The following is a 57283-nucleotide window of genomic DNA, read 5'->3' as shown; positions in this document are numbered from 1 at the left end:
GTGGGGCTGGCCGGGAGGCGGGACCGTCCTGCAGGTTGGCCCTGCAAGTTTGCCCTGCAGCCTCAGCCGCCGCGGAAACACCACGGTCCGATCCACACTAAACTGGACTGGTGACTTCCGAGGATCAGCCTGCCGCGCCGGCAACTACCAGCCTAGCCAATCGTTACGGCGGCCAAAAGCGCGCGCTGACCCGCAAGGGCAAGCGCAACATCCTGATCGCCGCCCTGGCCGTGGGTGTCGCCTTCTTGGCGTGGGTTTCGATCTCGGCGGCCACTTCCAGTGTCAGTTTCAAGGACATCGGCTACAGCACCGTCGACGCCACCTTGACGGAGATCGACTTTCAGGTGACCAAGGACCCCGCAGCGGACGCGAAATGCGCCGTCAAGGCCATGGACTCCAAGTTCGCGATTGTCGGCTGGAAGGTCGTGGACATCGGGCCGAACGCTGCCGACGTCGGCACGGACGGCGGGCACACCACCGCGCACCGCGCCCAGCTGCGCACCGAGTCCCAGGCGGTGTCCGCCGTCGTGGACAGCTGCTGGATTCCGGAGACCGGAAAGTAGCCCGCAGCATCCGCCTGAGCCCGCGGCGCTCTGCGGCAGGGGCTGCCGCGCCGGGGTGCGGAGGCTGCACCAGCCTGGACCCGGGCGGCAACACGGTGTGACCTGCGCCGCAGTCCTCTTTGGTTTATCCACAGGATTGACTACAATGGATCAATACCTTTCCCCCGCTGAGCTGGTTACTGCGTCATAAAAGTGGCCACCGTGGCGGGGTCTTTGCTTGTATGACCACCCAAAGGAGAAGTCCGTGTCTACCACCAACAGCGCAACTGCGGCTTGGCTTACCCAGGAAGCTTTTGACCGCCTGAAGGCAGAGCTGGACAACCTTTCCGGCCCCGGCCGGGCAGAAATCGTCCAGAAGATCGAAGCTGCGCGCCAGGAGGGCGACCTCAAGGAGAACGGCGGCTACCACGCCGCCAAGGAGGAGCAGGGCAAGATCGAGGCCCGCATCCGCCAGCTCACCGCGCTGCTCCGGGACGCCCACGTCGGTGAGGCACCGGCCGACGACGGCATCGTGGAGCCCGGCATGATCGTCGTGGCCAAGATCGCAGGCGACCAGGAATCCTTCCTCCTCGGCTCCCGCGAGATCGCCGGCGACTCGGATCTGGATGTCTTTAGCGAGAAGTCACCCCTCGGCGCGGCCATCGTCGGTCACAAGGAGGGCGACAAGCTCAGCTACACCGCCCCGAACGGCAAGGACATCACGGTGGAGATCATCTCCGCCAAGCCGTACGCCGGCTGACACCGCAGCACCGCACCTGTTCCGTATCGAATCTGTTCCGTATCGAATCTGTTCCGTATCGAATCTGTTCCGTATCGAATCTGTTCCGTATCGAATCTGTTCCGTATCGAATCTGTTCCGTATCGAATCTGTTCCGTATCGAATCTGTTCCGTATCGAATCTGTTCCGTATTGAATCTGCTCGGTATTTGAATCTGCTCCGTCACGGAAACAACGACGCCGGCCTCCCCTTCGCGGGGAGGCCGGCGTCGTGCTTACCGCTGTTTGCCGGAGCCGCTTTGAGGGCCGCGTGGATGATCAGCGTCCCGGGGGCAGCGCCTGCTGGCGCCTGGTGCTTAGCAGCAGTGCCGCGGCGACCCCGCCGATCGCCCCGCCGAGGTGGGCCTGCCACGAGACGAAACTTGCCACGGTGGGCAGGACGCCGAACAGGATGCCGCCGTAGGCCATGAACAGCACCACGGACAGCGCAATCTGCCACCAGTTCCGGTTGAAGAAGCCGCGGACCAGGAGGAACGAGAAGAGGCCGAACACCAGCCCCGAGGCACCCACCGTGACGCTGGCGCCGCCGATGAGCCACACCACCAGCCCGGACGCCAGCCAGCTGGCGGCCAGGGCGGTGATGAACACCCTCCTCCCGGCCAGGAACACGAGGAACCCGAAGATGATCAGCGGGAGCGTGTTGGACATCAGGTGGGCGAGGCTGGAGTGCAGGAGCGGAAAGGTCAGGATGTCCAGGATCCCGTCCAGGCTGCGCGGCCGCAGCCCGAAGGTGCGGTTCAGGGAATGGAACAGGGCGGTGTTGAGGATCTCGATCAGGTACAGCAGCACCACGAACGAGCCAACCACCAGCAATCCCGTGCGCGCCCGTGTCCCTGGGCTGTCCTCCGTTCCCGGCCGGCCGCTCGGGGACGCGTCCGTCACCACGGCCCCTAGTGCACCACGATCGGCTGGAATCCCTCGGCCCGCAGCGCTGCAAGGACCTGGCTGCAGTGCTCGTGGCCTTTGGTTTCCAGGTTGACGGTGATGGAGACGTCGCCCATGCTGATGGAGCCGCCCACCCGGGTGTGGTCCAGGCCCGTGACGTTGGCGTCGTTTTCGGCGATGATGCGGGCAATCGTGGCCAGCGAGCCCGGCCGGTCATCGAGCATCATCCGGACGGTCATGTAGCGGCCCGCGGCGGAGAGGCCGCGCTGGATCACCTTGAGCATCAGCATGGGGTCGATGTTGCCGCCGGAGAGCACCACCGCGACGGTTCCGGGGTTTTCGATCTTGCCTTCCATGAGCGCGGCCACACCGACGGCCCCGGCGGGCTCAACCACCATCTTGGCGCGCTCCAGCAGGAAGATCAGGGCCCGGGCCAGGGCGTCTTCGCTGACGGTGACGACGTCGTCGACGAGCTCGCGGATGATGCTGAACGGCAGCTGGCCGGGCCGGCCGACGGCGATGCCGTCCGCCATGGTGGAGACCTTCTTGAGCGGGACGAGGGCGTCCGCGGCGAGCGAGGGCGGGTAGGCGGCGGCGTTCTCGGCCTGGACGCCGATGATGCGGATGTCGCGGCCCAGTTCCTTGGCGCGCGCCTTCACGGCGACGGCAACGCCGGCGAGGAGGCCGCCGCCGCCGACGCCCATGAGGATGGTGTCGACGTCGGGGACCTGTTCGAGGATTTCCAGCCCCACGGTTCCCTGGCCGGCGACGACGTCGACGTCGTCGAAGGGGTGGACAAAGACGGCGCCGCTTTCGTCGGCATAGCGCTTGGCTTCGGCCAGTGCCTCGTCCACGTTGTGGCCGTGCAGCACCACCTCGGCGCCGTGGCTGCGCGTGGCGGCGAGCTTGGGCAGGGCGACGCCGAGCGGCATGTAGATGCGGGCCTTGATGCCGAGGCTCTTGGCTGCGACGGCCACGCCCTGGGCGTGGTTGCCGGCCGAGGCCGCCACCACGCCGCGCTTCTTCTCGGCGTCGGAGAGCTTGGCCATGCGCACATAGGCGCCGCGGACCTTGAAGGACCCGGCGCGCTGCAGGTTCTCGCATTTGAGGAAGACCTCGCCGCCCACCATGCTGCCGAGGGCCCGCGAAGACTCCACGGGGGTCCGCGTAATAATCCCGTCGAGCAGCTTCTGCGCCTCCAGGACATCGTCCAGCGTGACGGGCAGGCTCTCAAGGGTATTCACGAACTGTTCTCCTTCTTCGGATCAGGCGTCGGTGCCCCGTCCGGCATCGCTGCCCGGAGCACCGCTGTTGGGTGCGGCGCCCTCGCGGCCGGGCGTTCGGCCCGGCAGGTGGACGTCTGTGAAGGTGGTGTCTGCGCCGGGTTCGGGGGCAAGGCTGCCCTCTGGTCCGGCGGTTGCCAGCACTTCATCATGTTCCCACGTTCTGCCGGCAATGTAGCGAATCGACGAGTTTGCTACGGCCAGTATCGGAACGGAGAACAGCGCGCCGGGGATTCCGGCGAGGTACGAGCCCGCCGCGACGGACAGGATCACGGCCACGGGGTGGAGGGACACCGCCTTGCCCATGACCAGCGGCTGCAGGATGTGGCTTTCGAGTTGCTGGACGGCGAGCACGATCGCCAGCATGATGAGCGCATTGACGGGCCCGTTGGCGACAAGTGCCAGCAGCACGGCGATGGCGCCGGTAACCAGCGCGCCGACCACCGGGATGAAGGAACCGAGGAACACCAGCACGCCCAGGGGCAGGGCGAGCGGAACGCCAATGATGGCGGCGCCGACGCCGATTCCGACGGCGTCCACGAATGCGACGAACATTTGGATGCGCGCGTAGCTGACCATGGAGGCCCAGCCGCGGCGGCCCGCTCCGTCCGTGGCGCGGCGTGCCTTGCGCGGCATGAGGCTGACCAGGAAGGCCCAGATCCTGTCACCTTCCAGCAGGAAGAAGATCAGCACGAACAGGGCCAGCACGAGGCCGGCGGCGAAGTGCCCGGCCGTGCTCCCGAACGTCAGGGCACCGCTGAGGATGCTGCTGCTGTTGTTCTGCAGCGCGGCGGTCCCCTCCTGGATGTATTTGTCGATCTGGGCGGCCGTCAGGTGGAGCGGGCCCTCCGACAGCCAGGTCTGGACCTGCTGCACCCCGGTGAGCGCCTGGGACCACAGCTCGCCGAAGCCCTGCATGAGCTGGCGCCCGACCAGGGTCAGGGCACCGACGATGAGACCGATGAAGCCCACCACCGTGATGGCAACGGCAAGCCCCTTGGGCACGCTGCGTTTGGCCATCCAGCGCACCGCAGGGCTGAGGAGACCCGCCAGGAGCGCAGCCACCATCACCGGGATGATGAGGAAGCTGACATGGCTCAGCAGCCAGACCAGGCCGCCTAGCACGAGCAGGATGAGTCCGGCGCGCCACGCCCAGGCGGCGGCGATCCGCACGCCGTAGGGAATGTCCTGGTCAATCTCGCGGTCGGTCCGTACCCGGGCCCCGGCACGGGTTCCGGTGCCGGCCGCGGAAAGGGCGGGGCTTGTGGCGGGTGCGGCGTCCTCAGCTGGCGTCATAGCCCCATGATTCCCCAGCGGCCGGTTAATAGGAAACCAGCAAGCCGGCCGGCAGCGAGCAGAAACCAGCGACCAGAAACCAGCCCCGTGCGCCAGCCGCGTCAGCCGGCAGCGGCCCCGAGGGAGGAGGCGATGCCCCACGTCATGGAGAACTGCTCCCCCGGCGCGAGCCAGCGCAGCCCCTCGCCGCTGTTGAACGCGTTGGCGGGTCCGGTCATCGGCTCGATCGCGACCGCCTTCGACCGGCCCGGAAACTCGGTGGTCACGAAGACGTGGACGTAGCCGCAGCCCTCGTCCTGCCACAGGCTCACCGTCCGCCCGTCCGGTGACCGCAGCGTGTGCCGGGCGATGCCGCCGTCGAACTCCAGGTCCGTGTAGGCCGAATCGAGGTCCAGGGTTCCCACCAGCCGCCCGCCCCGGAGATCGAAGTCGCCGCTGACCGGCTCGGAGCTGCGCGGAATGAGGCGGTCATCGGCGACCAGCCGGGTCCGGGCGCCCACGCTCACCGTGAGCTCCTCACTGGGCACGTCCCCCAGCCGCAGGTACGGGTGCGCGCCGAGCACGAACGGCGCAGGATCCTGGGAGTCGTTGATGAGGCTCTGGCGCACCACCAGCCCGAGGTCCTCGGCAAGTTCATAGCGGACCCGGTGCCGCAGCAGGAACGGGTAGCCGTGCTGCGGGAAGATGGCAGCCTCGAGGGTGACGGAGAACCCGTCCTCGTCCACGAGTTCGTAGGAGGAGTTCCGCAGCAGCCCGTGGCTGGCGTTGTTGCGGGAGACCTCGGTGATGTCGAGCTGCAGTTTCTTGCCGTTGAGGTACCAGACGCCGTCTTCCACCCGGTTGGCCCAGGGCGCCAGGGTGATCCCGGTGGCGCCGGGCGGGATGTCGCCGTCGCCGTAGCTCTCGGTCAAGGCAATGCCGCCGCGGCTGTAGAGCCGCAGGCCGGCGGCGAGTTCGGTCACGACGGCGAGGGCGTCGCCGCGACGGAGTTCGTACTGCCGCCCGGACGCGTAGCGCCGCACGGCGCCATTGGCGGCGGGTACAGGGCCGGCTGCGGAAGGTGTCGCTGTGAGATCCATGGTGACCACCGTACAGACCGCCCGCCAACCCGTATACCTTGGACCCATGACTTCCAGCACCGCGGGTGAGCGACCATGACCACTTCCCTGGACACCAGCGGGCTCGCCGCCCGGTTTGCGGCGGTCTTCGGTGCCCGGCCCGACGCCGTGTGGCGGGCACCGGGGCGCGTCAACCTCATCGGCGAGCACACAGACTACAACGAGGGCTTCGTCCTGCCGTTCGCGATCGACCGGGCGGCCCGGGTGGCCGTCCGGGTCCGGCCGGATTCGGCCGTGCGGATGCTTTCGACGTTCGGGAACCAGGGGCTGACGACGGCGGACACCGGTTCGCTGGTCCGTGCCAGTGCCCGGGGCTGGACCAAGTACCCGCTCGGCGTCATCTGGGCCTTGCAGCAGCAGGGAGTCCCGGTTCCCGGGGTGGACCTGCTGCTGGATTCCGATGTCCCGCGCGGGGCCGGGCTTTCCTCCTCCCATGCCATCGAGTGCGCGGTGATCTCGGCGCTGAACGAGCTCGCGGGCGCCGGCCTGTCCGCGCAGGACATGGTCCTGGCCACCCAGCGGGCCGAAAACGACTTCGTCGGCGCACCCACCGGCATCATGGACCAGTCCGCCTCGCTCCGCGCCACGGCCGGCCATGCCGTCTTCCTTGACTGCCGGGACCAGAGCGTCCGCCAGGTGCCGTTCGACGCCGGCGCCGCCGGGCTGGTGCTCCTGGTCATCGACACCCGGGTCTCCCATTCCCACGCCGACGGCGAGTACGCGGCCCGGCGGGAATCGTGCGAACTCGCCGCTGAAGTGCTCGGCGTGCCGGCCCTGCGCGACGTCGGGCTGGAGGACCTCGAGGAGGCCAGCGGGCTCCTGGATGGGGAGACGTTCCGGCGGGTGCGCCACGTGGTCACGGAAAACGACCGCGTGCTGCAGACGGTGGAGCTGTTGGAGACCCTGGGCCCGGCGGCCATCGGCCCCCTGCTGGATGCCTCCCACGCCTCGATGCGGGATGACTTCGAGATCTCCTGCGCCGAACTGGATCTTGCCGTGGAAACGGCGCGGTCGGCCGGCGCGATCGGAGCGCGCATGACCGGCGGGGGCTTCGGCGGCTCGGCGATTGCCCTGACGCCGGCAGGGTCCGCGCAGGAGGTGCGTTCCGCCGTCGAACGGGCCTTCGCCCGCGCAGGATACGCCGCGCCCGAGATCTTCGCCGTCCGCCCCGCGGCAGGGGCGATGCGGCTGGCATAGGCGGGGCGTAGTCTGGGCGCATGCCAGAAGCAGTCATCGTTTCCACCGCTAGGAGCCCTATCGGACGGGCCTTCAAGGGCTCGCTGAAAGACGAGCGGCCGGACGATCTCGCCGCCGCCATGGTCACGGCGGCCCTCGCCGCGATTCCGGGGTTCGACGCGGCTGCGGGCCCAGGCCCCGGCCTGGACGACATCTACCTGGGGTGCGCCGAGCCGAGCGGCGAGGCCGGCTCCAACATGGCCCGCGTGGTCGGCATCCTGGCCGGGCTGGACGACGTTCCGGCCGCCACCATCAATCGCTTCTGCGCCTCCAGCCTGCAGGCGCTGCGGATGGCGTTCCACGCCATCAAGGCCGGCGAAGGTCAGGCGTTCGTCGCCGCCGGCGTCGAGGCGGTGTCCCGCTACCGGGACTGGGCCGGCGCGGGCGAGACCGACGCGAGCAACCACAACCCGCGGTTCGAGGCGGCCCGGAAACGCACCGAGGCCCGCGCGGCCGCCAACACGCCGTGGACCGACCCGCGCCTGGGCGGCCGGATGCCGGACGTGTACATCGCCATGGGCCAGACCGCGGAGAACGTCGCCACGAGCTATGGCATCACCCGCGCGGAGCAGGACGCCTGGGCCGTCCTCAGCCAGAACCGGGCGGAGGCGGCCATCGCCTCCGGGTTCTACGCCCGCGAGATCACGCCCTACACCCGCGCGGACGGCTCGGTGGTCGACCGCGACGATTCACCGCGGCCCGGGGTGACGGCCGATGCCGTCGGAGCCCTGCAGCCGGTCTTCCGCAGCGGCGGCACCGTGACGGCGGGCAACGCGTGTCCGCTCAATGACGGGGCCGCCGCCGTCGTGGTCATGAGCGACGTCCGCGCCCGCGAGCTGGGCCTCGAACCGCTCGCCCGGATCGTCTCCACCGGTGTCAGCGCGCTGTCCCCGGAGCTGATGGGCATGGGACCGGTGGAAGCGACGCGCCGGGCGCTCGCGCTGGCGGGTCTGACGATGGCCGATATCGACCTCGTGGAGCTCAACGAAGCGTTTGCTGTCCAGGTGGTGGCCAGCGCGCGGGAGCTGGGCATTGCTCCGGAGAAGCTCAACGTCCACGGCGGCGCCATCGCCCTCGGGCACCCCTTCGGCATGACCGGCGCCCGCATGACCACCACCCTGCTCAACGGGCTCCGCGCCCGCGACGCCTCGCTCGGCCTGGCCACGCTGTGCGTCGGCGGCGGCCAGGGCATGGCGGTGGTGCTGGAGCGGCTGGGCTGACACTGGGCCGACTTTACTGGGCTGACTTTACTGGGCCGACTTCACTGGGCCGATAATTGCCGCCGAAACAGCCAGGAGCCCCGCCGTTTGGCGGGGCTCCTGGCTGTTAATTCTCGTCGTTCATCCTCGCTGTTGAAGCGAGCCAACAGGTACGACGGCGGTCAGTCGTCGCCGCGGAGGATGGCCAGCAGGCGGATGATCTCGACATAGAGCCAGACCAGGGTGACCGTGAGGCCGAAGGCGGCGGTCCAGGAGAAGCGCTGCGGCGCTCCGGCGCTAATGGCCGCCTCGATGCTGGTGAAGTCCATGATCAGGGAGAAGGCCGCCAGGCCGATCGCCAGGACGCCAATGAAGACGCCGAGCGGGATACCCATGATCTCCACGCCGGTGCTCAGGCCGAACGGCGTGGTCACGGCCCCGGTCATCATCATGACCATATTGACGAGCGCGAACACCGCATAGCCGATCAGGGCGATCATGAAGAACCGCATGAGCTTGGGCGTCGCCCGGACCTTGCCGCTCTTGAACAGCACCAGCGTCACGGCGAAGACGGAAAGCGTCCCGACGACGGCCTGGATGCCGACGCCCGGGAACAGGTTGTCCAGGATACGGGTCAGGCCACCGAGGAAGAATCCTTCAAGCAGCGCGTAGGCCAGGATCAGCGCGGGCGACGGCTGCTTCTTGAAGGTGTTGACCATGGCGAGGGCGAAGCCGCCCAGCGCACCGAGGATCATGAGCATCGATCCGGTCCCCTGCGGGACGGCGAGCGCCACTGCGGCGCCGACAACCAGGACGCCGAGGCATCCGGCAGTCTTGACGATCACGTCGTCGTAACTCATTCGGCCGATGTCAGCGGGGCCGGCCGCCGGACGGTTGTACAGGTCCTGCAGTTGTTCCTGGGTCATGCCCTGCTGCGCTGAACTCCACGCGCCCTGGGCGTTCATGACCTGGGGAGCCTGGCCGTAAGCGTTCTGGCTGTAGGGGCCTTGGCCGTAAGAGCCTTGGCCGTAGGGGGCCTGCGGGGCCTGGGTGGCTTCACGGAAATTCTTTCCGCTGAAGATCGGGTTTCCGCCAGGTGCCATTGCGGGTGTCCTCCAAGATAAGGGGGTGGGTGATGATGCGGTGCGAATCGGACAATATAAAGCGGACGATATAGTCACGCTACCAATTCCCACGGCCGGCGGGGAGGGATAGTTCCCCCTTGCGGCCGACGCAACCTAACCGTGACCTAAAGCTGCGGGGTCGACAGGCCCGGGATGCGGGGCCGGCCGCGCCTGGCGGCGGTGCCCAGGGCCAATACGGCTTCCTGCCCGTCACCCCGGAAATCGTTGAATCGCTTCGACGGATCGCCCCGCGGCTCCGGTAGCGGGCCCGGAACCGGCGCCGGCGTTTGCGTGCCGCTGTTGACAATGACGTCGTCGATATAGATGTCGGCCATTTGCTGATCGTGTTCGGAACCGAGCTGCACCGTGTCCACGGTGGTGGCCGGGATGCTGACCGTCCCCACGTAGACGGAGCGCCCGTCCCACCAGATCTGGACGTTAGTCTCGGGACCGTTGGGCACCACGTGCATGACCAGGCGGTGCCAGGTGTCCGTGGGAACGTCGTTCCGCAGGGTGGTGTAGGTGAACCCATCGGGCGTCGACGTCCGGAGCACCACCTCATGGGAGATGTTTTGCCGGAAGACATCCATGACACGCATGCCGCCGGAGAAGAACCGGAAGTACGGCACGTTGTTCCCCGCCATGCCCTCCCCTGAGACGTTGAACCAGCCGTCCGCGTACGCTTCGGTCGCCCCGGGCGTCAGGACCGCGGTCAGCTTCGCCATGGAGCCGGGCGTCGCGGTGGTGTGAAGGACGGCGGCACAGTTTCCGGAGCGCGACTGCGCGGTGGACACCGCGGCCCTCCCTGTCCCGGAGGTGGCGACGCCGAACCCGTCCAAGGTGCCCGATTCGAAGTTGGATGCTGCGGCCGTGGTCCCAGGATATGGGTCCGCGGGGGACGCCACAGAGGGCACGCATGCCTGCGCCCTGGCAGTCTCGGGGCCGAGGCTGAGCGCCGGAACACCCAGGATCGCCAGCACCAGCGAGCCCGCGAGGCACAGCTTGACCACCCGGTTCATCGGTCGGCCCTCCAAGATCGGCCCCTACTGTCGGCGGCGGGCGAGGTCCCGGACTGTGGGATCCGGACTGCGGTTCTGGACTGCTGTTCCGGGCTCCCGCAGGGGGACTTCGGCACGTCGCTCTTCGCACCATAGCGCCGGCGTACTTGGAAAAAGCTTGGAATTTCGGCAGTAGTCCCGGGGTGGCCGGACGGATGGTAGCCCGGCCGGACCACTGTTTAGGCATACTCGGAATCAACAAAAGTTTTCTTTAGCCCTACTAAAGGAAGGTGCTGCCGCGACTACACGGTCGTTACCCGATCGCGACGTTCTCCCTGCTCGGAGCGGCATTCTTTAGGCCGTCCGGGCTGTAGCATAGGCCACACAGGGTGACGGACATCACAAGCCCGTCCCCTGACCGTTCGCAGCGGTTGCAAAGGCGCAACCCACAGCACCCCCATGTGGAGGTTTTCAATTTGAGAAGCACAACGAGCGGCCTGTCGCAGAGACGGCGCGGCAGACTATTGAGGGCCGTGGGGGCTGTATTTGCCACCATGGCTGCGCTACTGCTCATCGTTGCCCCGGCATCCAACGCCACGACCCCATCGCCGATACCATCCCCGTCGGCCACCCAGTTCACGAACAGCATCAGCGGCTTCCTGCGTGGCGACGACCGCGCACCGATCCCCGGGGTCACCATTTCCGCCACGAACGGCGACTTCACGGGAACCACCAAATCGGGAGCCAACGGCGCCTGGACCATTGGAGTCCCCACCCAGGGCACATATGAGGTCAAACTCGATGAGTCGACGCTTCCTAAGGGCATCAAGCTCGCCGAGGGCCAGGAGAACCCCCGCAAGGTCACCTTCAGCCAGACCTCCAACCTCTCGGTGATCTTCGCCTTCGGCAAGGGCATCGTGGTGGAGCAGCAGAACTTCGGGCAGAACCTGCTCAACCGGCTGGTGGCGGGCCTGAGCTTCGGCCTCCTGCTAGCCCTCGCGGCCGTGGGCCTATCCCTGATCTTCGGCACCACCGGCCTGACGAACTTCGCCCACGGTGAGATGGTCACGCTCGGCGCGGTCCTGGTGTTCGCCTTCAACGCCATGCACCTGCCGTTCTGGCTGGCCATCATCCTTGCCATCATCGGCGGCGGATTGTTCGGCTACGTCCAGGACGCCGGATTGTGGAAGCCGCTGCGGCGCCGCGGAACCGGGCTTGTTCCCATGATGATCGTCAGCATCGGCCTCGCCTTGGCCGTGCGCTACGTGATCCAGTTCTACTTCGGCGGCGCCACCCAGCAGCTGCCTTTCGCCCAGAGCGCGGAAATCCTGATCGGTCCGATCTCCATCTCGCCCAACAACCTCTGGTCCCTCCTGATCAGCGCAGCCGTGATTGCGGCCCTCGGCGTTGTCCTGCTCAAGACCCGCCTCGGCAAGGCGACCCGCGCCGTGGCCGACAACCCGGCCCTGGCCGCGGCCTCGGGCATCGACGTCGATTCTGTCATCCGGATCGTCTGGGTGGTCGGCGGCATGCTCGCCTCCCTCGGCGGCATCCTCTGGGCCTACTACCGGCCCGGCGTCACCTTCGACATGGGCTCGCAGATCCTGCTGCTTATTTTCGCCGGCGTCACGCTGGGCGGTCTCGGCACAGTCTGGGGCGCCCTGGTCGGTTCCATCATCGTCGGCATCTTCGTTGAGCTGACCACCGTGTTCGGCCTCGCCGCCGACCTCAAATACGTGGGAGCGTTGTTCATCATGATTGTTGTCCTCTTGTTCCGGCCTCAGGGCATTTTGGGCCGCCGCGAGCGCGTGGGTTAGGAGACAGCCATGGATTTCGGATTCATCTTTTCCAGCGCCGCCGGCGAACTGTTCAGCCCGACGACGGCTGCCTACGCCCTGGCCACCCTTGGCCTCGCGGTCCACTTCGGCTACGCCGGCCTGCTCAACTTCGGCCAGGCCGGCTTCATGGCGGTGGGAGCCTACGGCTTCGCCATCTCCACCCTGACGTTCCACGTGCCGTTCTTCATCGGACTGCTCGTCGCCGTCGTCTGTTCGACCATCTTCGCCCTGCTGCTGGGCATCCCGACGCTGCGGCTGCGGGCGGACTACCTTGCCATCGTGACCATCGCCGCGGCGGAAATCGTCCGCTACGTCGTCACGACCAACCAGCTGACCGCGGTCACCGGTTCGGCGAACGGCCTGGCGGCCTTCGAGGGCGATTTCTACGCCATGAACCCGTTCCCGCCCGGAACCTACATCGGCATGAACAACCGCGACTTCTTCATCCGGGTGGTTGCCTGGGCCGTCGTCGCCGTGTTCTGCACCCTGGTCTGGCTGCTGATGCGCAGCCCGTGGGGCCGGGTGCTCAAGGGCATCCGCGAAGACGAGAACGCCGTCCGCTCGCTGGGCAAGAACGTTTACGCCTACAAGATGCAGGCCCTCATCATCGGTGGCGTGCTCGGTGCCCTGGCAGGCATGATCTTCACGATCCCCCGCGGCGCGGTCCAGCCGGCCAACTACGGCACGGAACTGACGTTCTTCCTCTACACCTGCCTGCTGCTGGGCGGCCTCGGCACCGTGCTCGGCCCGGTGGTAGGCGCCATGATCTTCTGGGTGGTCCTCTCCCTCACCCAGGGCATCCTCTACGGCCTGATCGAGTCCGGCACAATAACGTGGCTGAACACGGTCCAGGCCGGGCAGCTGCGTTACATCCTGGTCGGCGTGGCGCTCATGCTGCTGATGATCTTCAGGCCCCAGGGCGTCCTCGGCAATAAGAAGGAGCTGGCATTCGCATGAGCATTCCAAGCGAAGAGTCGCGCGGCGAACCCCGCATGTCGGAAGAGATCGACTACATGACGGACACCCGTCCGATCGCCGCCGGAGAGATCGCGCCCGGCTGCAAGAAGCGTGATCCGATTGTGGTGGCGGACAACGTCACCCGCAGCTTCGGCGGCATCAACGCCGTCGACGTCCAGCACCTCGAGATCCCGCGGCACAAAATCACGGCACTGATCGGTCCGAACGGGGCCGGCAAGACCACCTTGTTCAACCTGCTCACGGGATTCGATACGCCAAATTCGGGCAGCTGGCAGTTCGAAGGCCAGAGCATTGCGGGTGTCTCCTCGTACAAGGTCGCCCGGATGGGGATGGTGCGCACCTTCCAGCTCACCAAGGTCATGGGCAAGCTCACCGTGATGGAGAACATGCGCCTGGGTGCCTCCAGCCAGTCCGGCGAGCGGCTGTCCAAGGCCTTGTTCAAGGGCATCTGGGGCGGCCAGGAGAAGAAGATCACCCAGGAAGCCAACGTGCTGCTGGAGAAGTTCAAGCTGGACGCCAAGAAGGACGACTACGCGGCGTCGTTGTCCGGCGGCCAGCGCAAGCTGCTTGAAATGGCACGCTCGCTCATGGTCCGGCCCAAGCTCGTGATGCTCGATGAGCCCATGGCCGGCGTGAACCCGGCACTGACGCAGTCGCTGCTGGACCACATCAAGAACCTCAAGTCCGAGGGCATGACCGTCCTGTTCGTGGAGCACGACATGCACATGGTCCGGCACATTGCCGACTGGGTGGTCGTGATGGCTGAGGGCAAGATCGTGGCCGAAGGGCCGCCCGCCGAAGTCATGAAGAACCCCGCAGTGATCGACGCCTACCTCGGCGCCCACCACGACGTCGATCTCGGAGAGGCCGAGGGCATCAAGGAACTGGCTGCCGAACTGGTCGCCGACGAGGAATCAATCGTCGGCACCGAAAACGCGGGCATCATCTCCGCCGATGTCCTCGCCGCGGAAGCCGCGGAAGCGCAGGAGCCAGGGGCGAACGGGACCACACGCGGCCGCCGCAGCGCCGGCGAGCCGGACCGTGACGAGCAGAACCGTGGCGAGCAGCCGAACAGCACAGGGAAGGACACAGAATGAGCGCCACCAGCGCGGCACCTGCCGCCCAGCCAGCCTTCGACGGTGACTCGGTCGTCAAGGTCACCGACCTGGTGGCCGGGTACATTCCCGGTGTCAATATCCTCAACGGCTGCAGCATCGAGGCCCGGAAGGGTGAGCTGATCGGCATCATCGGCCCGAACGGTGCCGGCAAGTCCACGCTGCTGAAGGCCATGTTCGGCCTGGTCAAGGTCCACTCCGGCTCGGTGGTGGTCCGCGGCCAGGACATCACCGGGCTCAAGGCCAACAAGCTGGTCAGCAAAGGCGTCGGCTTCGTGCCGCAGACCAACAACGTGTTCGCCGCCCTGACCATCGAGGAGAACCTGCAGATGGGCATGTTCCAGCGGCCCAAGGACTTCTCGCAGCGCTTCGACTTCGTCACCAGCCTGTTCCCCGAGCTCGGAAAGCGGCGCGCCCAGCGGGCGGGCTCGCTCTCAGGCGGCGAACGCCAGATGGTGGCCATGGGCCGGGCCCTCATGATGGATCCGGCCGTGCTCCTGCTCGACGAGCCGTCCGCCGGACTCTCACCGGTCAAGCAGGATGAGACGTTCCTGCGGGTCCACGAGATCAACCGCGCCGGAGTCTCCGTCATCATGGTGGAGCAGAACGCGCGCCGCTGCCTGCAGATCTGCGACCGCGGCTACGTGCTGGACCAGGGTAAGGACGCGTACACGGGCACCGGCCGGGAGCTCATGAAGGATCCCAAGGTCATCCAGCTCTACCTCGGAACGCTCGCAGACACCGTCGAGTAGCGTGCCGGGAAACACCCGCTAGGACGCAGGAGGGCCGTCACCAACCGGTGGCGGCCCTCCTGCGTCCTAGCGCATTTCCCGGTGCGTAACGGGGCGCCGTGTGGTGCCGTCCGGGCGCCTCACGTGCCGCTCCCCCGACGGGACGGCGACGGCGTCACCGACGGGACGGCGACGGCGTCACGCGGCGCGGAGTTATGGGCGGGCACCTTGCGGGCCTAGCTGAAATTCCGGCGTTTAGCTGTCCAATGCCGGCCTAAGTCTGCTGTGCCTGACACTTTGCCCCGCTCCCTGCACACAAGAAACCCCCGTCCAGTGAGGACGGGGGTTTCTTGTGTGCAGGTGGGAAGCGGCTTACAGCTTGCCGAATTCTTCCTTGACCGGCTTGTAGTTGTTGTCATCCTGGTACTCGTAGATGCCGATGTAGGCTTCCGTCGGGTCTCCGGCGTCGGAGAACGTCACGGGGCCGGACTGGCCGTCGTAGTCGATGTCCTTGCCGTTGCGGAGCAGGGTGACGCAGCTCGGGAAGGTGTTGCACTTCTCGCCGCCTTCAGAGACTGCCTTGAGCTGGGCTGCGATGTCGGTTCCCTTGGTGCTCTTGGCCGCCTCGGCAGCCAGTGCGATCAGGTTCGCGGCGTCGTAGGACTCGCCTGCGTAGCTGTAGTCCTTCAGCGCGGGGTCGATCGCCAGGAGCTTCTTCTTGAAGTCATCCTTGGCGAAGGTTCCCGGGATGGTGCCCTGGGCGCCCTTCAGGGTACCCGGCTGGAAGTCCTTGCTGTAGTCGGACATGTTGCCGTCCACCATGAAGATCTGGGTCGGCTTGACGCCCTTGCCCGTCATCAGCGGGACGATGCTCTTGGCCTGGTCGAAAGTGATCAGGGCGATGGCATCCGGCTTGGCGGCAAGGACCTTGTCTACCTGGCTGCTGAACTGGGAATCGCCTTCATTGAAGAGTTCCTGGGCGACAACCTTGCCGCCGGCTGCCTCGAAAGCGGCCTGGACGTTCTTGGCAAGGCCGGTTCCGTACGCATCGTTCAGGACGATCATGCCGACGGTCTGGGCGCCACACGTGGCCATGTAGTTGCCGAGGACCTTGCCCTGGAGCACGTCCGAGGGAGCGGTGCGCCAGTAGAGGCCCTTGTCGTCCCACGTCGTGAAGTCCGGCGAGGTGTTGGCCGGGGAGAACTGGACGACGCCGGCACCGGTGATCTGGTTGATCACGGTCTTGGAGACGCCCGAAGACGCGGCGCCGATGATTGCGCTGACGCCCTGTCCGAGCAGTGCGGTGGTGGACTGGGTGGCGATATCGGTCTTGGTGTCGCCGGAGTCGCGGTGGATGACCTCGACAGGCTTGCCCAGGACGCCGCCGGCGTCGTTGATCTCCTTGATGCCGAGGTTGACACCGGCGATTTCGGGCGGGCCGAGGAAGGCCAGGGAACCTGTCGTCGGCAGGAGCGAGCCGATCTTCAGGGGCGTCGGGGTGGTGGTGGTCGAAGCGGGGACGGTGCCGCCCTCGCTGGCGGCGGTGGTTCCGGCGCCGGTGGCGCTGGGTGCCGGGCAGGCGATGCCGGAGGCCGCGGCCGAGCTGGAGTTCGTCGAACTCGGGGTGGACGAGCCGCCACAAGCCGTAGCCAAGAGGGCGACGCCGAGGCTAAGCGCTGTCAGCTTAGCGATGCGGGGCGCCACCTGGGGGAGTGAAGTCATGTACAAGCTCCTCGATCTAAAGGTGCGAACGGCCTTTGACGCGAAAGATCAGGTGTTCCTGATTCCACTTCAAGCTAGTGCAATTTTGGCGTGAAAATAAGTGACTACGGTCACATCCTTATAACACTCGTTGCATAGAGGAAATCTGGACGGCTCCCGCGGCCCTTCGGCCCACGCCCGCGCCGCGCGGCCGGAGGGGATCCCGCAGCTGTCGACACATGCGTGACCGCTGGCGGGAACATGCCGGAAACATGCCTCGGGCAGAATCGCTTCCGCGCCACCCGGCGTCGCCGGACCGGCGAACTCAGGCGGCCGTCGTCTGCCTCATGACGTCCCGTCGTCCGCACTGCTCCCCTGCACTTGCTCCACCCATGTGAAAGGCAGCTTCATGTCAACGGATCTACAGCCCGGCAGCGCCCAGGCGCCGCCCTCAACCGATTCCGACACCAAGACCGCCACGAAGGAGAGCCTCGAGGACTACACGCTCCGGTTCGCGCCGCGCTCCTACCGCAAATGGGGTACCGGCGTGGTCGCAACCAGCGCCCTTGGCGGCATCGCCTACCTGGCCGACTTTTCCATCGGCGCGAACATCGGCATCGCCCACGGCACTGGCAACGCGCTGCTCGGCATTGCGGTCGCCGCCCTGATTATCTTCGTGACGGGATTCCCCCTCGCCTATTACGCCGCCCGCTACAACATCGATCTGGACCTCATCACCCGTGGATCGGGCTTCGGCTACTACGGTTCGGTGATCACCAACATCATCTTCGCCACGTTCACGTTCATCTTCTTCGCCCTCGAAGGCTCAATCATGGCGCAGGGGCTCGAAATCGGGCTGGGGGTGCCCCGCTGGGCCGGTTACGCGGTTTCGACGATCCTCGTCATTCCGCTGGTCATCTACGGCATGAAGGTCCTTTCCAAGTTGCAGGTCTGGACCACACCCCTCTGGCTCGTGCTCATGGTGCTTCCGTTCGGGTTCCTCGTCGCAACCCACCCCGATTCGATCGGCGGCTTCTTCGCGTACGGCGGGGGCGACGGCGACGGCTCGATCAGCTTCGCCTCGGTCATGCTGGCAGCCGGCGTCTGCCTGTCACTGATCGCCCAGATCGCCGAGCAGATCGACTACCTGCGGTTCATGCCGCCCAAGACCGCCGAGAACCGTGTGGCGTGGTGGCGCGCTGTCATCCTTGCCGGACCCGGCTGGGTCGTGTTCGGCGCGATCAAACAGGCGATCGGCCTCTTCATTGCCGTCTACCTGATAGCAACCCTGGACCCGGCGGCATCAGCCTCCGCCAATGAGCCCGTCCATCAGTTCCTCGGCGTATACACGGAGATGATGCCTGCGTGGCTCGCCATGACGCTGGCAGTCGTGTTGGTCGTCATCTCCCAGATCAAGATCAACGTCACCAACGCCTACTCCGGCTCACTCGCCTGGACCAACTCGTTCACCCGGGTCACCAGGACCTACCCCGGGCGCCTCGTCTTCGTCATCGTGAACCTCGGCATCGCCCTGGTGCTCATGGAGTCGAACATGTTCGACTTCCTGAACACCATCCTCGGTTTCTATGCCAACATCGCCATGGCGTGGATTGTCACTGTCGCGACGGACATCATGGTCAACAAGTGGCTCCTGAAGCTCTCGCCGATGCGCCCGGAATTCCGCCGGGGCATGCTGCACAACTGGAACCCGGTCGGCGTCGTGTCGCTCTGCCTCTCCGCCGGGGTCTCCATCGCGATGTTCTTCGGCGCCTTCGGCCCTGCTGTCCAACCGTTCTCGCCGGTCTTCGCGGTGACCATCGCCGTCGTCGCAACCCCGATCATGGCGATCGTGACGAAAGGCCGCTTCTACCTGCGGCGCACCGACGACGGCATCGATCTGCCCATGGTCGACGCCGACGGGAATCCCAGCGGCGTGACGCTGCTCTGCCACGTCAGCGGCATGCACTTCGAGCGGCCCGACATGATGCTCTCTGCGGAACGTGGACCGGACGGCGGGCCGCAGTACATCAGTTCGCTGGCACTGGCCACCGACAAGAGCGGGCGGTACGTGCTCCCGGCAAGCCCCGCGTAGGAGGCCGGAACGGATAAGGACCAGATGGCGAAGGACCAGCGGAAGCCGCTTCCGCTGGTCCTTCTCCGTTTGTGCCCCAGGTGGGACTCGAACCCACAACACGCGGATTTTAAGTCCGCTGCCTCTGCCAATTGGGCTACTGGGGCGCCCGGTCAATGGTATCCCGTCATGAGCCGGATCAGTCCGAAAAGGGGCCCGCGTAACGGAAGGTTCCGCTGACGCCGCCGGGCCAGACGGCGAGCGGAAGCAGCTGGAAGTGGGCTCCCCAGCTTGCCTCAGGCGGTGCCACCCCGAGCGAGGTGGAGGGCACGAAGCCGAAGCGGGAATAGTAGTCGGGACTGCCCAACAAGGCGATTCCCCGCTCCCCCGCGGCGTTGGCGCGCGCCACGGTCTCGTTCATGAGCGCGGAGCCGATGCCGTGGCGCTGCAGCCGCGGCACCACTCCGATGGGTCCGAGCCCCAGCAGTTCCAGCTCCCCCACCCATCCCCGGGTGCTGATCGCATGCCCCACGATCTCGCCGTCGAGCTCCGCGACGATGCTAAACCCGGGCAGATACTCCGGGCAGTCGAAGAGCCGTCGAAGCAGCCCCACTTCCTCCGGCTCGCCCTCCACGGGCAGCCCGGTCACCGGCGAGACGGCAAAGGCCGCTGCCGTCAGGGCCAGGATGGCCGGGCGGTCCGCCGGCTCTTCGGTGCGCATCCGCAGCGTCGGGACGGGGCCCTCCCGCCCGCTGTCCTCGGCCAGCTCGTGGAGGACTTCCAGCGCCCGGTCGGCATCCGCCACGGGCACCAGCAGGTGGTCATGGTGGAAGCCTGCCAGGACATTGCAGCTGATCTTCGCCTCGGTCAGGGCGGCGCCCACGGCGGCCGTCAGGCCCACGGCCTCCAGCGAGGAATGCACCTCGAGGGTGATCCAGGCCCCGACAAAGTCGTACGGCAGCCCCAGGCTGTCCGCGTCGGCCCGGGGCATCACCACGGTCAGCCCCTCGGCCTCACGGACGGCGGCCATGATTCCGCCGGCCAGCGGCCTCCCATGGGGCCAGAGGACGTAGACGAACTCGCCGTCGCGGCGCACGGGATGCATGGTTGCCAGAAGCGTCTGCAAATCCTTTTCACCGGTCATGAAGCCAGTCTAGGCGCGGGCGGGCTGCCGTCCGCGGACCGCGCCACAAACAACGGCGGCTGCTCCCCGCAGAGGGGAACAGCCGCCGTCGTCGAATAACCGCCGGATTCGCCGGCAGTTTACCGGCAGGGACTATTTGGCGTCGGCCGGAACCGATTCCTTGGAAGCTGCCTTAGGGTCGGCCTTGGTTTCAGGCTTGGCTGCTTCCGGGGCCGGGGCCGCGGCCGGCTTCGGGGCCGGAGTCGCCGCGGCCACGAAGGCGCCGCGCGGGTTGTCCAGGTCCATCAGCTGCGTGGTGTCGCGGCCCAGGAAGAAGGCCCAGAACCAGCCGGAGATCACGCGGATCTTGCGCTCCACGGTGGGCATGGCCATGCCGTGGTAGCCGCGGTGCGCCAGCCAGGCCAGCGGGCCCTTGAGGCCGATGCGGCCGATCAGGTTGATGTTCGCGACACCCTTCCATTCGCCGAAGCCGGCGACGGCGCCCAGGTTCTTGTGCTTGTAGTCCTTGAGCGGCTTGTCCCAGCGGGAGGCCCACAGGTTCTTGGCGAGGAGCTTGGCCTGGCGCAGCGCGTGCTGGGCGTTCGGCACGCAGGTGCCGTCCGGCAGGCCGCTGCCTGTGAGGTCGGGAACGGCGGCGACGTCGCCGGCAGCCCACGCGTTGTCGATGATGCCCTCGTCGCCTGCAATGCGCAGGTCGGCCAGGACGCGGACGCGTCCGCGCGGCTCGAGCGGGAAGTCGGTGGAGCGGACCATCGGGTTGGCCTGCACACCGGCAGTCCAGACCAGGGTGTCCGACTCGAATTCCTGGGCCGGGGACTTGTCCGGCAGGTTGATGAGCTTCAGGGAGCCCTCGGCGTTGTCGAGGGAGGTGTTGAGCAGAACCTCGATGCCGCGGCTGCGGAGGTGCTCCACGACCCACTCGGCCTGCTGCGCCGTGACCTCGGGCATGATGCGGCCCATGGCCTCGACCAGGACGAAGCGGACTTCCTCCTGCTTGACGCGCGGGTTGTTCTTGACTGCGGCGCGGGCGAGGTCTTCCATCTCGGTGATGCACTCGATGCCGGCGAAGCCGCCGCCGACGACGACGAACGTCAGGGCGCGGGCACGCTCGACGGGGTCCGTCATGAGCGAGCCGGTTTCGATGCGCTCGAGGACCTTGTTGCGCAGGGCGACGGCCTCTTCAATGGTCTTCAGGCCGATGCCCTTGTCCGCGAGGCCCTTGATCGGGAACGTGCGGGTGATGGCGCCGGCGGCCAGGACGACGTCGAAGTACGGGATCTCGAAGGTGTCGCCACCGTCGGAAGGGGCCACCACGGCCGTGCGGTTGGCGTGGTCGATCGAGGTGACGCGGCCCTGGATGAGTTCCGTCTGCTTCAGGTGCTGGCGGTGCGAGACAACCGCGTGGCGGGCCTCGATGTTTCCGCCGGCAACTTCCGGCAGGAAGGGCTGGTAGGTCATGTAGGGCAGCGGATCGACGAGGGTGACGATGCCACCGGCATTCGCGATCTTTTTCTGAAGTTTGAGGGCTACATACAGGCCGACGTACCCGCCGCCGACGACGAGTACCCGGGGACGGTCCTGGAGCTGAAGGGAGGATGCCATGCGTCAAGAATACAGTAGTTTGTGAAAACCTTCACTAACTATGTCGGGGTGCTGGAATCCAACGAATTAACGGACCCGGGCTCGGCCCCGTCAGGTCCGTCGGGGCCGTCCTTGGGTGGCGTCCGCATGGCGGCCCGCAGCTGGAGCGCAGCGGCAACAACGATGCCCACGAACAGGCAGGCGAAGCCCAGGACCACCACGGCGGGGACGGCGCTGTCCAGCTGGGACGGCTTCTCCGCGACCGGGACGGTCGCCTCGGGCAGGGTGGGCACCGCGCTGGAGGGCGCGGGCGCCGCGGCAGGTGCGGTGCTGGCCAGGTTTCCGCGCCGGTGGACCCGGATCCACTCCGAGATCGACCCCAGCGGATTGACCTTCGTTTCCGGGACATCGGCCTTGAGGGCGGCCTCGGCGTTGAGCACGCCGAACCCGTACAGCGGATCCTTGCCCGGCACCCCGGCGTCCTTGGCCGTGGTGACAATCCTGTTGATGACCTGGCTCGCGGACATGTCGGGCCATTTGGACCGGATCAGGGCGGCGACGCCTGCAACGATCGGGGTGGCGCCGGACGTGCCCGCCCAGTCGGCATAGCCGCCGGCAGGCATGCCGCCCACAAGGTCTTCGGCCGGGGCGGCAACGCCGATGCTAATGCCCTGGGAGGACGAGTCGATGCTGGCCGTTCCCGTGCGGTCCAGGCCCGCGACCGTCAGGACACCGGGAATCGTGGCCGGAGCGCCGACCTGGACGTTTCCGCCGACGCGGTTGCCCGCGGCGGCGACGATCACCACGTCTTTCTGTTCGGCGTAGAGGAACGCCGCATCCCAGCTCTGGGGCCACTCCGGCGACGTGCTGCCAAGGGAGATGTTGATGACGCGGGCGCCGTTGTCGACGGCCCAGCGCACCGCCTCCGGAATCTGGTCCTGGTCGCTCTTGCCGCCCGGGTTGGCGGAGCCGAGCCAGGTGGAAACGGACAGCAGCTGGGCCTCCGGGGCGACCCCGACGATCCCGTCGGGTCCAACTGCAGCACCCGCGGCCGGGCCCGAGGCAGAACCGGCGCTCGGCTTGGCAGTCGCGTCGGCAGGCTGATGCCCGCGCCCGGCGAGCATGGTGGCGACGAGAGTCCCGTGTTCGGGTTTGGCGCCGATGCTCTCCTGGCCGTTGGCGCTGCCGGCGCCGGAGATGTCGGCGCCGCCGGCGAGCACGCCCGCCAGGTCCGGATGCTGGCCGTCCACGCCGCTGTCGATCACGGCCACTTTGACGCCGGCGCCTTTGGAAACGTCCCAGGCTTTGGTGATGCCCGATTCGGCAAGCCAGTATTCCTTGTCGCGCCAGGAGTCGGCGTGGGCGGGCGCGGCCACGGTCAGCGCCGCCGTGGACATGCCGCCGGCAAGGGCCAAGGCCATCAACGCGGAGGCGGTCCGGCGGCGCCGGGCTGTTGCTCTGGTCATTCAGGTCCTATCGGCGGATGCGCCAGCGGCACGGGCGCGGTGCCGGTGTGGTGCTGGTGCACAAACTGCTGGTGCGGGATCAGCTGATGCTGAGGGCAATTCCGTCAAGAATATCGTGTTCGCTGGACACTGCCGTGGTGATGCGGCCGGCCGTGACGTCGGCCAGGCGCTGGAGCACGCGCCGCCACACGAGGCCGCCGGCGCCGATCACGTCCACCCGCCCGGGGTGCATGTACGGCAGCGCGGCCCGGTCTTCCCTGGTCATTTCGAGCAGTTCGGTGCACGCCTTCCGGACCGCGTCCAGGTCCAGTTCGGTGCCGTGGATCGCTGCCGGCGAATACTCCGGCAGGCGCAGCGCGTGTGCCGTGATGGTGGTGACGGATCCGGCGACGCCGACGACGGCGGTGGCGCGGTCCAGCGGAACGGTCCGGGCCGCCTCGCTGATGGCGGCGTCGACGTCGGCCTCGGCCGCCGCGATCTGCTCCGGCGTGGGCGGATCGCTGCGCAGGTGCCGTTCGGTCATCCGGACGCAGCCGACGTCGACCGACCGGGCGGCGATGACGCCGTCGGCGTTGCCGAGCACGAACTCCGTGCTCCCGCCCCCGAGGTCCACCACCAGCACGGGGTCGTCCCCTCGGGAGGGCAGGACACTGCTGGCACCGGCGAAGGACAGCGCGGCTTCCTCGTCCCCGGTGATCACCTCGGGCTCGACACCGAGGATGTCGCGGATGCCGTCGACGAAGACCTGCCGGTTGCTGGCATCGCGGGTGGCGGAGGTGGCCACGAAGCGTACCCTTTCGGCGCCGTGCTCGCGGATGAGGGCGGCGTAGTCCCTCGTGGCCGCGAAGGTGCGGTCGAGCGCTTCCCGGGCCAGTTTGCCGGTGGAGTCCACGCCCTGCCCCAGGCGGACCACGCGCATTTCGCGCACGACGTCGGTCAGCCGCGGCGTGGGCTGCCCGGTGGCACTGTCCGCGCTGGCATCCGTGTTTACAGCTGCATTTACAGCTGTGTTGATATCTGCGATCAGCAGGCGGATCGAGTTGGTGCCGCAGTCCACGGCCGCGACCCGGGTCACTTGGACTCTCCCGTGCCGGCAGTGCCTGCGGTGTCTGCGCCGGCACGCGACTTGCGGACCGGGGCCGGCCGGCCCACGATCTCCGGCAGGCCCTGCGGTCCGTGGCGGCTGAGGTCCCGGGAGGGGACCTCGCCCCCGGTGTCCCAGGCGCCGTCGCAGTAGCAGCGGTCCGCCGTCCACCATTCATCGATGGCGGCGATGGCCTCGTCGCCGAGCGGGTTCACGCCGGGCCCGGCGGCCAGCGACTGGCCCACGAGGACATGCAGGCACTTGACCCGGGTGGGCATCCCCCCGGCGGAGATACCGTCGATTTCCGGGACGGCACCGATGCCGGAGCGTGCGCCGATCTCGGCCCGGGAGGCCAGATAAGCCTCGTGGGCGGCGCGGTACCGCGCCGCCAGGTCAGTGTCGGCTTCGAGCCGGGCGTTCATCTCGTTCATCAGCCCGGCAGCTTCCAGCCGCGACACCGCGGACGTGATCACCGGATGGGTGAGGTAAAACGTGGTGGGGAACGGCGTACCGTTGCTCAGCCGCGGCGAGGTGGCGGCCACGAGCGGGTTTCCGCAGACACAGCGGGCAGGGATTTCGACGACGTCGCGCACCGGCCGGCCCAGCTGGCGGCTGAGGACCTCAAGGTCATGCGGCGACGGCTGGCGGGAGGCGCCCGCAGCAGGTGCGGTGTGAAGCGACGCCCGGGCCTGCGCTGTGTTCGAATTCTCGTCCGCCCGGTCTTGGTCGGCCCGGTTCTCGTCCACTCGGTTCTGGTCCACGGGAGTGGCACCTTCCTGCCCTGTTCTCGCGTTGTCCGTAGGACAACCTCGGCGGCGGGCGCCGCTTCTAGTCTGTTGCCGATCGCCTGATGGATTCCCAGAGGGCGTCCACCCAGGGCAGGTTGGCCGGGTCTTGTGCTGCTGCTGCACCCGCCGTGCCACTGGACTGCGCGGCAGGAAGATCGCTGCCGAATACCCAGTAGCCCGTCTCTCCGGGCATAACCATGTTAATGCGGTCACGGGCCTGCTGTTTGACGTAGTTGGGATCCTGCCACCGCGAAACCTGTTTTTTGAGGTCCTCCTGCTTGGCCTGCTTGGCCGCGATATCTGCCTGGAGCGCCGAGATTTCGGCACGCTTGTCCAGGAAGATCTTGACCGTGGGCGCCAGCAGGATGGTGATGGCAATCATGACGACGCCGAGGGCGAGCAGCCGGCCCGAGAACGCCTTGGCCGGTACGGGGTCGAGGGATTCGTCCGCGTCCGCTGCGGCCGGCCGCCGCGGGTCCTTGCCGCCGGCTCGCCCGGCAGCCGCCCGGGCCGTCTTCCCGCCGGTCTTCCCGCCGGCCTTCCCGGCCGGGGGCCGGGTTCCGGATGCTGCCGCGGGACGGGGTTTGCCGGCTGCGGAACCGGAGGCGGACGGGTTGGAGGCTGAAGTTTTGGGGGTTGCTGTTTTGGGGGCTGCCGCACCTGGTGCGCGGGGTGACGTGGCGGGCGCCGGCGTGGCCCCGCTGCTGCGGGAGCCGCCGAAGTCCGCCCGGATGACATCGCCGCCGTCGACTGCTGCCCCCAAGCCTCCGGCCGCAGGCTGAAGGGCCTCAGCCTTGGGAGCCGCGGGCGTAGCCCTGGGAACATTGGGGCGTCGGGTGGCCATGTCACTCCTTCACAAGCGGACCAAAAACAGAACCGGTGGCCATGGTCTTTCAACCATAGCCACCGGTCAGCGGTTTTCGCGGCTAACTAGCCTTTGAAACGCGGGAAGGCGCTGCGTCCGGCGTACCGTGCGGCGTCGTCGAGTTCTTCTTCGATGCGCAGGAGCTGGTTGTATTTTGCGACGCGCTCGGAACGGGCCGGGGCACCCGTCTTGATCTGGCCGGCGTTGGTGGCAACGGAGATGTCGGCGATGGTGGTGTCCTCGGTCTCGCCGGAGCGGTGCGAGGTGATGGTGGTGTAACCCGCGCGCTGGGCCAGGGACACTGCGTCCAGGGTCTCGGTCAGGGAACCGATCTGGTTGACCTTCACGAGCAGCGAGTTGGCGGTCTTGGTGTCGATGCCGCGCTGCAGGATGGACGGGTTGGTGACGAAGAGATCGTCGCCCACGAGCTGGACCTTGTCGCCGATGCTGTCGGTGAGGGTCTTCCAGCCTTCCCAGTCGTTCTCGTCCAGCGGGTCTTCGATGGAGACCAGCGGGTAGTCGGCAACGAGTTCGGCGTAGTAGGCGCTCATTTCGGTGGCCGTGAGGGCCTTGCCTTCGAACTGGTAGGCGCCGTCCTTGAAGAATTCCGAGGAGGCGACGTCCAGGGCCAGGGCGATGTCCTTGCCCGGGGTGTAGCCGGCGTTCTTGATGGCTTCCTGGATCAGGTCCAGGGCGGCACGGTTGGACGGCAGGTTCGGCGCGAAGCCGCCCTCGTCGCCCAGGCCGGTGGACAGGCCCTTGGCCTGCAGGACGGACTTGAGGTTGTGGTAGACCTCGACGCCCCAGCGCAGGCCTTCGGAGAAGGTCTCGGCGCCGATCGGAACAATCATGAATTCCTGGATGTCGACGTCGGAATCGGCGTGCGATCCACCGTTGAGGATGTTCATCAGCGGCACCGGCAGGACGTGGGCGTTCGGGCCGCCCAGGTACTTGTACAGCGGCAGGTCGGCCGACGCGGCGGCGGCGTTGGCGACTGCGAGGGACACGCCGAGGATGGCGTTGGCGCCGAGCTTGCCCTTGTTGGCCGTGCCGTCGAGGTCGATCATGGCCTGGTCGATGCTGCGCTGGTCGGTCGCGTCGAAACCGATCAGGGCCGGGGCGATCTGGTCGATGACGGCGTCGACGGCCTTCTGGACGCCCTTGCCAAGGTAGCGGCCCTTGTCGCCGTCACGGAGTTCAACGGCCTCGTGTTCGCCCGTGGAGGCGCCGGAGGGAACTGCTGCGCGGCCGATCTGGCCGTCGGAGAGCAGGACTTCAACTTCTACGGTCGGGTTGCCACGGGAATCGAGGATTTCGCGGGCGTGGATGGCATCGATAAGCGCCATGGATATGCTCCTTTGGGTGAAGCGATCTGCAGGGAATCTGACTGCTTGGAATCTTGCTGTACATCAAGCTGAATAGCCGACGTCGTCGTCGCTACTAGCCTAGTCGAGAGTGGCGGAGGTTACGGAAACCTATCCAAACCCCGGACGTCATCATGCCGACTCTATGGCGCCTGCTGCTGATGCGCCTACTGCTGGTGCTGCTGTTGGGCCGACGTTGTGCCTACGGCAGTGGGCCGGGGCTGTCCTGGAAGCGGCGGAGGGCTCCGCGGAGGGCGCGCTCGGCGTCGAGCCCTCCGGCCCGGGCACCCGCGACGATCCCGAACAGCAGCTCGCCGAGTTCCTCCTCGGTGGCCGGGAGTTCGACGGCGGTGCCGCCCGCCGCCATCGCCAGGCCCGCGCGTTCGGCCCGGTCCAGGAGCTTCTGCGCCCGTGCGAGGGCCGGAAGCGCGGCGGGAACACCGTCGAACGCGTGGCCGCGTTCGGGCTTCTCGGCCTTCTTGACGGCATCCCATTTCAGGACGATCTCCTCCACCGTTGCCGGGAAGGAATCCTGCAGCGAGCCGTCCGGCCGGAACACGTGCGGGTTCCGGCGGACCATCTTGGCTGTGAGGCCCCGGGCGACCTCGTCGAGGTCAAAGGCGCCGCGTTCCTCGGCGAGCCGGGCATGGAGAACCACCTGGAGCAGCACGTCCCCCAGCTCGGACTTCAGTTCGGCGTCGCCACCGTCCGTCTCGATGGTTTCGGCGACCTCGTAGGCCTCCTCGAGGAGGTACTCCACGAGGGACCTGTGGGTGAGGGCACCCATCCAGGGGCAGTGCTCGCGCAGGGCGGCAATTTTCCCCACCAGCTCGCCAAACTCGCCGGCTCGCTGGGGGACCCCTGCTGGTGGGGGCCCACAAGTGAGCCCCTGGACGGGTGGCGTGTCCTCTTTAGCCAAGGTCGGCGTAGGCCTCGTTGATGTATTCCACCAGGGCTTCCTTCTCCTCCAGCGGGAGGAACGCAGCCTCGGCCGCGTTCAACGTCAGCTCCAGCAGGTCGTCGAGATCGTAGTCGAAAGTCTCCACGAGGAGCTCGAACTCGTCCGTGAGGGTCACGCCGCTCATGAGGCGGTTGTCGGTGTTGATGGTGACGTTGAAGCCGAGCTGGTAGAGCATGTCCAGCGGGTGGCTTTCGATGCCCTCGCCGAAGCCGGAAATCGCGCCGGTCTGCAGGTTGGACGACGGGCAGATTTCCAGGGCGATGCCACGGTCGCGGATCCAGCTGGCGAGCTCGCCCAGGGTGACCATGCCGATGGTGTCGCTGACTTCGTCGTCGAAGATGCCGGCGTCAGCGCCGGCGTCGTCGGCCTCTTCGAACTCGATCGTGATGTCCTCGGCGATCCGCACACCGTGGCCCAGGCGCAGGGCCCGGCCGTCGACGAGGGCCGACTGGATGCTGTCCAGCCCGGCGGCCTCGCCGGCGTGGACGGTGGCCGGGAAGTTGTGCTCGGCGAGGTAGGTGAAGGCGTCCCGGAAGCGGGACGGCAGGAAGCCGTCCTCGGCGCCGGCGATGTCAAAGCCCACTGCACCCTTGTAGCGGTGCCGGACCGCCAGTTCGGCGATCTCCTGGCCGCGGTCGGCGTGGCGCATGGCGGTGATGAGCTGGCCCACCTGGATGTCGCGGCCGGTTTCGGCGACGGCGTCCACGCCTGCTTCCAGTCCGGCCTGGACGGCCTCGACGACGTCGTCCAGGCTCAGGCCCTTCTGCAGGTGCTGTTCGGGGGCCCAGCGCACTTCGCCGTACACGACGCCGTCGTCGGCCAGGTCTTCGACGAATTCCTTCGCGACGCGGAACAGCCCTTCCCGGGTCTGCATCACGGCAATGGTGTGGTCAAACGTTTCGAGGTACCGGACCAGGGAGCCGGAATCGGCGGATTCACGGAACCACTCCCCCAGCGCGACGGGGTCGGTGGACGGGAGTGTGTGGCCCACAGCTTCGGCAAGTTCAATGATGGTGGCCGGGCGCAGTCCGCCGTCCAGGTGGTCGTGAAGGGAAACCTTGGGGAGGACCTTCAGGTCGAAGTCGAGGTCAGGGGCAGCGTCAGGAATAGTCTCAGTCACGTTCCAACCATAGGGTCGCAGGGCGCCGGATGCTACTTTCTGGATACCCCGGCCTCAGTGGCCGGCCCGGCAATCATCGCGCCGCGCTCCTGGGCGGCCTGAGACTCGGGAGCGTGTTCGTGGGGAGCGTGTTCGTGGACCGGTCCGGCGTCGGCCGGGACGGTCCGGGCGTCGTTGCGTCCCAGGCGTTTGTGCCACAGGCGCAGGAGGTGGTCGATCAGGACTCCGAGCACGATCGCGAACACCACCGCAATCCCCGCACTGAGCAGCGGGTTGTGGTGCAGCCACGGGAAGGAACTGGCCAGGACCCCGATGCCCAGCGAGTAGGCGACCCACGTCAGGCATGCGAAGGCGTCCAGGAAGAAGAACCGCCGGTGCGGGAACGCCGTCGTGCCCGCGACGTAGTTGACGGCGACGCGCCCCCACGGGATGTACCGGGCCGTGAAGATCAACACGGCGCCGCGTTTCTCGAGTTCGTAGTGCGCCCACCCGAAGACTTTCTGGACCTTCGGCTTGCGCATCCAGCGGAACCGCTCGAGGCCGATCTTCCGGCCGAGCATGTAGGCCATGTTGTCGCCGGCTATGGCTCCGACGAGTGCCGTGAGGCCGAGGATCCACAGGTTGGGCTGGCCGCTGTGCAGGGAATACGCCGCAAGGGCAACGATGAGGGTCTCGCTGGGGACCACCATCGCGAAGCCGTCCACGAAGAAGAAGACCAGCAGAAGGGGGTAGATCCACCACTGGCCTGCGGCATGGAGCACGGCCTCGTTAATGAACTCCATGCGGGCGGTGCTCCTTGATGAATAGGACCGGACAATTAAGCCGTAACGAACCTGCGACAACAAACGGGTGGAACCTGGCACGACGTGCGTCCGGCAACGTGACGCAAATCGCTCCTAAGTGTCCCATGGGCGGGGCGCGGTCCGCTACGTTCCGGGCGGTGGATGTTCGCCCGGCTGAACGGCCGGCGTCGGCTCCTCCGGGATGCGGCCGCGCAGCCTGCTGATGACGAAGTCGACGGCGATGCCCAGGACGATTGCGCAGACGATCGCGATGGCCGCGCCCAGCACGTGGTTTTCCTCAAACCACGGGCCGACGAACAGGCCGATCCCCACCGAGTAGCTGGCCCACAGCAGCGCCGAGAGTACCGTCAGGCTCATGAACCTGGACCGCGGATAGTGTGTGGCGCCGGCGGTCAGGTTGACCGCCACCCGCCCGATCGGGACGAAGCGTGCCACGAGGATCAGTGAGGCCGGGCGCTTCCGCAGCTCCCGTCCGGCCCAGAGGAAGGCCCCCTGCATCCGGGGGCCGCGCATCCATGCCCAACGCCGCGTTCCCGTGCCGCGGCCTATCAGGTAGGCGAGGTTGTCACCCAGGAAAGCGCCGGCGGCGGCGGTTGCGATCAAGAGGACCGGATTGGGAACATCCGCGGTGGCGGCGACGGCGGCCAGCCCCACCACCACCGATTCGCTCGGGATCGGCGGGAAGAAGCCGTCGATCACGCAGCAGGCAAAAACGAGGACAAGCACCCAGGGTTGCCCTGCGGCGGCGAGGATGAAGTCGTTGATTGCCTGCACAGCTTCCTAACGCACGGCGGGTCCTGATATATCCCTCAGGCGCAGATCCTTTGACAGCAGGTGCTGCAGCCGGGCCCGCGCTGAGGGGTACTGCTGTGCAGTCAGTGTATCGCCGGCCGCGCCCGGCGCTGGCCTATTCACCTGTGGCGCCGAAACCAGGTTTCGGCGCCACAGGTGACGGGCCAGCGTGCGTGGGTGGCGGCTGGACGGCGCTTAGGCGATGCGGTCGATGATGAGCTTCTGGGCCGGCCGGGAGCCCTCCGGCGCGATCACGGCGGCGTGTTCCAGCGCTTCCTTGGCCCGCTCGAACTTCTCCGGTGTGTCCGTCAGGAGGGTCATGAGCGGTTCGCCGGCCCGGACCGTGGCGCCCGGCTTGGCGTGCATCCGCACCCCGGCCCCGGCCTGGACCTGGTCCTCCTTGCGGGCTCGTCCGGCACCGAGGCGCCAGGCCGCGACGCCGACGGCCATCGCGTCGAGCTCCACGAGGACGCCGTCGGCGGGGGCGTAGATGACCTCGGATTCCTTGGCGACCGGGAGCTTGGCGCGCGGGTCGCCGCCCTGCGCCTCGATCATCCGGTTCCAGACGTCCATGGCCCGGCCGTCCCGCAGGGCGGCCCGGGGATCGGCGTCGCGGACGCCGGCGCATGCCAGCATTTCCTCCGCGAGCCGGACCGTGAGTTCGACGACGTCTTCCGGCCCGCCGCCGGCGAGGACCTCCACCGATTCCTCGACCTCGATCGCGTTGCCCGCGGTCAGGCCCAGGGGCGTGTTCATGTTGGTCAGCAGGGCCACGGTGTTGACACCGGCGTCCTTGCCCAGGGCCACCATGGTCTCGGCCAGTTCGCGGGCCCGGGCCTCGTCCTTCATGAAGGCGCCGCTGCCCACCTTGACGTCGAGCACCAGCGAGCCGGTGCCTTCGGCGATCTTCTTGCTCATTATCGAGGACGCGATCAGCGGAATGGCCTCCACCGTTCCGGTGACATCGCGGAGCGCGTAGAGCTTCTTGTCCGCCGGGGCCAGCCCGGCGCCGGCGGCACAAATGACCGCGCCGACGCCCTGGAGCTGGGCCAGCATTTCCTCGTTGCTCAGGTTCGCACGCCAGCCCGGGATTGATTCGAGCTTGTCCAGCGTGCCGCCGGTGTGGCCCAAGCCGCGGCCCGAGAGCTGCGGTACGGCGACCCCGAAGACGGCCACGAGGGGCGCCAGCGGCAGGGTGATCTTGTCCCCCACCCCGCCCGTGGAGTGCTTGTCCGACGTCGCCTTCACGCCGCCGTCGGGCCGCCGCAGGCTGGAGAAGTCCATCCGCTCGCCCGAGGCAATCATGGCCGCCGTCCAGCGGGAGATCTCGGCCCGGTCCATGCCGTTGAGCAGGATGGCCATGTTCAGGGCGGCCATCTGTTCGTCGGCGATGGCGCCGCGGGTGTACGCGTCGATCGTCCAGTCGATCTGGGCCGGGCTGAGGACGCCCTTGTCCCGCTTGATGCGGATGATGTCGACGGCGTCGAACGCTTCGGAGCGGCTGTTGGTCTGCGTTGCTTGTGTCACCGGGGTTCCTCCAGGTGTTGGGGGCCAAAGGCATCGGGAAGGACCTGGTCCATGGTCTTGATTCCCTGGGTGGTCATGAGCTCCATGTTGGGAGCCCGGAATTCGTAGAGCAGCTGGCGGCAGCGCCCGCAGGGCATGAGGACGTTGCCGCCGGCGTCAACGCAGTAGAACGCGCGGAGCAGTCCCCCGCCGGTCATCTGCAGGTTTCCCACCAGGGCGCACTCGGCGCACAGGGTCAGCCCGTAGCTGGCGTTTTCGACGTTGCAGCCGCTGACGATCCGGCCGTCTCCGGTGAGGGCCGCGGCCCCCACCGGAAACTTCGAATACGGCGCATAGGCATTCTTCATGGCGGATACTGCCGCGGCTTCCAGCGCTGCCCAGTCGACGTCGGTGCTGTCCATTCTCAGCCCTTGACGTACGGTATGCCGTCGGCGGCCGGCGGCCTGGAGCGTCCGACGAGCCCGGCCACGGCAAACACGGTCACGACGTAGGGCAGCATGGCCATGAACTGGCTCGGCACCGGGGTGCCGATGATCGTCACGATGCTCTGCAGGTTGTCGGCGAAGCCGAACAACAGCGCGGCGAAGAACGCCCCGATCGGATTCCAGCGGCCCAGGATCATCGCGGCGAGGGCGATGAAGCCGCGGCCGCCGGAGATTTCCTTGGTGAAGCTGTCAATCGCCACGAGGGTGAAGAACGATCCGCCGATCCCGGCCACGGCGCCGCCGAGCGTGACGTTCCAGAAGCGGGTGGCGTTGACCTTGATGCCCAGGGTGTCGGCGGCCTGCGGATGCTCACCGACAGCACGGACGCGCAGGCCCCACTTCGTTTTGAACAGTCCGATCCAGATCACGATCACAGCCACGTACATCAGGTAGCCCACCACGGACTGCTTGAACAGGATGGGTCCGATCACGGGAATGCCGGACAGGACCGGGATGTCGATGATGGGCAGCCGGCCGGGCGAGTTGTACTTGTCGGGGTCCGACTGCATCACGGTGCTGAACAGGAAGCCGGTGAGCCCGGAGACCAAGACGTTGAGCACGACGCCGACGATGATCTGGTTGACCACGTACTTGATGCTGAACAGCGCCAGCACCATCGAGACAAGGGCACCGGCGACGGCCGCCGCGAACAGGCCCAGGTAGGGGTTGTGGGTCAGGCTGGCGACGAGTGCGGCCGTGAAGGCACCGCCCAGGAGCTGGCCCTCGATGGCGATGTTGACGACGCCGGCGCGTTCGCACAGCACCCCTGACAGGGAGCCGAAGACGATCGGCACGGCGAGCGTTACGGACCCGGCGATCAGGCCGGCCAGCGAAATGCTGGGGGTCCGGGCGCCGCCCACCACCCAGATCAGGAAGGCGACCACGAACACGACAGTGAACACGGCCGGCAGCCAGCGCGGGGGCCGGACGTCCTTGGTCTTCAGGAACGCGGCGTAGCCGGCCAGGCCCAGCAGGATCATCGAGAGGACAATTCCGGAGAGGAAGGTGGGGACTTCGATCGCGGGCAGCTGGAAGAAGTCTCCGCCCGAGGAAATGCCGAACTTGGCAGTTCCCTGCGGGCCGAGCAGGCCAAAGAAGATGAACGCGACGGTGGCCAGCACCAAGAGCGTTACCGGCAGCTTCCAGGTCACGGGCTTGGCGGACTGCGCGGGCGTGTGGCCTTTGCCCTGCTGTGAGTCTCCCTGTCGGGGCTGCCCTGGTACGGGTGAGGTTGCTGTTGTGCTCATGCGGCACCTCCGGTGGTTACGGCCTGCTTGGTTTTGCCGGCGGTCGCGGCCTTCTTCTTGCCCGGGTTGAGCCCGAAGATCGCCCGGACCAGCGGCGGCGCCGCGATGAACAGCACAATGAGCGACTGGACCACGAGGACGATGTCGATCGGGGTTCCGGTTTGGATCTGCATCTGCACGGCGCCTGCGCGGAAGGCCCCGAACAGCAGGCCGGCGGCGAACGTGCCCCACGGCGACGAACGTCCCAGCAGCGCCACGGTGATCGCGTCAAAACCGTAGGTTGCCGCGACGCCATCGGTCAGGACCTTTTCGGTGCCTGCCACCTGCGCCACGCCGGCCAGGCCGGCCAGGCCACCGGCAATGGTCATCACCAGGATCGTGGCCCGGGAGACGTTGATGCCGGCAGTCAGTGCCGCCTTGGGGTTGGCCCCGACGGCACGGAACTCGAAACCGAGCGTGGAGCGGTTCAGCAGCCACGAAACGAAAACGGTAGCCGCGATGGCCAGCAGGAATCCCAGATGCAGCCGGTACTGGCTGCCGAAGAGCAGCGGGTACGCCGCGCTGGGGTCCAGGACGGGGGAAATCGGTGTGCTCTCCCCCGGACGCTGGAACAACTCCGTGTCGAGCAGGTAGCGCAGGAAATACAGGGCGATGTAGTTGAACATGATGGTCACGATGACCTCGTGGGCGCCCGTCCTGGCTTTAAGCACGCCGACGATGCCGCCCCACACGGCGCCGCCGACGACTCCGGCCACCAGAACCAGCAGCAGGTGCAGCCCCAGCGGCAGGTGCAGCGCGAAGCCGACCCACGAGGCGAGGATGCCGGCCATGATGATCTGGCCCTGCGCACCGATGTTGAACAGGCCAGCGCGGAAGGCAAGTGCGACGCCGAGGCCGGCGGTGATCAGCGGGGTGGCGATGGTCAGCGTCTCCATCAGGGGGGCGAACTGCCCGGCCACGCCGGCCGCCCGGGGGTTGAAGACCGCGCCCTGGAAGAGGGCGACATACGAGCTGGTGGCGGCGGACCAGACGGCGGTGAGGAAATCGCTGGGCCGGGCAAACAGATAGCCCGCCGTGGTGCCCACCACCTTGTCCGTCATGGCGATAAGCAGGCCGCCGAGGATGAGCGCAAGCAGCACCGCCAGGATGGTCACGATGCCGTTGCCGGTGAAGATCTTGCGCAGCAGCGACTCCTCTTCCGGCGCGCCGGGGATGGCTCCGCTTTGGGACGTGACCGGAACCGCCGATGGCTGCATCGCTCCCCCGGCTGTGTCGAGCGAGGTGGCGAAGGAGACGTCCTCCAGGGGCTCCGGCTCCGCCTCGGTGGTTTGGGCTGCCGGAATCTTGTCCGGGTCCGGTGCGGGCGCGGACCGCGGCTCGGTGTTCTCACTCATGGGTGTCTCCTACGGCGCCGGAGCGGGGCTCCTGCACGGACGGGGCGGCGGGTGCCGGGTTCGTGGCCGGGGTGCCGGCCGGGCTTATTGCGGCGTTTTCGGTGTTCCCTGCGGCGCTTTCGGGGCTGGATTGCGCAGGGGGCCTGGCGGCGGCATCGGCCTGGGCCTCGTCCGGGGAGACCCCGGCCATCATCAGGCCCAGGACGTCGCGCCCCGTGCCGGCCGGGACGATCCCGACGAGCCTGCCCTTGTACAGCACCGCGATCCGGTCGGCGAGCTCGATCACCTCGTCCAGTTCGGTGGAGACGATCATGACGGGCGTGCCGTGGTCCCGCTCCGCGACGATCCGCTTGTGCAGGAACTCGATGGATCCCACGTCCACGCCGCGGGTGGGCTGGGAGGCGATGAAGAGCCGCAGGGGCCGGGACAGTTCCCGGGCCATGACGACCTTCTGCTGGTTGCCGCCGGACAGGGTACCGGCTGCCAGGGAGCCGGACGGGGTGCGGACATCGAATTCTTCGATCCGGGTCTTGGCGTTCTCGAGGACCTTGGCCGGGCTCATGCTGATGCCCTTGGCGAACGGCGCCTGGTCGTACCGGTCCAGGATCAGGTTCTCGGCGATGGAGAACGTGCCGATCAGCCCGTCGAGGGAACGGTCTTCCGGGACGAATCCGACCCCGGCGTTGAGGACGTCCTTGACGCTGCGGCCCACGAGTTCTTCGCCGTCGAGGACAATCGAGCCGTGGACCCTTTCGTGCAGGCCGAGGATGGCCTCGGTCAGTTCCGTCTGGCCGTTGCCCTGCACGCCCGCGATGGCGAGGATCTCGCCGCGGGCGATCCCGAAGCTGATGCCGTCCACGACGTGCTGGCCGCTCGGGGCGATAACCGTAAGGTCCTTGACTTCGAAGGTGGTCTCCTGCGGGTTGGCCGGGGCCTTGTCCAGGGTCAGGCTCACGGCGCGGCCCACCATCATGGACGCCAGTTCGGTGGTGGAGGCGCCGGGATCGGCCGAGCCCACCACCTTGCCGCGCCGGATGACGGTGATGGTGTCCGAAACGGCTTTCACCTCTCGGAGCTTGTGGGAAATGAAGACGATGGAGGTGCCGTGGCTCTTGAGCTGGCGCATGATGTCCAGCAGCTCGTCGGTGTCCTGCGGGGTCAGCACGGCCGTGGGCTCATCGAGGATGAGCACCTTGGCGTCGCGGACCAGCGCCTTGATGATTTCCACCCGCTGCTGCACGCCGACGGGAAGGTCTTCGATCAAAGCGTCGGGGTCGACGTCGAATCCGTACCGGTCGGAGATCTCCCGGATCTTCCGGCGGGTGTCATCAAGGTCCAGGAAGCCTCCGGTCTTGGTGGTTTCCGCTCCCAGGGCGACGTTCTCCGCGACGGTGAAGACGGGGACCAGCATGAAGTGCTGGTGCACCATGCCGATGCCGGCAGCCATGGCGTCGCCGGGGCCGCGGAAGGTGACCGGCTTGTCGTCGATCAGGATTTCGCCCTCGGTGGGCTCGTACAGTCCGTAAAGGACATTCATCAGCGTGGACTTGCCAGCGCCGTTCTCGCCGAGCAGACAGTGGATCTGACCGGGTTCAACAACCACATCGATGTGATCGTTGGCTACCAGGGAGCCGAAGCGTTTAGTAATGCCCTTGAGTTCAAGTTTCAAAACTCTGACCAATCTCGAGGTGTCCGGAAGGCTTGGTCCGGACGCGTAGTGGGGGCTGCAGCACCAGCTTAGTGCCTGCGGTCTGAGGCGCAGCGGGCCGCAACGAAAAGCGCCACAGCCCGTGCGGTGGTGACCGGACGGGCCGTGGCGCTTAGCGGAGGAAGTTAGGCCTTCGGGCTGGCTGCGGATTCAACCTTCAGCTTGCCGTCGGCGATGTCCTTCTTGATCTGGTCCAGCTCGGACTTCAGTTCGGCCGGAACCTGGGCATCCATGTCGTGGAACGGAGCCAGCTGGACGCCGTCGTTCGCGAGGGTGCCGATGTAGGGCGCGTTGGTGAACTGGCCGTCCTTGTCCTGCTTGACCACCGTCTCAACTGCCTCGCCCATCTGCTTCATGACGGAGGAGAGCATGATGTCCTTGTAGTCAGGTGCCGTGAGGAAGCCGTCGGAGTCAACCCAGATGAGCTTGACGTCCTTGCCTGCTGCCTTGGCTTCCTTCAGGGCCGCGCCCGCACCCTTGCCGACCGGACCGGCGACGGGCATGACGATGTCGGCACCCTGGTCCAGGAAGTTCTGGGTGAACTGCTTGCCCTTGTCCTGCTTTTCGAAGTCTCCGGTGAAGGAACCGTCCTGCTTGGCCTTGTCCCAGCCAAGGACCTTGACGTCCTTACCCTTCTTCTCGTTGTAGTACTTCACGCCGTCGGCGAAACCGTCCATGAAGATGGTGACCGTGGGGATCTTGATGCCGCCGAAGGTGGCAACTGTTCCGGTCTTGGTGGTGCCTGCCGCGAGGTAGCCGGCCAGGAACGCGGCCTGGGCGGTGTCGTAGATGATCGGCTTAACGTTGGCAACCGGGGTGTCGTAGCCGAAGTCGATGATGGCGAAGTGCTTGTCCGGGTTGGCCGTGGCCTGGGCCTTCGTGGCATCGCCGAGGAGGAAGCCGACCGTGATGGTCAGGTTGCAGCCGGCAGAGACCATGGCGCGCAGGTTCGGCTCGAAGTCGTTGTTGGTTTTCGACTCGGCCTCGTTCGTCTTGATGCCGAGATCCTTCTTGGCCTTCTGCAGGCCCTCATAGGAGGACTGGTTGAATGACTGGTCGTCGAAACCACCCGAGTCGGACACGATGCAGCCCTGGTAGTTGCTGGCGGTCTGGGTGGCGGTGCTTGCCTCAGGGGCAGCTCCGCAGCCGGTCAGCAGGAGTGCAGCCGCGCCCGCGGTGGCCACTCCGGCCATTGATCCGCGCTTGAAGGTGGCACGCAGAGAGTTCTTCAATTTTCCTCCAGGAAGAAAGAGTAGGCGCTACGACGGGAGCTCAATGAGTGTCTGTCTGCGGTATTCCGCTAAATTCTGTTTTCACTGATGGATTCGCAGCACTGCGCCGAGGCGCACTGATGCTAGCCACTTTAGTGTCCTGCGCCACGTCCACGTAGCAGACTTCACAGCAATTACCCAGATTGTTGAGAACTTGTTACCTAGCGGTAGCCGGGTGCTTCCTGCCGGCACCGCGCCGGCCCCGCGTCGTTCCCCCATCGACCCTTGCATCGGGCCCGTATCGGTCCCGGGCACGACGACGCCTCCGGCGCAGGGCGCCGGAGGCGTTGTGGTGCAGTACCTGCTCCGGAGGCGTCGTCGCAAATCTCCGACGGCGGACTAGAGCCGGACGAGCATCTTCCCGGTGTTGGCGCCGTCGAGCAGATCCATGAAGGCCTGCGGGGCGTTCTCCAGACCGTCCACCACGGTCTCGTCGTAGCGGACCGTTCCGTCAGCCAGCCAGCCGGACATGGTCTCGACAAACTCGGCCATGTGCTGCCAGTAGCCGCCGACCAGGAAGCCCTTGAGCGTCAGCTGCTTGCCGATCGCCTGCATGAGGTTCCTCGGCGCCGGTGTGGGCTCGGTGGCGTTGTACTGCGCGATGGCCCCGCACATGGCCACCCGGCCACCCACGGTGAGTGAGGACAATGCCGCTTCGAGGTGCTCGCCGCCCACGTTGTCGAAGTAGACGTCAATCCCGCGGTCGCCGGCGGCCGCGGCGAGCTGTTCGGCGACAGGGCCGTCGTGGTAGTTGAACGCGGCGTCAAAGCCAAGTTCGAGCAGCCGGGCCACCTTTTCCGGCGAGCCCGCGCTGCCGATCACGCGGGACGCGCCCATGGCTTTGGCGATCTGCCCCACGAGCGAGCCCACCGCGCCGGCGGCGCCCGAGACGAAGACCACCTCTCCGGGCTTGAACTCAGCAACCTTCAGCAGTCCGGCGTAGGCGGTCAGGCCGGTCATGCCGAGGACGCCGAGGAATGCCGGGGCGGGCGCCAGATCGGTGCGCGCCGGCGTGGTGGCCGCCGCATCGAGGACGGCGTATTCGCGCCAGCCGAGTGAATGGACGACGGCGTCGCCCACCAAGAGGTCCGCGGAACGGGACGCGATGACTTCGCCGACGGCGCCGCCGTCGAGGGCAGCATCCAGCGCAAACGGCGCGGAGTAGGACTTGACGTCGTTCATGCGGCCGCGCATGTAGGGGTCCACCGAGATGTAGAGGTTGCGGACCAGGACCTGCCCGTCCTGCAGCTCGGGCAGCGGCGACTCTGCGAGGCGGAAGTTTTCCGGCACGGGACGGCCGTGCGGCCGGGACGCCAGCTGGATTTCCCGGCTGGTGGCGGGCAGGGTCAGGGTTTGGGTAGTGGTGCTCATGCGGCGACCTCCAGGATCGTGATGTCGACAGTGATGTTGCCACGCGTGGCGTTGGAATAGGGGCAGACCTCGTGGGCCTTGGCCACGAGGGCCTCGGCGGTCTCGCGGTCCACGGCGGGAAGGGCGATTTCGAGTTCGGCGGCGATGCCGTAGCCGGTTCCGCCGTCGAGGGCGCCGAGGTGGATCCTGGCGGCGACGGCGGAATCCGTCAGGTCCGCTTTCTGCTGGCGGCCGACCAGGCGGAGGGCCGAGTGGAAGCACGCGGCGTAGCCGGCGGCGAACAGCTGCTCGGGGTTGGTGCCCGCCCCGTCGCCGCCGAGTTCCACCGGGCTGGCGAGGGTGACGCTGAGCTTGCCGTCCTTGCTGACGGCGGTGCCGTCGCGGCCTTCGCCGGAGGCAAGGGCCTCGGCCGTGTAAAGGGTCTTCATGGGGTTTCCGTTCTATCGGCGGGAAAAATCTTGCGGGATGGCTAAGCAGGATGCTTGGCGGGGTGCTTAGCGGGAGGCGTGGAGCGCGCTGGTCAGCCGGCCCAGGGTTTCGCGGAGCTGGTCCAGTTCCGCGGCCGTGAGGCCGGCGGCGTCGGCGAGGCGCTGCGGGATGCTGCTCGCCTTGGCGCTCAGGGCGGCCCCGGCGTCGGTCAGGAATACCTCCACGCGGCGCTCGTCCTCTGCGGACCGGCGGCGCTCCACGAGGCCGAGTGCCTCGAGCCGCTTAAGCAGCGGCGACAGCGTGCCGGAGTCCAGTCCGAGCTCCTCGCCCAGCTCACGGACACTGCGCGGTTCCGCCTCCCAGAGCACCAGCATGGCGAGGTACTGCGGGTAGGTCAGGCCAAGCTCCTCGAGCATGGGCCGGTAGGCGGCCGTGGCGGCGCGTGATGCCGAATACATGGCAAAGCACACCTGGCGGTTCAGGCGGAGCGCTTCCGAACCGACGGCGCGGCTTCCCTCTGGCGTGGTCATAGCTCCACCCTACCGCACAATTAAATTGTGCACAATTTAGTTGTGCGCAATCGAAGTGCGCAGACGCCGGCGCTCAGGCCTGCACCCGCCGGATTTCCCCATGTTCGCTGGACGCCGACGGCGTGTCGGCCCGTACCGTCGGCGCGTCCCGGCGTCGGGCCCGCAAAGGCGGGGAAACTCCGCGCGGCGGTCAGGGTGACGGTCTGCGCGGGAACTATCTGCGGGACTTAGAGGTCGCGGATGGTGCGCAGGGCCGCCGCCGTGAGCACCTGGATGCCGAGGCCAAGCGCCCGCTCATCCAGGATGTAGTCGCCGCGGTGGAGGTCATACTCTTCTCCGCCGGGGGTCTTGGTGCCGAGGCGCATCATGGCGCCCGGGGTGTCGGCCAGGAACCAGGCGAAGTCCTCCCCGCCCATGGACTGCGGGGTCAGGACCACGGCGCCCTCGCCGATTTCGGCACGGGCCGCGGCCTCGATCAGCGCCGTCTCGTGTTCGGAGTTGACCACCGGCGGGACGCCCCGTGTGTGTTCCAGGTGGACGTCGACGCCGTACGGTTCGGCAATCTGCCGGATGATGTCATCGAGCAGCTCGCCGGCGTCATGCCAGGCGTCGCGGTCCAGACACCGCATGGTGCCGGCCATGTAGCCGCTGCCGGGGATGGCGTTTGGGGCCGACCCGGCGGAAATCTGGCCCCAGACCACCGAGACGCCGCTGCGGACATCGACGCGGCGGGACAGCACGGCCGGAACATTGATCGCGATCTGCGCCAGGGCGAAGACCAGTTCTTCGGTCAGGTGGGGGCGCGAGGTGTGGCCGCCGCGGCCCGAGAGTTCAATCTTGATGGTGTCCGAGGCGGAGGTGATGGCCCCGATCCGGGTGCCGATCTTGCCGACTTCGATCCGGGGGTCGCAGTGCAGCGCCAGGATGCGCGGGACGCCTTCCAGGACGCCCTGCTCGATGCACGCACTGGCACCGCCGGGCATGGTTTCCTCAGCCGGCTGGAAGATGATCCGCACCGTACCCCGCAGCGGGGACTGCTCATGCATACGCTGCAGGATCAGGGCGATGCCGAGCATCGTGGTGGTGTGGACGTCGTGGCCGCAGGCGTGGGTCACGCCGTGGTTCTTCGAGGCGAACTCAAGGCCCGTTTCCTCGATGATCGGCAGGGCGTCGATGTCGCCGCGCAGGGCGGTGGCGATGGGGCCCTGTCCGACGTCGACGGTCAGGCCCGTGCCTTCGAGGCGCCGGGGCTTGAGACCGGCCGCCTCGAGCCGCTTGGCCAGCTTGTCCGTGGTGCGGAATTCCTTGAACGACAATTCCGGGTGCGCGTGGAGGTCGCGGCGGAACGCGATCAGCTCCGGCAGGAGGGGCTCCAGCCACGGCCCCACGAGAGTCGTGGGCTCAGCTTCAGTCGAATAGTTGCGCACGGAACAACTCTAGCGAGCAGACAATAAATAGCGGCATCGGGTACGGCGCGTTACGGTTTGCTGAATTCGGGCGCCGGACCCGGAGGGCCAGACCCGGGAGCCGGACCCGGAGGGCCAGGATCCGCCCGGGCCGCCTACAGGACGTCGGTGTCGCCCTTGGCCTTGATGGCATCCACGGCCTGCTTGACCCGCTGCGAGTGTTCCTTGGTGGTGACCAGCAGGGCGTCAGGGGTGTCAACGATCACGACGTCCTTGATGCCGATCAGGGCGATCACCCGCTTGGTGTCGGACACCACGACGCCGCTGGCGTTCTCAGTGAAGACCCGTGCGCCCTCGCCCAGAACCGTGACCTCGTCGACTTCCTTGGCGCTGTTGAGCCGGCCCACGGAGGCGAAGTCCCCGACGTCGTCCCAGCGGAAGGTTCCGGGCACCACGGCGACGTCGCCGGCGGCGGCGGCCGGTTCGGCCACGGCGTAGTCAATGGCGATCTTGGGCAGCGTCGGCCAGACCCGGGCGGTGACGGCGTCTCGCTCCGGGGTGTCCCAGGCCTTGGCGATTTCCTGCAGTCCGGCGAAGAGCTCGGGCTGGTTGGCTTCGAGGTGCTTGAGCATCAGCGAGACCGGCGCCACGAACATGCCCGCGTTCCAGACGTAGTCCCCGCTGTCGATGTACTGCTGGGCCACTTCCTCGCTGGGCTTCTCCACGAACTCCACCACGGACAGCGCACGGGGCGCCTCGGGGATGTTGAGGTTCGCGCCGGAGCGGATGTAGCCGAATCCGGTGGAGGGGTGGGTGGGCTTGATGCCGATGGTGACGATCTTCCCCGCGGCCGCGGTGTAGACGGCCTCACGGACGGTGTCCTGGAAGAGGTCGTCCGGGCTGATGACCTGGTCCGCGGCGAAGGAGCCCATGATGATGTCCGGGTCGCGCTCGTGCAGGATGGCCGCGGCGAGGCCGATCGCCGCTCCGGAGTCCTTGGGCTCGCTTTCCAGGACGAGGTCGGATTCCAGGACCTCGGGCAGCTGGCGGCAGACGGCGGCCCGGTGGGCGGCACCGGTCACCACCAGCACGTGCTTGCCGGCGACGGGCTGGAGGCGGTCATAGGTTGCGCGCAGCAGCGTGCTGCCCGAACCGGTCAGGTCGTGAAGGAATTTCGGGGCTGCTGCCCGTGACAGTGGCCAGAGACGGGTCCCCACCCCGCCCGCCGGAATGACCGCAATGAAACGGTCCAACGGGGAATCCTGGCTTGTCACTTTGTCTGTAGTCATCAGGGCTACTTTAGCCGACACCCGCCAAAACACCTCTGACCCGGCCGGGAACCGGGCCGGGAATGGGCCCTTGCGCGGCCTTTCCGACCCCCTTGGGGACGGCCAAATGTGGCGTTCGTCTCAAAAGAGACAGAAAACCGCGCCGGGGCCTGTCAACAACAAGTTCCCAAATTGAATAAGCTGTGAGCGAAGCCTAGATTTAGGCTTGAGCTTACGAGTGCTCTCGCAGCAGGCGTTCCCCCCGCGTGGATCCCATGCCAGCGCCGCTGTGTTGCAGGGAGGTTTATTCAGTGCCGACAAAACCAGCTGGCACCTTGTACCGCGGCCGTGAAGGCATGTGGTCCTGGGTTGGACACCGCATTACCGGTGTAGTGATTTTCTTCTTCTTGTTGGTCCACGTGCTGGACACCTCATTGGTGCGTGTGTCCCCCGAGGCCTACACCGCCGTCATTGGCGCCTACAAGAACCCCCTCATGGCCCTGGGTGAAACGGGCCTCGTCGCAGCGATCGTGTTCCACGCCTTCAACGGCCTGCGGATCATCGCCGTCGACTTCTGGAAGAAGGGTGCCAAGTACCAGCGTCAGATGCTCTGGACGGTCCTGGGTCTCTGGGTCGTTGTCATGGCCGGCTTCGCCATCCGCCACCTGTCCCTCGCCCTTGGAGGTCACTAAGCCATGACTGCAACTATTCAACCCCCACGCAGTGGACAACCCGGTAGCGGAAAGATCCAGCCGAAGTACCGCCGCAGCGGCGGGTCCAAGGGCAACTTCGAGATGATCGCCTGGCTCTTCATGCGGCTCTCCGGCGTCGTGCTGGTGGTGCTGATCTTCGGCCACCTGACCGTCAACCTGCTGGTCGGCGAGGGCATCCACGCGATCGACTTCGGCTTCGTGGCCGGCAAGTGGGCCGACCCGTTCTGGCAGTTCTGGGACCTGGCCATGCTGTGGCTCGCCATGCTGCACGGCACCAACGGTGTCCGCACCATCATCAACGACTACGCCGAGAAGGACGCCACGCGCCTCTGGCTAAAGATCGTCCTCTACGCGGCCACCACCGTGATCATCATCCTGGGCACCCTGGTCATCTTCACCTTCGATCCGTGCCCCGTGGCCAACGGCGTCCAGCTTCCCGGCGGCTTCTGCCCTGCGCCTTAGGGCGCAGCCTTAACGGCGGCGCTGCCGCGGACCACCGCCCCTTCGGGCAGGCACTGACGGTCCGCCGCGGCAACTGATCTTGCCTGCCGAGCGCAGGCGCAGATTGCACGAAACTTCACCGCGCAGGCGCGACCTGACGGTGGGTTACAGCGAATTTTGAGAGAAAGAGCATCTGGTATGCAGGTCCATAAGTACGACGTCGTGATCGTCGGTGCCGGTGGCGCCGGGATGCGCGCGGCGATCGAATCAGGTCAGCGCGCCCGAACAGCAGTACTGACCAAGCTCTACCCCACCCGGTCCCACACCGGTGCGGCGCAGGGCGGCATGTGTGCGGCCCTGGCCAACGTCGAAGAAGACAACTGGGAGTGGCACACCTTCGACACCATCAAGGGCGGCGACTACCTGGTTGACCAGGACGCAGCCGAGGTCATGGCCAAGGAAGCGATCGACGCCGTCCTGGACCTGGAGAAGATGGGCCTGCCGTTCAACCGCACGCCCGAGGGCCGCATTGACCAGCGCCGGTTTGGCGGCCACACCCGCGACCACGGCAAGGCACCGGTCCGCCGCGCCTGCTACGCCGCCGACCGCACCGGCCACATGATCCTGCAGACCCTGTACCAAAACTGCGTCAAGCACAACGTTGAGTTCTACAACGAGTACTACGTCCTGGACCTGCTGACGGTCGAGGAAGACGCGGTCCGCGAGGACGGCACCCCGTACAAGCAGAAGCGCGTTGCCGGCGTCGTGTCCTACGACCTCGCCTCAGGCGAACTGCACGTCTTCCAGGCCAAGTCCGTGGTGTTCGCCTCCGGCGGCGCCGGGAAGGTCTTCAAGACCACCTCCAACGCGCACACCCTCACCGGTGACGGCATGGGCATCGCGTTCCGCCGCGGCATCCCGCTGGAAGACATGGAGTTCTTCCAGTTCCACCCGACAGGCCTCGCCGGCCTGGGCATCCTGCTCTCCGAGGCCGCCCGCGGCGAAGGCGCCATCCTGCGCAACTCCGAGGGTGAACGCTTCATGGAGCGCTACGCGCCCACCATCAAGGACCTCGCTCCGCGCGACATCGTGGCCCGCTCCATGGCTAATGAAGTCCGCGAAGGACGCGGCTGCGGCCCGAACAAGGACTACGTCCTTCTGGACCTGACGCACCTTGAACCCGCGCACATCGACGCCAAGCTGCCGGACATCACCGAGTTCGCCCGCACCTACCTGGGCGTGGAGCCGTACACGGAGCCGGTTCCCGTCTTCCCGACTGCGCACTACGCCATGGGCGGCATCCCCACGAACATCACCGCCGAGGTCCTCCAGGACAACGACACCGTGGTTCCGGGCCTCTACGCCGCAGGCGAGGTCGCCTGCGTCTCCGTCCACGGCTCCAACCGCCTGGGCACCAACTCGCTGCTGGACATCAACGTGTTCGGCAAGCGCGCCGGCATCGCCGCCGCCGAATACGCCAAGACGGCGGACTTCGTGGAGCTCCCGGCGGACCCGGAGGCGTACACGCTGAACCTGCTGGACCACGTCCGGACCTCCAACGGCACCGAAAAGGTCGCTGCAATCCGCAAGGAACTGCAGGACACCATGGACGCCAACATGCAGGTGTTCCGCACCGCGGACACGCTGAACCAGGTCCTGAAGGACATCGCGTCCTTCGAGGAGCGGTACCAGCGCATCAGCGTCCAGGACAAGGGCAAGCGCTTCAACCTGGACCTGCTCGAAGCTGTGGAGCTGGGCTTCCTGCTGGAGCTCGCCAAGGTCATGACCGTGGCGGCCCTGCACCGCGAAGAGTCCCGCGGCGGCCACTTCCGCGAGGACTTCCCCGAGCGCGACGACGAAAAATTCATGAAGCACTCCATGGCGTACAAGGATGAGCATGCTCCGGCGGACGGTTCCGCTGAAGCGATTGCGGGCATCCGGCTTGCCACCAAACCGGTGGTCTTTACGCGCTACGAGCCGATGGTGAGGAAGTACTAAGATGAGCGCTGAACTCGCTGAGCCAGCATCCAAGATCGAACTGCCCGCCGGCGTCGGCGGGGGCGGGGAAATCCCGTCCTTCGACGTCACGCTGCGCGTGCGCCGCTACAACCCCGAGGTCTCCGAGGACGCCACGTGGGATGACTTCAAGGTCACCATGTACGGCACCGACCGTGTCCTGGACGCCCTGCACAAGATCAAGTGGGAGATGGACGGCAGCGTCTCCTTCCGCCGCTCCTGCGCCCACGGCGTCTGCGGTTCCGATGCCATGCGCATCAACGGCCGCAACCGCCTGGCCTGCAAGACCCTGCTGAAGGACCTGGACACGTCCAAGCCCATCACGGTCGAGCCCATCAAGGGCCTGCCGGTGGAGAAGGACCTGATCGTGGACATGGAGCCGTTCTTCCAGTCCTTCCGCGAGGTCATGCCCTTCCTGATCAACCGCGGCCACGAGCCCACCAAGGAACGCCTGCAGTCCGCCGAGGACCGCGAGCGGTTCGACGACACCACCAAGTGCATCCTGTGCGCCGCGTGCACCTCGTCCTGCCCGGTGTTCTGGACCGACGGCCAGTACTTCGGCCCGGCGGCGATCGTCAACGCGCACCGCTTCATCTTCGATTCCCGCGATGACGCCGGCGACATGCGCCTGGAGATCCTCAACGACAAGGAAGGCGTGTGGCGCTGCCGCACCACCTTCAACTGCACCGAGGCGTGCCCCCGCGGCATCCAGGTCACCCAGGCGATCGCCGAGGTCAAGCAGGCCATCCTGTCCCGCAAGATCTAGCAACAGGTTCGCCAGAACTTAGCGAGTCAGTACCAAGAGAACCACGACGACGGCGCCTCTCACCTTTTAGGTGGGGGCGCCGTCGTCGTCTACCCCCTCACACGAAAGGGGACACCGTGTCCCGCTCAGAAAAAGTCTCCTTCCAGGGTTCCACCGGCGAACTCCTCTCCGGCATCGTGGACCTGCCTGAAGGCCCGGTGAAGGGCTGGGGCGTGTTCTCCCACGGCTTCACCCTGGGCAAGGACAGCCCGTCGGCGTCGCGGATGTGCAAGGCCCTGGCGGACAACGGCGTGGGCATGCTGCGGTTCGACAACCTGGGGCTCGGCGAGTCCGCGGGGATGTGGTCGGAGGGCTCCTTCAGCCACAAGGTGGCGGACACCGTCAAGGCCGCCGAATTCATGCGGGACTCGGGCCGGCGGGTGTCCTTGCTGGTGGGCCACTCCTTCGGCGGCGCCGCCGTCCTGTCCGCCGCGCGGCAGATCCCGGAACTCAAGGCCGTTGCCACGGTGGGGGCACCCTTCTCGCCCAAGCACGTGGCCCACGTCTTCGACGCCGCGCTGGACCGGATCCTGAGCGAGGGAAGTGCCGAGGTGGACCTCGGCGGCAAGCGCGTGGAGATCCGCCGGCACTTCGTCGAGGACCTGGAAAACGCAGACCTCACGGACTGCATCCGGCAGCTGCACAAACCGCTCATGGTGCTGCACTCCCCCACCGACAACACTGTGGGGATCGAAAACGCCAGCACCATCTTCCGGACGGCACGCCACCCGCGCAGCTTCGTCTCGCTGGAGGGCAGCGACCACCTCCTGACGGGCAAGGGCCAGGCGGCCCGGGCCGCGAAGATTATTTCGGCGTGGGCCGACCAGTACCTCGACGCCTGAACGCGGCGGACAGCGGCCGCCGGCGTGCCCGCGGCTCCACCACCGTCTCCACCGGCGTTTTGCCCGGCTGGACGCGCCGGGCTCCCCACCCGGTAGTCGTGACGGCGGGCTCGGTCTTGGAGTCTTCCTCCCGGATCGCCACCCACGCGGCGCAAAGAACGTAGACCTGGCTGACCAGGTTGAACCAGATCAGCAGGCCGATGATGATGGCAAAGGGCGCCAGGATCGGGTTCTTGCCCGCGCTGGCCAACAGCTGGGTGCTGAAGATCTGCAACACGGTGGCGCCCACTGCGGCGAGGGTGGTCCCTTCCAGCAGTGAGCGGCGGGCGGGTTTCAGCCCTGCGGCCACCCGGTACATGATCAGTGCAGTCCCCCAGCCGAGCAGCAGCGGCACGAGGATCGTAATGGAGGTCGTTAGGGGCCCGGCCACCACCGGGTCGAGGTCCAGCTGCTGGGCCACCCAACCCGCGGCCGTGCCGAAGATCAGTGAGGCTGCAGAGCTGACCACCAGGGCCGCTCCCATCAGGATCAGCGTGCCGACGTCTTTAAGTATCTGCAGGATCGGATTCATCACCAGCGGGCCGAGCCGCATCATGCCCCGCACACCGTCGCGGATGCCGCTGATCCAGCCCAGGGAGGTGAATACCGTGACTATGGCGGCAATCCCGGCGGCCCAGCCGAGGCTGGCGGGGTTCAGCAGCTGATAGGGATCAACCAGTCCCTGGCTGCCGTCGACCTGCAACAGCCCGGGCGCGGCGGCGTCCACGCTCTTGATAATCGTGTCCAGCAGGGCCGGATGTCCGCTGAGGACGAGGCCGGCAATGGAGAATCCGGTGGCCAACAGACCCGTAACGGAGAAGAACATCCTGAACCCGATGCCGGCACTCAACAGCGGGCCGCGCTGGCGCAGGTAGTGTGTGTACGCCCGTACCGGCAGCAGCGCGTTAACCCGGGCCAGCAGCCAGGCCATCATGGCCATCAGCGACGCGAACCTGCCGCCCCCGGAGCGCCGAATCCGTCCCCACTCGACCCGTTTGCGGATGACTTCCAGTTTCAGCCCGGCCAGATCGGTGGGAAGCGGCGGCTTAGCGGGCGCCTGCGGTGCCGTCCGGGCCTCTGTCGTCGTCAGGTTTGGTCCCAAAGTCAAGCTCTTCCCGTAGCTGCCAGATGCCGTTGTCATCGTGCTCGTAGAGTCCCATGCTAGCCACCGGGAACGTGGCCCTGTAATCCCTGAGGACCGTTTCGGCCTCATCGAGGCTTTCCGGGGCGACATCGTGGGCCACGGTGACGTGCGGGTGGTAGTCGAACGGCAGCTCGCGCTCCAGCGGGCCGGACTGCAGCTGGCGGTGCAGGTTCACGCAGTCCCCGAAGCCGTCCTCCACGTTCAGGAACACCACCGGGGACACGGGCCGGAAGGACCCCGTCCCCGCGATGGTGACCGTGAAGGGCTCCTGACGGCGTGCCACGTCCCGGACATGGCTGCACGTCGCTTCCCAGTCCTGCGTCATGGTGGTGGTGACCAGCGTGATGTGGGCCGGGACCACCGCGGCCATCGGGTCCCCGAAGGACGCGCGCCAGCGCTGGAGCTCCTCGGCGATGTCCGCCGGGAAACTCAGGATCACGCCGATGCTGATGCCTTCGCTGCGCTGCCCGTTCGACGTGGCGGCTTTCGCGGTGACTTTGCTGACGGAGGACATCGACCTAGCGGACTCCGTGGGCGCCGGCGTACGGCAGGAATCCCACCTTGGCGTAGACGTCGCGCAGGGTGACCGAGGCAATCTCCCGGGCCTTGTCCGCGCCGAGGGCCAGCAGCCGGTCCAGCTCCGCGGGATCGTCGAGCAGCTCATTGGCGCGGTTCCGGATCGGCGTCAGGTGCTCGGTGACAACCTCGGCGAGGTCCACCTTGAGGTGGCCGTACATCTTGCCCTCATAGGCGGCGACAAGGGCCTCGACGCTCTGCCCCGTGATCCCCGAGTAGATGGTCAGCAGGTTGGACACGCCCGGCTTCGCCTCACGGTCGAACCGGATTTCCGTCTCGGCATCCGTCACGGCGGACTTGATCCGCTTGGCGGTGACCTTGGGATCGTCGAGCAGGTTGATCAGGCCCGCCGGCGACTCCGCTGACTTGGACATCTTGGCGGTGGGGTGCTGCAGATCGTAGATCTTCGCGGCTTCCTTCTGGATGAAGGGCTGCGGGACCGTGAACGTCTGGCCGAAGCGGGAGTTGAATCGCTGGGCCAGGTCACGGCTCAGTTCCACGTGCTGGCGCTGGTCCTCGCCCACGGGGACACCGTGCGGCTGGTAGAGGAGGATGTCCGCGGCTTGCAGGATCGGGTAGGTGAACAGGCCGACGCTGGCCTGGTCCGAGCCGTGTTTGTGGGCCTTGTCTTTGAACTGGGTCATCCGGGAGGCCTCGCCGAATCCCGTGATGCAGTTCAGGACCCATGCCAGCTGGGCATGCTCGGGCACCTGGGACTGGACGAACAGCGTGCATTTTTCCACGTCGACGCCGCCGGCGATGTACTGCGCGGCCGTGACCCGGGTGCGGTGGGCCAGTTCGGCGGGATCCTGCGGAACGGTGATGGCGTGCAGGTCCGGGATGAAGAAGACGGCGTCGTACTCGTCCTGCATCCGGACCCAGTTCACGAGGGCTCCGAGGTAGTTGCCCAGGTGCAGGGAGTCGGCCGAGGGCTGCATGCCCGAGAGGATGCGGTGCCGGGCTCCGGTGGTCGCCGGAGCGGCCTTCGCGGCTTCGGGGGCGGCGCCGGAATCGGTCACAGTGGAAGTGGTGGTCATTCGTGGAAGCCTTAAGACTAGAGCCGGTAGTCCACTACCAGCGGGGCGTGGTCGGAGAAGCGTGTGTCCCAGGACGGCGCCCTGTCGACAACGGCTGACACTGCGGCGGCAGCGAGAGCGGGCGTGGCCATGTGGTAGTCGATGCGCCAGCCGGTGTCGTTGTCAAAGGCCTGGCCCCGTTGCGACCACCAAGTGTAGGGGCCGTCGACGTTACCCGCCAGGCCCCTGTGAACATCCTTCCAGCCGATCTCCTCGCCGAAGAAGCGGTCGAAATAGGCCCTCTCCTCCGGCAGGAAGCCGGCACGTTTGACGTTGCCCTTCCAGTTCTTGATGTCGAGTTCCGTGTGCCCAACGTTCAGGTCGCCCACCACGAGTGCGTGGTCGCTGTGCTTGGCGAGTTCGGGGAGCCGCGTGATCATGACGTCCAGGAAGCGGAACTTGTCATCCTGCTTGGGCGTGCCGGCCTCGCCCGAGTGAACGTAGGCGCTCACGACGGTCAGCTGCGATGCCTCCCCTGCCGCGTCCCGCACGGTGTAGTCCGCCTCCACCCAGCGTCCGGTCGTGGCGAAGTAGTCCTCCCCGATCCCCACCCGGGTGGCCAGCGGCTCTTCGCGGGAGGCGATGGCGACGCCGGCGCGGCCCTTGGCCTCCGCCTCGGCGTGCAGGATGTACCAGCCTTCGCCGAGCAACTCCTGGACGATCGCGTCAGGCGCGCGGACCTCCTGGAGGCAGAGAATGTCCACCTCGCGCGGCTCAAGCCACTCCGCCATGCCCTTCTTGTAGGCGGCACGAAGGCCGTTGACGTTGACTGATGCGATGCGAAGGTGGTCCTTCTTCAATGCCGAGCTCACCCGATCCACTCTAGTCGATGATGGTTCCGCTGACGGGTTCGTCGTCGCCGCCGGAGGATTTGATCATGTCCCGTGCGTTGGTTGCGGTGATCTCGATGGTCTCCAGGGCCCGGCGGATCGTCTCGTGGTCCGCGGCCTGGCCCTTGGCGCGTTCCTGCTCGACCACGCGGACCTGGACCTGGACGATTTTGAACGAGTGGTCCAGCTTCATGTCCCGGACGCTTTCCGCCGCGCGGCCCTCACTGACCACGCGGGTGCCGCCATGGTCCACGCTGCCGGGCGACGGCGCCCGGCCGGTCGCGGCGTTGAAGGCGTTCTGGGCCTCGTCGAGCCTGGCCCCGGCCTTCTTGGCGGCCTTCTGGATGCTGAACACCACAAACGTGGCCAGCGCCAGCCAGGCGCCGGCGATGATCGCCACGATCCAGCCGACGACGTCGTTCTGGTTGGCCGCGAAGATGACGGCGACCGTGAAGGCGATGATGAAGACCAGCATCCCCGGCCCGCTGATGCGGAACATGGAGAACCGGCCCGTGGCCGTGGTGGACGTGGACGCGGAGCTACCCAGAGATTGCATGAGCCTATTATCGCAAACGGGGCCGGCCGCCCGCGGCGCTTCCACCCCGGGCGAACTTCCGCCCCGGCCGACGAAACGTTCCGCCCGCCCAACTAACTCGCAGCAGGGGCCGTTATGAGCACTCAAAACGGCCCCTGCTGCGAGTTACTTGGGGATTCTGGGCGATCGGGTGCCGGCGGCGGGGCGGTCGGCGGCGTCGGCGTCGGCGATCGAAATCCAGTCCGCGGCCTCCTGCACCCCTGATCATGCCCGGAGCTCGTGGTCAAAGCCCGCGGGCCGGTCCGGATCCTCGCAGTCGATCACGAGTGCGTGCCATGTTCCGGTCAGGGGTTCGCCCTTTTCGAAGGACTGCTACTTGAGGAAGAGCCGGCGCAGGCGGCCCGTGGTGAGCAGGACGCCGAGGGCAATCATGACGAGGTAGTAGCCGATGTGCACCGCGGTGGCCGGGGTGAATACGCCGACGCTGATTTGGCGCAGCAGTTCCACGCCGTGCCACAGCGGCATGGCCTGGATGAACCACTGGATGTACTGCGGGTAGACGGTCAGCGGGTAGAACGTGGCGCTGAAAAGGAACATCGGCAGCATCACGAAGTTGATCCAGTCCATCTGCTGGAACGTCTTCATGAAGCTCGTGATCCCCATGCCGAAGCTCGCGAACCCGAAGGCGATGAGCACCGAGGCCGGGATCATCAGGATGGCCCAGGGCGTGGTGATCAGGCCCATCACGCCCATGACGGCGGTGAAGCCGGTGGCGTACATGGCCCCGCGCAGCAGGGCCAGGAAGATTTCGCCCATGGCGACATCCAGCGGCCCCAGCGAGGTGTAGAGCATGCCCTGGTACAGCTTGGCGAAGTTCATCTTGAAGAAGACATTCCAGGTGGAGTCATAGACGGCGCCGTTCATGGCGGACACCGCCAGCAGCGCCGGCGCGATGTACGCGGCGTAGCTGATTTCCTGTCCGCCCGGTCCCTGGACGGAGCCCACGATCGCGCCCAGCCCCACGCCCATGGAGATCAGGTACAGCACGGGCTCGAAGAACCCGGAGACCATGACCATCCAGTTGCTGCTCTTGGTGGCCATGAGCCCGCGGGCGACGACGGCGCGGACGTTGCGGGAGTAGATGGGCCCGAAGCGCCGTTGCCGTGCGGCGTCCGTGACGCTGTGGTCGCCGGTGTTGAAGCTTCCGGTGAGAACGCTCATGAGGCCATCCTTTTGGCGAACTGGCGTTTGGTCAGGACCCAGCCGGCCGCCGCCAGGCCCAGCAGGAAGACGAGGTGGACGACGGTGAGCCACGGTTCCTCGTCGTATCCGTAGCTGACCACGCGGCCGAGTTCCGTTCCGTGCCAGATCGGTGAGATCCAGCCGATCCAGCGGACGCCGAGCGGGAGCGAGTCCAGCGGGAAGAACGTGCCGGAGAACAGGAACAGCGGCATGACGATGAACCGCATGACCATGGCGAACTGGCCGCGGTCATCTTTGATGGTGGCCGCGTAGGCCATGAGCGGCAGGCCGAAGGACAGGCCGGCGAGCGTGGCGATGAGGATCGAAACCCAGCCCCAGGCGCCGGGCGCGGCCCCGAACAGCGCGACGACGGCGAAGTAGATGGCCGACTGCAGGAGGAATCGGAGGGTGACGGCGATGACCTGGCCGCCGGCGATCTGCTCCGGAGTCAGCGGCGAGGCGTGCGGGCCGTAGTAGACGCGCCGCCATTTGAAACCGTCCATCACCGGGAACGTGAACTCATTGGCGGCCGTCATGACGGCCGCCGAGATCAGCAGCGCCGGGGCGATGAACGTCAGGTAGCTGACCCCGCCGAAGACGCCGGCGCCGTTGGCCTCCACGAGCGTGGCCAGGCCGACGCCCATCGCGAACAGGTAGGCCACCGGCTGTCCCACGCCGTACATGACGATCGTCCAGCCGTAGCCCTTCATGACCCGCAGGACCTGTTCGGCGTAGTAGAAGGCGCCCCAGCGGCGGGCGCGGGCGGCCGAGATTTCCGGCGAGTGCGCGCGCAGGGCCGGCGCCGTGCCCGCCGCAGTGCCCGCAACCGCAGTGCCCGCCGCCGCAGTGGCCGCAGTGGCCGCCGTCGTCTGCAGTGCCGAAGTCAGCGCCGCCTTGGCCGGCTCTCCCCTAGTCAACGAGGCTCCTGCCGGTCAGGCGCAGGAAGACGTCTTCGAGCGAGGAGCGGCGGACCAGCGACGTGACCGGCCGCAGGCCCCGGGCGGTGACCTGCTCCAGGGCGGCCTCGCCGTCGTGGGCGTAAATGAGCACCCGGTCCGGCAGGGTCTCGAGGCGTTCGCCGATGCCTTCGAGCTCCGCGCCGACACTGGCGTTGCGTTCCGAGCCGAAGCGCAGTTCCAGGACCTCCCGGGTGGAGTAGTCGCGGATCAGGCTGGCAGGGGATCCTTCGGCCATGATCCTGCCCTTGTCCACCACGATCAGGCGGTCGCAGAGCTGCTCGGCCTCGTCCATGTAGTGAGTCGTGAGGATCAGGGTGACGCCCTGTTCCTTGAGCCGGAACAGCCGGTCCCAGAGGATGTGCCGGGCCTGCGGGTCCAGGCCGGTGGTTGGCTCGTCCAGCAGCAGGATCCGGGGTTCGTTGATGAGGGAGCGGGCGATCGTGAGGCGTCGCTTCATGCCGCCGGACAGGGCGTCCACCTTGGACTTGGCCTTGTCCGTGAGCTGGGCGAATTCGAGCAGCTCGTCGGCCTTGGGCTTGAGGTAGCTCATGGGCAGGCCGAAGTAGCGGCCGTAGACCAGCAGGTTGTCCCGGACTTTCAGTTCCTCGTCCAGGTTGTCCTGCTGCGGGACGACGCCCAAGTGGGCGCGGACTTCCGGCCCGTGCTGTTCTGGGTCCAGGCCCATGATGCTCAGGCTGCCGGAGGTGCGCTGCGAGACCCCGCCGATCATCTTCATCGTGGTGGACTTGCCGGCGCCGTTGGGGCCGAGCAGGCCGAAGGCTTCCCCGGCGGGGACGCGGAAGGAGATGCCGTCGACGGCGGTGACGTCGCCGTAGCGCTTGGTGAGGTTCTCGGCAGTGATGACGTACTGCGGAGCGGCGTCGGAAGGGCTGCTTACGGGTGATTCTTTCGAGACAAGTTCGGACACCCGCACCACGGTAGTGGATCGCCGCAAACTATGAAAGAGTCTTTTCGTAAAAACTCCTGACGTATTCGTTCCGTTATGCCCGGCGGCGGGGAAAAGCACGGAATCCGGCGGCGGGTGGGCCGGCCGAAGCCGGGCTCACCCGCCGCCGGCAGGCCTTAGGCGGGCCCGGAGTGGCTTTCCTGCGCTACTTGGCGTTCCGCGGTTTCCACCACGTTGGCGAGGAGCATGGCCCGGGTCATCGGGCCCACTCCCCCGGGATTCGGCGAGATCCAGGCAGCGACGTCGGCCGCGGCGGGGTCAACGTCTCCAGTGACCACGGCTTTGCCGTTGCCATCGTCCACCCGGCTGACGCCGACATCAAGCACGATCGCGCCGGGCTTGAGGTCCCCGGCCTTGATCATGTGCGGCTGCCCGGCGGCGGCAATCACGACGTCCGCCTGCCGCAGTTCCGCCGGCAGGTCCACCGTGCCCGTGTGGGCCAGAATGACCGTGGCGTTGACGTCCTTGCGGGTCAGCAGGAGTCCCACCGGGCGGCCGATGGTGACGCCGCGGCCCACTACGAGGACGCGCTTGCCGTTCAGGCTGATCCCGTGCCGGGTCAGCAGCTCCACGCAGCCCTTGGGCGTGCAGGGCAGCGGGGACTTCATGGGTCCGCTGACGTTGGCCACGAGCCGGCCCAGGTTCATCGGGTGCAGGCCGTCGGCGTCCTTCTCGGGATCCATGGCCTCCAGGATGACGTCCTGGTCGATGTGCTTGGGCAGCGGCAGCTGGACGATGTAGCCGGTGCATTCCGGGTTTTCGTTGAGCTCGCGGACCACAGCCAGCAGTTCTTCCTGGGTGGTCTCTTCCGGCAGGTCGCGGCGGATGGACGTGATACCCACCTCGGCGCAGTCCTTGTGCTTGCCGCCGACATACCAGGTGCTGCCCGGATCGGAGCCCACCAGGATGGTGCCCAGTCCGGGGGTGACGCCCTTGGCCTTGAGTGCGGCCACGCGTTCCGTCAGCTCAGCCTTGATGGCAGCAGCGGTAGCCTTGCCGTCCAGGATCTGCGCTCTTCTTGCAGTCTCAGCAGAAGTCATGGACTACCACTGCTCGTGCTGTGGGTACAGCGGGAAGTCGACCGCGAGCTTGTCCACGCGGGCCTGCAGGGCTTCAATATCGACGCTGCCGGCCGTGCCCTTTACCAGCGCCGTAGCGATGATGTCCGCGACCTCGGTGAACTCCTCAGCGCCGAAGCCACGGGTGGCCAGGGCCGGGGTGCCGATGCGCAGGCCGGAGGTGACCATCGGCGGGCGGGGGTCGAACGGCACGGCGTTGCGGTTGACGGTGATGCCCACGGAGTGCAGGAGGTCTTCGGCCTGCTGGCCGTCCAGCTGGGAGTTGCGCAGGTCCACCAGGACCAGGTGCACGTCGGTGCCGCCGGTCAGGACCGAGACGCCGGCGTCGGCGACGTCTGCCTGGCCGAGGCGTTCGGCGATGATCTTGGCACCTTCCAGCACGCGCTCCTGGCGCTCCTTGAATTCCTCGGTGCCGGCGATCTTGAAGGCCACTGCCTTGGCGGCGATCACGTGCATGAGCGGGCCGCCCTGCTGGCCCGGGAACACGGCCGAGTTAAGCTTC

General features: G+C 67.1%; 53 protein-coding genes and 1 tRNA gene (1 of these 54 only partly in view). 14 read left to right on the top strand and 40 right to left on the bottom strand.

The genetic code is table 11. The features are described 5' to 3' along the window. The first annotated feature begins 110 nt into the window (after positions 1-110). The gene (locus tag LDO15_RS05910; RefSeq protein WP_223984962.1) at positions 111-563 is read left to right on the top strand and encodes a DUF4307 domain-containing protein; all 453 of its coding nucleotides are present in this window, start codon (positions 111-113) and stop codon (positions 561-563) included. A 244-nt stretch (positions 564-807) separates the two neighbouring features. Further along, positions 808-1302 carry a transcription elongation factor GreA gene (greA, locus tag LDO15_RS05905; RefSeq protein WP_223984960.1) on the top strand — a complete coding sequence of 165 codons (495 nt, stop codon included), beginning with the start codon at positions 808-810 and terminating at the stop codon, positions 1300-1302. 296 nt (positions 1303-1598) lie between these two features. On the opposite strand, the gene LDO15_RS05900 is transcribed toward greA, so the two are convergent. From LDO15_RS05900 to LDO15_RS05885, 4 genes are all read right to left on the bottom strand, one after another. Further along, a complete protein-coding gene (locus LDO15_RS05900) occupies positions 1599-2225 on the bottom strand; it encodes a rhomboid family intramembrane serine protease (protein WP_223984958.1) in 627 nt (208 codons plus the stop codon). 5 nt (positions 2226-2230) lie between these two features. Next, complete coding sequence (ilvA, locus tag LDO15_RS05895; RefSeq protein WP_223984956.1) at positions 2231-3469, bottom strand: threonine ammonia-lyase; 1239 nt, start codon at positions 3467-3469, stop codon at positions 2231-2233. A gap of 21 nt (positions 3470-3490) precedes the next feature. After that, entirely contained in the window at positions 3491-4804 is a 1314-nt protein-coding gene (locus LDO15_RS05890) for an AI-2E family transporter (RefSeq protein WP_223984953.1), read from the bottom strand. 101 nt (positions 4805-4905) lie between these two features. After that, entirely contained in the window at positions 4906-5883 is a 978-nt protein-coding gene (locus tag LDO15_RS05885; protein WP_223984951.1) for an aldose 1-epimerase family protein, read from the bottom strand. A 75-nt stretch (positions 5884-5958) separates the two neighbouring features. On the opposite strand from LDO15_RS05885, the gene galK reads away from it, so the two are divergent. Both galK and LDO15_RS05875 read left to right on the top strand, forming a co-directional pair. Then, on the top strand, positions 5959-7119 hold the full coding sequence (gene galK / locus LDO15_RS05880) for a galactokinase (protein WP_223984950.1): 1161 nt from the start codon (positions 5959-5961) through the stop codon (positions 7117-7119). 20 nt (positions 7120-7139) lie between these two features. After that, positions 7140-8378 (top strand): acetyl-CoA C-acetyltransferase, encoded by a 1239-nt coding sequence (locus LDO15_RS05875; RefSeq protein WP_223984949.1) that lies wholly within the window; start codon positions 7140-7142, stop codon positions 8376-8378. A gap of 161 nt (positions 8379-8539) precedes the next feature. Here the strand turns inward: LDO15_RS05875 and LDO15_RS05870 are convergent, their stop codons facing one another. Together LDO15_RS05870 and LDO15_RS05865 are read right to left on the bottom strand one after the other, a co-directional pair. Further along, entirely contained in the window at positions 8540-9460 is a 921-nt protein-coding gene (locus LDO15_RS05870; RefSeq protein WP_223984948.1) for a Bax inhibitor-1/YccA family protein, read from the bottom strand. Between the two features lie 146 nt (positions 9461-9606). Further along, positions 9607-10515, bottom strand: coding sequence for a hypothetical protein (locus LDO15_RS05865; protein WP_223984947.1), 909 nt, complete (start codon positions 10513-10515; stop codon positions 9607-9609). Between the two features lie 497 nt (positions 10516-11012). Between LDO15_RS05865 and LDO15_RS05860 the strand changes: the two genes are divergently transcribed. Genes LDO15_RS05860 through LDO15_RS05845 form a run of 4 tightly spaced genes read left to right on the top strand, consistent with a single transcriptional unit; the run spans position 11013 to position 15162 of the window. After that, positions 11013-12296 carry a branched-chain amino acid ABC transporter permease gene (locus LDO15_RS05860; protein ID WP_223984946.1) on the top strand — a complete coding sequence of 428 codons (1284 nt, stop codon included), beginning with the start codon at positions 11013-11015 and terminating at the stop codon, positions 12294-12296. Positions 12297-12305: 9 nt separating this feature from the next. Further along, on the top strand, positions 12306-13274 hold the full coding sequence (locus LDO15_RS05855) for a branched-chain amino acid ABC transporter permease (protein WP_223984944.1): 969 nt from the start codon (positions 12306-12308) through the stop codon (positions 13272-13274). Continuing rightward, entirely contained in the window at positions 13271-14392 is a 1122-nt protein-coding gene (locus LDO15_RS05850; protein WP_223984942.1) for an ABC transporter ATP-binding protein, read from the top strand. Before LDO15_RS05855 ends, LDO15_RS05850 begins: the two co-directional genes overlap by 4 nt. Then, positions 14389-15162 (top strand): ABC transporter ATP-binding protein, encoded by a 774-nt coding sequence (locus LDO15_RS05845; RefSeq protein WP_223984940.1) that lies wholly within the window; start codon positions 14389-14391, stop codon positions 15160-15162. The genes LDO15_RS05850 and LDO15_RS05845 overlap by 4 nt, the downstream gene beginning before the upstream one ends. Positions 15163-15513: 351 nt before the next feature. On the opposite strand, the gene LDO15_RS05840 is transcribed toward LDO15_RS05845, so the two are convergent. Next, entirely contained in the window at positions 15514-16863 is a 1350-nt protein-coding gene (locus tag LDO15_RS05840; RefSeq protein WP_223984938.1) for an ABC transporter substrate-binding protein, read from the bottom strand. A gap of 388 nt (positions 16864-17251) precedes the next feature. Between LDO15_RS05840 and LDO15_RS05835 the strand changes: the two genes are divergently transcribed. After that, positions 17252-18934, top strand: a complete 1683-nt coding sequence (locus tag LDO15_RS05835) for a hypothetical protein (protein ID WP_223984936.1) — start codon at positions 17252-17254, stop codon at positions 18932-18934. 72 nt (positions 18935-19006) lie between these two features. Here the strand turns inward: LDO15_RS05835 and LDO15_RS05830 are convergent. From LDO15_RS05830 to LDO15_RS05720, 23 genes are all read right to left on the bottom strand, one after another. Beyond that, positions 19007-19080: transfer RNA gene (locus LDO15_RS05830), tRNA-Leu, on the bottom strand. A gap of 32 nt (positions 19081-19112) precedes the next feature. After that, positions 19113-20057, bottom strand: a complete 945-nt coding sequence (locus LDO15_RS05825; protein WP_223984934.1) for an N-acetyltransferase — start codon at positions 20055-20057, stop codon at positions 19113-19115. Positions 20058-20189: 132 nt separating this feature from the next. Beyond that, entirely contained in the window at positions 20190-21659 is a 1470-nt protein-coding gene (locus LDO15_RS05820; RefSeq protein WP_223984932.1) for an FAD-dependent oxidoreductase, read from the bottom strand. Between the two features lie 38 nt (positions 21660-21697). Beyond that, complete coding sequence (locus LDO15_RS05815; protein WP_223984929.1) at positions 21698-23104, bottom strand: S8 family serine peptidase; 1407 nt, start codon at positions 23102-23104, stop codon at positions 21698-21700. A gap of 79 nt (positions 23105-23183) precedes the next feature. Then, positions 23184-24179 (bottom strand): Ppx/GppA phosphatase family protein, encoded by a 996-nt coding sequence (locus tag LDO15_RS05810; RefSeq protein ID WP_223984926.1) that lies wholly within the window; start codon positions 24177-24179, stop codon positions 23184-23186. Continuing rightward, positions 24176-24793 (bottom strand): DUF501 domain-containing protein, encoded by a 618-nt coding sequence (locus tag LDO15_RS05805; protein ID WP_223987119.1) that lies wholly within the window; start codon positions 24791-24793, stop codon positions 24176-24178. The genes LDO15_RS05810 and LDO15_RS05805 overlap by 4 nt, the downstream gene beginning before the upstream one ends. 223 nt (positions 24794-25016) lie before the next feature. Beyond that, entirely contained in the window at positions 25017-25820 is an 804-nt protein-coding gene (locus LDO15_RS05800; protein WP_223984922.1) for a septum formation initiator family protein, read from the bottom strand. Between the two features lie 86 nt (positions 25821-25906). Beyond that, positions 25907-27187: a phosphopyruvate hydratase gene (gene eno / locus LDO15_RS05795; RefSeq protein ID WP_223984919.1), complete on the bottom strand. Its 1281-nt coding sequence runs from the start codon at positions 27185-27187 to the stop codon at positions 25907-25909. Positions 27188-27407: 220 nt separating this feature from the next. Continuing rightward, positions 27408-27992 (bottom strand): MazG nucleotide pyrophosphohydrolase domain-containing protein, encoded by a 585-nt coding sequence (locus LDO15_RS05790; RefSeq protein WP_223987117.1) that lies wholly within the window; start codon positions 27990-27992, stop codon positions 27408-27410. A 124-nt stretch (positions 27993-28116) separates the two neighbouring features. Further along, complete coding sequence (locus tag LDO15_RS05785; RefSeq protein WP_223984916.1) at positions 28117-29286, bottom strand: adenosine deaminase; 1170 nt, start codon at positions 29284-29286, stop codon at positions 28117-28119. 32 nt (positions 29287-29318) lie between these two features. Continuing rightward, positions 29319-30068 carry a DedA family protein gene (locus LDO15_RS05780; protein ID WP_223984915.1) on the bottom strand — a complete coding sequence of 250 codons (750 nt, stop codon included), beginning with the start codon at positions 30066-30068 and terminating at the stop codon, positions 29319-29321. Positions 30069-30212: 144 nt separating this feature from the next. After that, a complete protein-coding gene (locus tag LDO15_RS05775; protein WP_223984913.1) occupies positions 30213-30863 on the bottom strand; it encodes a DedA family protein in 651 nt (216 codons plus the stop codon). Positions 30864-31076: 213 nt separating this feature from the next. Continuing rightward, the gene (locus tag LDO15_RS05770; RefSeq protein WP_223984911.1) at positions 31077-32408 is read right to left on the bottom strand and encodes a thymidine phosphorylase; all 1332 of its coding nucleotides are present in this window, start codon (positions 32406-32408) and stop codon (positions 31077-31079) included. Beyond that, positions 32405-32809, bottom strand: coding sequence for a cytidine deaminase (locus LDO15_RS05765; protein ID WP_223984910.1), 405 nt, complete (start codon positions 32807-32809; stop codon positions 32405-32407). The genes LDO15_RS05770 and LDO15_RS05765 overlap by 4 nt, the downstream gene beginning before the upstream one ends. Positions 32810-32811: 2 nt before the next feature. Beyond that, positions 32812-34140 (bottom strand): ABC transporter permease, encoded by a 1329-nt coding sequence (locus LDO15_RS05760; protein ID WP_223984909.1) that lies wholly within the window; start codon positions 34138-34140, stop codon positions 32812-32814. After that, positions 34137-35534 carry an ABC transporter permease gene (locus LDO15_RS05755; RefSeq protein ID WP_223984908.1) on the bottom strand — a complete coding sequence of 466 codons (1398 nt, stop codon included), beginning with the start codon at positions 35532-35534 and terminating at the stop codon, positions 34137-34139. The genes LDO15_RS05760 and LDO15_RS05755 overlap by 4 nt, the downstream gene beginning before the upstream one ends. Beyond that, positions 35527-37203, bottom strand: a complete 1677-nt coding sequence (locus LDO15_RS05750; RefSeq protein ID WP_223984906.1) for an ABC transporter ATP-binding protein — start codon at positions 37201-37203, stop codon at positions 35527-35529. Before LDO15_RS05750 ends, LDO15_RS05755 begins: the two co-directional genes overlap by 8 nt. A 164-nt stretch (positions 37204-37367) precedes the next feature. Next, on the bottom strand, positions 37368-38435 hold the full coding sequence (locus tag LDO15_RS05745; protein WP_223987114.1) for a BMP family ABC transporter substrate-binding protein: 1068 nt from the start codon (positions 38433-38435) through the stop codon (positions 37368-37370). 417 nt (positions 38436-38852) lie between these two features. Next, positions 38853-39884, bottom strand: coding sequence for an NADP-dependent oxidoreductase (locus tag LDO15_RS05740; RefSeq protein WP_223984905.1), 1032 nt, complete (start codon positions 39882-39884; stop codon positions 38853-38855). Beyond that, complete coding sequence (locus tag LDO15_RS05735; RefSeq protein WP_091557019.1) at positions 39881-40312, bottom strand: organic hydroperoxide resistance protein; 432 nt, start codon at positions 40310-40312, stop codon at positions 39881-39883. The genes LDO15_RS05740 and LDO15_RS05735 overlap by 4 nt, the downstream gene beginning before the upstream one ends. Positions 40313-40378: 66 nt before the next feature. Further along, the gene (locus LDO15_RS05730; protein ID WP_223984902.1) at positions 40379-40843 is read right to left on the bottom strand and encodes a MarR family transcriptional regulator; all 465 of its coding nucleotides are present in this window, start codon (positions 40841-40843) and stop codon (positions 40379-40381) included. Between the two features lie 227 nt (positions 40844-41070). After that, positions 41071-42270, bottom strand: a complete 1200-nt coding sequence (locus LDO15_RS05725; protein ID WP_223984899.1) for an amidohydrolase — start codon at positions 42268-42270, stop codon at positions 41071-41073. A gap of 134 nt (positions 42271-42404) precedes the next feature. After that, positions 42405-43538: a sugar phosphate nucleotidyltransferase gene (locus LDO15_RS05720; RefSeq protein ID WP_223984897.1), complete on the bottom strand. Its 1134-nt coding sequence runs from the start codon at positions 43536-43538 to the stop codon at positions 42405-42407. A gap of 335 nt (positions 43539-43873) precedes the next feature. Here LDO15_RS05720 and sdhC point away from each other — a divergent pair, with 335 nt between their 5' ends. The 5 genes from sdhC (at position 43874) to LDO15_RS05695 (ending at position 48334) form a co-directional block, all read left to right on the top strand. Next, positions 43874-44209 (top strand): succinate dehydrogenase, cytochrome b556 subunit, encoded by a 336-nt coding sequence (gene sdhC, locus LDO15_RS05715; protein WP_346655992.1) that lies wholly within the window; start codon positions 43874-43876, stop codon positions 44207-44209. A 3-nt stretch (positions 44210-44212) separates the two neighbouring features. Next, complete coding sequence (locus tag LDO15_RS05710) at positions 44213-44692, top strand: succinate dehydrogenase hydrophobic membrane anchor subunit (protein ID WP_223984895.1); 480 nt, start codon at positions 44213-44215, stop codon at positions 44690-44692. 177 nt (positions 44693-44869) lie between these two features. Next, the gene (gene sdhA / locus LDO15_RS05705) at positions 44870-46669 is read left to right on the top strand and encodes a succinate dehydrogenase flavoprotein subunit (protein WP_223984893.1); all 1800 of its coding nucleotides are present in this window, start codon (positions 44870-44872) and stop codon (positions 46667-46669) included. 1 nt (position 46670) lies between these two features. Further along, positions 46671-47453, top strand: a complete 783-nt coding sequence (locus LDO15_RS05700; protein WP_018774751.1) for a succinate dehydrogenase iron-sulfur subunit — start codon at positions 46671-46673, stop codon at positions 47451-47453. Between the two features lie 116 nt (positions 47454-47569). Then, positions 47570-48334, top strand: a complete 765-nt coding sequence (locus LDO15_RS05695; protein WP_223984891.1) for an alpha/beta fold hydrolase — start codon at positions 47570-47572, stop codon at positions 48332-48334. On the opposite strand, the gene LDO15_RS05690 is transcribed toward LDO15_RS05695, so the two are convergent. From LDO15_RS05690 to glyA, 10 genes are all read right to left on the bottom strand, one after another. After that, positions 48297-49475: a YihY/virulence factor BrkB family protein gene (locus tag LDO15_RS05690; protein WP_223987110.1), complete on the bottom strand. Its 1179-nt coding sequence runs from the start codon at positions 49473-49475 to the stop codon at positions 48297-48299. The genes LDO15_RS05695 and LDO15_RS05690 overlap by 38 nt on opposite strands. After that, on the bottom strand, positions 49420-50031 hold the full coding sequence (locus tag LDO15_RS05685) for a 2'-5' RNA ligase family protein (protein WP_223984889.1): 612 nt from the start codon (positions 50029-50031) through the stop codon (positions 49420-49422). The genes LDO15_RS05690 and LDO15_RS05685 overlap by 56 nt, the downstream gene beginning before the upstream one ends. 4 nt (positions 50032-50035) lie before the next feature. Next, positions 50036-51130 carry a tryptophan--tRNA ligase gene (gene trpS / locus LDO15_RS05680; RefSeq protein WP_223984888.1) on the bottom strand — a complete coding sequence of 365 codons (1095 nt, stop codon included), beginning with the start codon at positions 51128-51130 and terminating at the stop codon, positions 50036-50038. Between the two features lie 17 nt (positions 51131-51147). After that, positions 51148-51981, bottom strand: a complete 834-nt coding sequence (locus LDO15_RS05675; protein ID WP_223984886.1) for an exodeoxyribonuclease III — start codon at positions 51979-51981, stop codon at positions 51148-51150. A 10-nt stretch (positions 51982-51991) separates the two neighbouring features. Then, the gene (locus LDO15_RS05670; RefSeq protein WP_223984885.1) at positions 51992-52555 is read right to left on the bottom strand and encodes a hypothetical protein; all 564 of its coding nucleotides are present in this window, start codon (positions 52553-52555) and stop codon (positions 51992-51994) included. Between the two features lie 351 nt (positions 52556-52906). Then, on the bottom strand, positions 52907-53755 hold the full coding sequence (locus tag LDO15_RS05665) for an ABC transporter permease (RefSeq protein ID WP_223984883.1): 849 nt from the start codon (positions 53753-53755) through the stop codon (positions 52907-52909). Next, the gene (locus LDO15_RS05660; RefSeq protein WP_223987108.1) at positions 53752-54570 is read right to left on the bottom strand and encodes an ABC transporter permease; all 819 of its coding nucleotides are present in this window, start codon (positions 54568-54570) and stop codon (positions 53752-53754) included. Before LDO15_RS05660 ends, LDO15_RS05665 begins: the two co-directional genes overlap by 4 nt. Positions 54571-54685: 115 nt before the next feature. Further along, positions 54686-55597 (bottom strand): ABC transporter ATP-binding protein, encoded by a 912-nt coding sequence (locus LDO15_RS05655; protein ID WP_223987106.1) that lies wholly within the window; start codon positions 55595-55597, stop codon positions 54686-54688. 221 nt (positions 55598-55818) lie between these two features. Beyond that, positions 55819-56742, bottom strand: coding sequence for a bifunctional methylenetetrahydrofolate dehydrogenase/methenyltetrahydrofolate cyclohydrolase (locus LDO15_RS05650; protein ID WP_223984882.1), 924 nt, complete (start codon positions 56740-56742; stop codon positions 55819-55821). 3 nt (positions 56743-56745) lie between these two features. Next, positions 56746-57283 carry the end of a serine hydroxymethyltransferase gene (gene glyA / locus LDO15_RS05645; RefSeq protein ID WP_276572943.1) on the bottom strand. Its footprint extends 767 nt past the window's final position, so only the last 538 of its 1305 coding nucleotides appear in the window; its start codon lies off the right edge, out of view; it ends in the stop codon at positions 56746-56748.

Source organism: Arthrobacter sp. NicSoilB8, assembly GCF_019977355.1.
Lineage (GTDB): Bacteria > Actinomycetota > Actinomycetes > Actinomycetales > Micrococcaceae > Arthrobacter.
The sequence above is the reverse complement of the archived record's forward strand: the minus strand, read 5'-3'. Positions and strand labels throughout refer to the sequence as shown.

What these genes read in the sequence shown, in the direction of transcription:
- LDO15_RS05890 (WP_223984953.1), bottom strand. Translation starts at nt 4,804, where the DNA reads ATGACGCCAGCTGAGGACGCCGCACCCGCCACAAGCCCCGCCCTTTCC.
- LDO15_RS05885 (WP_223984951.1), bottom strand. Translation starts at nt 5,883, where the DNA reads ATGGATCTCACAGCGACACCTTCCGCAGCCGGCCCTGTACCCGCCGCC.
- galK (WP_223984950.1), top strand. Translation starts at nt 5,959, where the DNA reads ATGACCACTTCCCTGGACACCAGCGGGCTCGCCGCCCGGTTTGCGGCG.
- LDO15_RS05875 (WP_223984949.1), top strand. Translation starts at nt 7,140, where the DNA reads ATGCCAGAAGCAGTCATCGTTTCCACCGCTAGGAGCCCTATCGGACGG.
- LDO15_RS05870 (WP_223984948.1), bottom strand. Translation starts at nt 9,460, where the DNA reads ATGGCACCTGGCGGAAACCCGATCTTCAGCGGAAAGAATTTCCGTGAA.
- LDO15_RS05855 (WP_223984944.1), top strand. Translation starts at nt 12,306, where the DNA reads ATGGATTTCGGATTCATCTTTTCCAGCGCCGCCGGCGAACTGTTCAGC.
- LDO15_RS05850 (WP_223984942.1), top strand. Translation starts at nt 13,271, where the DNA reads ATGAGCATTCCAAGCGAAGAGTCGCGCGGCGAACCCCGCATGTCGGAA.
- LDO15_RS05845 (WP_223984940.1), top strand. Translation starts at nt 14,389, where the DNA reads ATGAGCGCCACCAGCGCGGCACCTGCCGCCCAGCCAGCCTTCGACGGT.
- LDO15_RS05840 (WP_223984938.1), bottom strand. Translation starts at nt 16,863, where the DNA reads ATGACTTCACTCCCCCAGGTGGCGCCCCGCATCGCTAAGCTGACAGCG.
- LDO15_RS05835 (WP_223984936.1), top strand. Translation starts at nt 17,252, where the DNA reads ATGTCAACGGATCTACAGCCCGGCAGCGCCCAGGCGCCGCCCTCAACC.
- LDO15_RS05825 (WP_223984934.1), bottom strand. Translation starts at nt 20,057, where the DNA reads ATGACCGGTGAAAAGGATTTGCAGACGCTTCTGGCAACCATGCATCCC.
- LDO15_RS05820 (WP_223984932.1), bottom strand. Translation starts at nt 21,659, where the DNA reads ATGGCATCCTCCCTTCAGCTCCAGGACCGTCCCCGGGTACTCGTCGTC.
- LDO15_RS05815 (WP_223984929.1), bottom strand. Translation starts at nt 23,104, where the DNA reads ATGACCAGAGCAACAGCCCGGCGCCGCCGGACCGCCTCCGCGTTGATG.
- LDO15_RS05800 (WP_223984922.1), bottom strand. Translation starts at nt 25,820, where the DNA reads ATGGCCACCCGACGCCCCAATGTTCCCAGGGCTACGCCCGCGGCTCCC.
- eno (WP_223984919.1), bottom strand. Translation starts at nt 27,187, where the DNA reads ATGGCGCTTATCGATGCCATCCACGCCCGCGAAATCCTCGATTCCCGT.
- LDO15_RS05790 (WP_223987117.1), bottom strand. Translation starts at nt 27,992, where the DNA reads ATGGGTGCCCTCACCCACAGGTCCCTCGTGGAGTACCTCCTCGAGGAG.
- LDO15_RS05780 (WP_223984915.1), bottom strand. Translation starts at nt 30,068, where the DNA reads ATGGAGTTCATTAACGAGGCCGTGCTCCATGCCGCAGGCCAGTGGTGG.
- LDO15_RS05765 (WP_223984910.1), bottom strand. Translation starts at nt 32,809, where the DNA reads ATGGACAGCACCGACGTCGACTGGGCAGCGCTGGAAGCCGCGGCAGTA.
- LDO15_RS05760 (WP_223984909.1), bottom strand. Translation starts at nt 34,140, where the DNA reads ATGAGCACAACAGCAACCTCACCCGTACCAGGGCAGCCCCGACAGGGA.
- LDO15_RS05755 (WP_223984908.1), bottom strand. Translation starts at nt 35,534, where the DNA reads ATGAGTGAGAACACCGAGCCGCGGTCCGCGCCCGCACCGGACCCGGAC.
- LDO15_RS05745 (WP_223987114.1), bottom strand. Translation starts at nt 38,435, where the DNA reads ATGGCCGGAGTGGCCACCGCGGGCGCGGCTGCACTCCTGCTGACCGGC.
- LDO15_RS05740 (WP_223984905.1), bottom strand. Translation starts at nt 39,884, where the DNA reads ATGAGCACCACTACCCAAACCCTGACCCTGCCCGCCACCAGCCGGGAA.
- LDO15_RS05735 (WP_091557019.1), bottom strand. Translation starts at nt 40,312, where the DNA reads ATGAAGACCCTTTACACGGCCGAGGCCCTTGCCTCCGGCGAAGGCCGC.
- LDO15_RS05730 (WP_223984902.1), bottom strand. Translation starts at nt 40,843, where the DNA reads ATGACCACGCCAGAGGGAAGCCGCGCCGTCGGTTCGGAAGCGCTCCGC.
- LDO15_RS05720 (WP_223984897.1), bottom strand. Translation starts at nt 43,538, where the DNA reads ATGACTACAGACAAAGTGACAAGCCAGGATTCCCCGTTGGACCGTTTC.
- sdhC (WP_346655992.1), top strand. Translation starts at nt 43,874, where the DNA reads ATGTGGTCCTGGGTTGGACACCGCATTACCGGTGTAGTGATTTTCTTC.
- LDO15_RS05710 (WP_223984895.1), top strand. Translation starts at nt 44,213, where the DNA reads ATGACTGCAACTATTCAACCCCCACGCAGTGGACAACCCGGTAGCGGA.
- sdhA (WP_223984893.1), top strand. Translation starts at nt 44,870, where the DNA reads ATGCAGGTCCATAAGTACGACGTCGTGATCGTCGGTGCCGGTGGCGCC.
- LDO15_RS05700 (WP_018774751.1), top strand. Translation starts at nt 46,671, where the DNA reads ATGAGCGCTGAACTCGCTGAGCCAGCATCCAAGATCGAACTGCCCGCC.
- LDO15_RS05685 (WP_223984889.1), bottom strand. Translation starts at nt 50,031, where the DNA reads ATGTCCTCCGTCAGCAAAGTCACCGCGAAAGCCGCCACGTCGAACGGG.
- trpS (WP_223984888.1), bottom strand. Translation starts at nt 51,130, where the DNA reads ATGACCACCACTTCCACTGTGACCGATTCCGGCGCCGCCCCCGAAGCC.
- LDO15_RS05670 (WP_223984885.1), bottom strand. Translation starts at nt 52,555, where the DNA reads ATGCAATCTCTGGGTAGCTCCGCGTCCACGTCCACCACGGCCACGGGC.
- LDO15_RS05665 (WP_223984883.1), bottom strand. Translation starts at nt 53,755, where the DNA reads ATGAGCGTTCTCACCGGAAGCTTCAACACCGGCGACCACAGCGTCACG.
- LDO15_RS05650 (WP_223984882.1), bottom strand. Translation starts at nt 56,742, where the DNA reads ATGACTTCTGCTGAGACTGCAAGAAGAGCGCAGATCCTGGACGGCAAG.